Consider the following 54,761-nt stretch of genomic DNA (forward strand, 5'->3'; position numbering starts at 1 on the left):
TGAGTGCACAGGCGAGCCCCGCAGCGGCACGTCCGACGGATCGGAACAAGGACACCACGGTCAGCGGAACGCTGGGTCAGAACGACCGCTGCGGGGCTCACCTACATCCTCACTGCGGAACGCGGCCGGCGTCGCCGGCTCCGTCACGGATGCGCGCCGGCCCCCGCGGGGAAATCCTCGGTGCCCAGCACCCGCAGCAGCTCCAGCCGCTCGCGGGCGTCGGCGTCGGCCGGGGTGAGCACGAGCAGCTGCTGGCGCTGGTCCGGGGTCATCAGGGTCTCGCAGTTCATGCACAACCGGCCCACGCGCGGGTGCAGGAACGTCTTGCGGTCGGCGCGCCGCACGGCCACCTCGTGCTCGGCCCAGAGCGCGCGGAATTCGGCGCTCACGGCTTGCAGGCGCTCGACCAGCCCCGTGACATCCGGGTCGCGGGACCGGCGGCCCGCCACCGCCCGCAGGTCGGCCACGAGCTGGCGGGCGTTGTGCTCGTGCTCCTCCGGCGCGCGGCCGGCCCGGGTGGCGGGGTCGGCGAACCAGCGGTACACGGCGTAGCGCGCGTCGCCGGGGTGACGCGTGAGGTCGCCCCCGAGCAGGACCGACGCGCGGTTCTGCGCGAGCGCCTCCCCCAGGTCGGACAGCACGGCGGCCGGGGTGTCGCCGAGCAGGTCGAGCATGCGCAGCAGGCCCGCGCGCGCCAACCGGGCCGCCCCGTCGGCCGCGGGCGGCCGGTGGCCCGCCAGGTGGAACAGGTGGTCGCGCTCGTCCTCGGACAGGCGCAACGCCCGGGCCAGCGCGCCGAGCAGCTGGGTGGAGGGCTGGCTGCTGCGGCCCTGCTCGAGCCGCACGACGTAGTCGACCGACATGCCGGCGAGCATCGCCACCTCCTCCCGACGCAGGCCCGAGGTGCGCCGGCGGGGACCGTCGGCGATACCGACGTCGCCGGGCCGGATCGCCTGGCGGCGGCGTTTGAGGAAGTCGGCGAGCTCGTCACGCTGCACATTTCCGATGTTCCTCCGCCGCAGCCGGCACATCCAGGGACCGGCGCTCCCACGATGAACGCTCCGCTCCCGCCCACCCCGGATCGGGGTCACGGTGGAGCCATGCAGACACGAAACCTCGGACGCACCGGACCGGCCGTCGGCGCGCTGGGCCTCGGCGCGATGGGCATGTCGGGCGGGTACGGGCCGGCCGACCGCGCGGAGAGCATTGCCACCGTGCACGCGGCGCTGGACGCGGGCGTCACGCTGGTCGACACCGGCGACTTCTACGGGATGGGCCACAACGAGCTGCTGGTCGCCGAGGCCCTGCGCGGCCGCGACCGCGACTCCTACGTGCTGAGCGTCAAGTTCGGGCAGATGCGCGGGCCGGGCCCGATCTTCGGCCCGCAGGACAACCGGCCCGAGGCGGTGAAGAACTTCCTGGCGTACTCGCTCACCCGGCTGGGCACCGACCACGTCGACGTCTACCGCCCGGCCCGCCTGGACCCGGCGGTGCCGATCGAGGACACGGTCGGCGCGATCGCGGAGATGGTCGAGGCCGGGTACGTGCGGCACATCGGCCTCTCCGAGGTCGACGCGGCCACGATCCGCCGGGCGCACGCGGTGCACCCGATCGCCGACGTCCAGATCGAGTACTCGCTGCTGTCCCGCGCCCTGGAGGCGGAGGTGCTGCCGACGCTGCGGGAGCTGGGCATCGGCCTCACCGCGTACGGCGTGCTGGGCCGCGGCCTGCTGTCCGGTCACTGGACGCCCGGCCGCACGGCGGGGCCGGGCGACATGCGCGCCGCCAGCCCGCGGTTCTCCGGTGAGAACGTGGAGCACAACCTCGCGCTGGTGGAGGCGCTGCGCCGCGTCGCCGAGGCGAAGGGCTGCACGGTGGCGCAGCTGGCCATCGCCTGGGTGGCCGCGCAGGGCCCGGAGATCGTGCCGCTGGTCGGGGCCCGCACGCGGGAGCGGCTGGGCGAGGCGCTGCCCGGGGTGGCGCTGGACCTCACCGCCGACGACCTCGCCGCGATCGAGGCGGCGGTGCCGGCGGGTGCGGCGCGGGGCGACCGCTACCCCGCGGCGTTCATGGCGAGCCTCGGCGTGCGCTGACAACCCGTGAGTGGATACGAGTGCCGGAGCACCCGTATCCACTCACGGGTCAGGCCGGCGCGATCTCGACCCGGGCGATCCGGTCGCCGCGGAACTCGAAGGTGATCGGGCCGGTGCCGTTGTAGCCGCCCCCGGTGACCCGCAGCGTCGCGACGAGGCGGTGGGGGTCAGCGGTGCGCTCGAGCCCCACCACCTCGAACTGCGACCCGACGCCGATGTTGTCGGTGCGGTTCCAGTCGGCGATCCCGGCGTGGCCCCGGAACACGCGGCCCCAGTCGTCGAGGACCGCGTCCTCGGTGAAGGCGGCCACGAACGCGTCCGAGTCGCCGGCGTTCGTCGCGTCGATGAACGTCCGCAGCGCGGTGGGCAGGAGTGGCTCGCCATCCATGCCCCCGAGTATCGCCGCCGGACGCCGGGCGCGCGCACCCGTTATGTCCACTTCCTCACGGTTGGCTAAGGTCATCCGCGCACGCCGGTAGCTCCCCCGTGCTCCCCTCCGGCGTGCACGTCGAGGAGGCAGGATGTCCCGGGTTCCGCGGCGCGTCTGCTGTGCGCTGCTCGGTGCCGTCATGGTGCTGGTGGCCGGTTGCGGGGCCGACGAGACCGATCCGAATCTGTTCGAGGCACTCCCGGCGCCGTCGCCCCCGCCGACGGCCGTGCCGGAGACGGTGGTCGACGACGCGCGCTCGCCGCACACCGGCCGCGCCTCCCGCGAGCACTGGCGGCTGGTGTTCAGCGACGACTTCGACGGCACGCGGCTCGACCCGGCCGTGTGGAACCGCTACAACTCGGTGGGCGGGTTCGGCAACGGCTTCCGCCGCCCCGAGGCGATCACGGTGGAGGACGGGAAGCTGCGCATCACCGCCCGCGGCAACGTCTCGGGCGGCATGAACCACGAGCGCAGCCAGACCTACGGGCGGTGGGAGTTCCGCGCCCGCACCGACAAGGGCCGCGGCCGCGGCTCTGCGATCCTGTTGTGGCCCGACTCCCTGGACAAGGAGGCCGACGGGGAGCTGGACATGATGGAGGTGCCCCGCGAGGACCGCTCGCAGGCCCACTTCGTGATCCACTTCTCGGCGCAGAACAAGCTCGCGGGCAACAAGGTGTCGGGCGACTTCAGCCGGTGGCACACGTTCGCGATGGACTGGCTGCCCAACCGCATCACCTGGTACGTCGACGGCGTCAAGCAGTTCGAGACCACCGACCGCAACGTCATCCCGACCGGCTCGATGCACCTGGCGATGCAGCTGGACATGGGCCCGTACGAGGAGTGGATCCTCGCGCCGGACGAGACCACGCCCGCCGAGGTCAGCCTGGAGGTCGACTGGGTGCGGGTGTACGCGCCGCGGCGGTAGGAGCGTGCTGAAGAACCGCGGCCGTAGCGAGCGGCGGACAGGTGGCCGCATCGCAAGGCGGAGGAGGAGTCCTGTACCGGGTTGTACCGGCGACGACGACAACGCAGCGAGGTGGCCGCCTGGGCGTCGCGCAGTAGGGCGGGGTTCTTCAGCGCGCTCCTGTCGCGCGGACCGGGTCATTCGTCGTACGCGCGGACGCACTCGCGACCGACGACGGCGTCCGGATCCGCTGCCTACGGTCGCCGTACCCGACCTGGAGGTGACGGTGACCGACTGGGCGCGCGTGATCCTGGACCCGACGGGCGAGGTGGAGGGCAGCGAGGACCGCGCCCTCGCCCCGCGGCTCGCCACCCTGGACGGGGCCACGCTCGGGCTGCTGGACAACGGCAAGCCCAACGCGGCGCTGCTGCTGGAGGAGGTCGGCCGCCAGCTTTCCGAGCGGTTCCGGCTGAAGGACGTGAAGGTCTTCACGAAGGGCTACTTCGGCACGCCGGTGGAGCGCACCCAGGTGGAGCGCATCGTCGCCACATGCAACTTCGCCGTCACGGCGGTCGGTGATTGAGGCTCGTGCAGCGCGGCCAGTCTGGCCGACGGGATTCTGCTGGAACGTGCCGGCGTGCCGGCCGTCAGCATCTGCACCGAGCCGTTCCGCCTCGCGGCTGACGCGATGGCGCGCTCGTACGGCTTCCCCGGGTTCGACTACGTGGTGACGGAGCACCCGGTGGCCAGCCTGTCGCGCGACGAGGTGCGCGAGCGCGTGGCCACCATGCTCCCCCGCATCCTGGAGCTGCTGGGGGTGGAGGGATGACGGTCGAGGACGACCGCGCGGTGGTGGACGCGCTCGTGGACGCGGTCGAGTTCTGCTACGACCAGGAATGGACCGACGGCCTGCCGGTGGTGCCCTGCACGCCGGAGCGGCTCGACGCGTTCCTGGCCCACACCGACCGCGCACCCGACGAGGTGCTGCTCGCGATGCCGCAGATCGGCCGCGAGTGCACGGTGCGGATGGCGGCGCTGAACGCCGCCATGGCCGGGTGCCGCCCCGAGTACCTGCCGGTGGTGCTCGCGGTGTGGGACTCGCTGAACGCGGAGGGGTACACCGGCAAGGGCATCTGGCAGAGCACCACGGGCACCGCGCCGCTGATCCTGGTGAACGGGCCGGTGCGCGCGGAGCTCGGGGTGAACAGCCGGGGCAACGTGTTCGGCTCCGGGTTCCGGGCCAACGCCACGATCGGGCGGGCGATCCGGCTGGCGGCGATCAACGTGTTCGGGCTGCGCCCGCACGCGCTGGACCAGGCGACGCAGGGCACCCCGGCGAAGTACACGTGCTGCATCGGGGAGAACCAGGAGGAGAGCCCGTGGCCGGCGTTCCACGAGGAGTTCGGGTTCGGGCCGGACGACAGCACCGTCACGGCGATGACGATGCGGTCGGTGTCCCAGATCGAGGCCCGGCACACCTCGGACGCGCGGCAACTGCTGCGTGACTTCGCCGGCACGGTGGCCCGCACCGGCGCGCTGCTGCAGCGCACGATCTCCACCTGCCTCGTGCTGAGCCCCGAGCACGCCCACCTGCTGGCCGGGCAGGGCTTCGACAAGCCCGCGATCCGGGAGTTCGTGTTCGAGGCGGCGCAGCTGTCCCGCGAGGAGCTCGACGCCGTCGGCAAGACGGCCATCTCGAGCACCACGTCGTGGCGGCTGCCCTCCGACCACCCCGAGGCCGTGCCCGACGAGCGCGTCGACCCGGCCACCGACTTCTTCCACGTGCTCACCTCGCCCGACGCGGTGCAGGTCGTGGTGGCGGGCGCCTCGAACTCCGGGGTGTCGGCGGTGGTGGACACGTTCGGGCCGCGCGGCGACCGGCCCCCGCTGGTGGCGGTGCCGCGGCCCGGCGCGGCCGGCCGGGCCGACCCGCAGGACCTGCGCGGCCCGCTCGGCGGCATCGTCGCCACGCTCGAACGCGACGGATTCGCGCCCACCTGGGACGTCACCGCGTCCGGCGACCTGACGTTCCGGATCGGCGCGGGGAGCGCGGACTGCTCGGAGTGCCTGGTGCCGAAGTCGATGATCGAGGCGATGCTCACCGACGCGCTCGCCGGCACGTCCTACCGGGTGGCCGAGGTCGTGATGCCGACGGAGGGGTGAGCCCGCTCAAGCGTCCGGCACGATGACGACCTTGCCTGCGACGGTGCCCGACTCGGCCAGCGCGAGGGCGGCCGGGGCCTCCGACAGCGGGAACCGCGCGGCGACCTGCGCGGTGAGCACGCCGTCGGCGAGCAGCCCGAACACGGCCGTGAGGTCCTCGCGCAGCCGCGCCCGGAAGGCGTCGATACGCCGCTTGCCCGCCCAGAAGTTGTAGAACGTGGCCGAGCGGCCGTTGGGCAGCGCGTTCCACAGCACCAGCCGGCCGAGCAGCTTCAGCACCGGGAGGCGCGAGTCGCCCTCCTCGTCCTTCGTGGCGGCGGTGCCGTAGGACACGAGCGTGCCGCCGCGGCGCAGCAGCCGCCACGAGTCGACGATGCCGGGGCCGCCGACGTGGTCGAACACGGCGTCGACGCCGCCCGGGGCGAGTTCGCGGATCCGCTGGTACAGCTGGGGGTCGCGGTAGTCCACCGGGGTGGCGCCGAGCGCGCGCACGGCCTCGTGGTGCCGGGTGGACGCGGTGCCGATCACCGTGATGCCGGCGTGGCGGGCCAGCTGCACGAGCGTGGTGCCGACGCCGCCGTTCGCGCCCAGCACCACGACGGTGCCCCCGGGCCGGACCCGGGCCGCGCGGTGCAGCATCTGCCAGGCCGTGATCCCGTTGACCACCACGGTCTCGGCGTCGACGGCGTCGACGCCGTCCGGCACGGGCACCAGGTCGGCGGCGTCGATGACCTGGTGGGACGCCCAGCTCCCGACCTTGGTGGCGGCGGCGTACCGGCGTCCCTCCATCGCCGGGTCCACCCCGGGCCCGGTGGCGACGACCGTGCCGACCACGTCGTAGCCGGGCACGAACGGGAACGGGGGCTGGTCGAAGTACTTGCCCCGGCGCATCTGCTGCTCGGCGAACGACACGCCGGTGGCGTCCATGCGCAGGACGGCCTGCCCCGCGGCGGGTGCGGGGAGCTCCCGCTCCCGCAGCTGGAGGCCGTCGACCTCCACCCGGCCCGGCAGGACGACCTCGGTGATGACGGTGGCCTTCTCCACGACGACTCCTCAACAGCTGTTTGCTTACATGCGTAAACCTACGCTCGTCCGCTCCCGGCTCGCAAGGTAAACGCCTGTAAGCTTCGCCATGTAAGCTGAGGGAATGCCGGACGGACAGGCCGCCACCACCACCCGCACCCGCAACCGCCGCGGGGAGGGCGGGCGGCTGCGCGACGAGATCGTGGCCGGAGCGGTCGCGCTGCTGGACGAGACCGGCGACGAGACCGCGGTGACCCTGCGCGCCGTCGCCCGCCGGGTCGGGATCACCGCACCGTCGATCTACCGCCACTTCCCCGACCAGCCTGCCGTCATGCTCGCCGTGGTCCAGCAGGCGTTCGGGGAGCTGCACACGGAGCTGCGCGCCGCGCACGACGCCGCCGAGGCCGACCCGCGGGCGCGGCTCGTGGCCGTCTGCACCGCCTACCTCGAGTTCGCCCGCAAACGTCCCGGGCGCTACCGCACGATGTTCGGCGGGCTCTGGATGCCCGACCTGGGCACGAGCTCGATCACCGAGGAGGACATGCTGACACTGGGGCGCGACACCCTGGGTCTGATCATGGACTGCCTGCGCGCCTGCGTCGACGCCGGCGTCGCCACGAGCACCGACCCGCGCGCCGACGCGGTGGCCCTGTGGGTCGGGCTGCACGGGCTGGCCCACCAGCAGTCGGTCACCGTGGCGTTCCCGTGGCCCGCCGACATCGAGGAGCGCCTGATCGGCGCGCTCGCGCACCTGCGCGACTGAGTCGCGCCCCGGAGGTCAGCCGGGGGCTCCGCGGCCGTCGACCACGGACCGCACCTCGGACACCTCGACGAGCTGCGCGGCGACCGCCTCGGCAGCGGGTTCGTACCGCGCCCGCAGGCGCAGCGCCACCTGCTCGGCGCGCACCGCGGGCCAGTCGGCGGGCAGGTACTCCACCGGCAGCCCGGGGTCGCGACGGGCGAGCAGGCTCCACTCGCCGTGCAGCCACAGCTGGCGCGCGAGGTCGTCGGGGGCCCCGCTCAGCGGGTCGGGGTGGTCCCAGCGGGCGAGGAACTCCTCGTAGCCGCGGGCGATCGCGGGCACGTCCCACGCGTCCTCGACGAGCTCGGCCACGCGGGTGGGCGCATCGACGTGGGCCCGGAAGACCTTGACGTGGGCGAGCACGTCGAGCTCCGCGAGCAGGCGCTCGACGTCGACGGCCCGCGGGGCCACCCACAGCCCGCTCTGCAGCATCCCGAAGCCCGCCCACTGCAGCCGCGATCGCAGCAGGTGGCGGTCGGCCCGCCTGGTCTCGGGGAGCGAGAACCCCAGCAGCGTCCACTGCCCGTCCCAGGTGCGGTTGACCGGCGACTGCCAGGCGCGCACCCCGCCCTCCTCCAGCGCGACCCGCCATGACGGGGTGGGCGAGAGGAACACGCGACGCCCGCGGCGGTGGCGCTCCAGCACGCCGCGGGTGGTCATCCGGGCCACCGTGGCCCGCGAGGCGTGCTCCCCGACCCCGACCCGCGCCAGCACGTCGATCATCCCGGCGGTGGCGATCGCGGTGCCCGGCTGCAGGAGGTGGATCCCGCAGAACATCAGCACGTGGGTCTGCGGCCGGACCTGCGGGAGGCCGGACGGATCGTCCGCGCCCCCGGCCGGCCCGAGGGGCCGGGCACTGCTCGTCATTCCGACATCCTCGCAGCTCGGGGCGTCGTTCGACATCTCGTTGACGGTCGTGTCGATCACGCATAAAGTCCGTGCCACTCCGATCCCCCCGAGAGGGCATCGCAATGGCGCACCCCGCTCACAACCCCGTCCAGCTCCGGCGTGCCGTGGTGTCGAGCTTCATCGGCACCGTGATCGAGTACTACGACTTCCTGCTGTACGCCACCGCGTCCGCGGTCGTGTTCAACAAGGTCTTCTTCTCCGACCTCGACCCGCTGGTCGGCACGGTGGCGAGCTTCGGCACGCTCGCCACCGGCTACCTCGCCCGCCCCCTCGGCGGCATCCTGTTCGGCCACTTCGGCGACCGCGTCGGGCGCAAGAAGATGCTCATGGTCACGATGTCGCTGATGGGCGTGGCCAGCGTGCTCATCGGCCTGCTGCCCACCTACGCGCAGATCGGCGCGCTCGCCCCGATCCTGCTGGTGGTGCTGCGCATCGCGCAGGGCGTCGCCGTCGGTGGCGAGTGGGGCGGCGGCGTGCTGATGTCCGCCGAGCACGCCACCTCGCGGCGCGGGCTGTGGGCGAGCTTCACGAACGCGGGCGGGCCGGCCGGCATGGTCGTGTCCACCCTCGTGCTCGCCGCGGCCACCGCCATCTCCGGCGAGGAACAGTTCCTGGTGTGGGGATGGCGGATCCCGTTCCTGCTCAGCGCCGTGCTGCTGGTCGTCGGCCTGTTCATCCGGGCCCGGGTGGACGAGACCCCGGTCTTCCGGGAGGCGGCGGCGTCCGCGAAGGGCAGTAGGCCACCGCTGGTGGAGGTGCTGCGCAACCACCCGCGCAGCCTCGCGCTGTCGGTCGGCGTCGGCTTCGGCTCGTTCGTCGCGCAGAGCACGCTCACCACGCTCGTGATCTCGTACGCGGTCGGCGTGGGCTTCACCCGGCAGACGGTGCTCAACGCGCTCACCTTCTCCTCGGTGGTGGCCGTGATCGGCGTGATCGGGTACTCCGCGCTGTCGGACCGGGTCGGGCGCAAGCCCGTGGTGCTTGCGGGCGCGATCGGCACCGGCATCTGGGCCTTCGTGCTGTTCCCGCTGGTCGACAGCGGGTCCACGCTGCTGCTCTGGGTGGCGGTGGTGGTCGGGCAGGGCGTGCTCCACGCGGCGCTGCACGGGCCGCTCGCCGCGCTCTACGCCGAGCTGTTCGCCACCCGCGCGCGCTACACGGGCGCCTCCCTCGGCTATCAGATCGCGGGCACCGGCGCGGGCCTCGCCCCGGTGACGTTCGCCGCGGTGCTCTCCGGCTCGGCGAGCACCACCCCCGTCTCGCTGATCATCGCGGCGTGCTGCCTGCTCAGCGTGGTCTGCATCATGGTGCTCGGCGAGACCTCCGGCGGCGACCTGCGCGATGCGGGTGAGACCACCCCGAGCCGCGCGACCGCGGGCTGAGCGCCCTCACGTACCCGCCCGGCGCCGGTTCGCGTCCACCACCTCCGGTGGCACGGCCGCGGCCGGGCGGGTGAGGATCTCGCGCACGACGTCCACCGGCAGCTTCGGCTCGCGGTGCTCGGTGAGCAGGCCGTTGCGCTCCTGCTCGGTGTCGGTGAGCTGCGTGTAGCAGAAGCCGGCCAGCTCGGGGTTGTCGAGCACGGCGCCGACGAGCCCGCGCAGCCGCTCGGTGAACTCCTCGGCCGAGGCCACCGTGCCGTAGCCGAACCACTTCTCGCCCGCGGCCGGGGCGTAGCTCAGCCCGCCGAACTCGGTGAGCACCACGGGCAGGCCGCGGACGACGGGATCGCCGAGCACCACCTTCTTGCGGCCGGGCCTGCGGTCGGCCAGCACCCGGGCCACGGCCTCCGGGCCGTCGTAGCGCTCGCGCAGGGACTCGCCGTGGGCGGCGTAGTCGTGCACGCCCCAGATGTCGGTCTCGGTGATCTCCCAGCCGTCGTTGGAGATGACGGGCCGGGAACCGTCGAGGCTCTTCGTGAGGTGGTACAGCGCCGTGGGCAGGTGGCGCTGCTCGGGCACCTCGGCCAGGTGCCAGACACCCCAGCTCTCGTTCATCGGCACCCAGGTGACCACGCAGGGGTGGCTGCGGTCGCGGCGCACCACCTCCATCCACTCGCGCGTGATCCGCTCGACGGTGCGCGGTGCGAACTCGAACGCGCTGGGCATCTCGCCCCACACCAGCAGGCCGATGCGGTCGCACCAGGCCAGGAACCGCGGGTCCTCCACCTTCTGGTGGATCCGGATCCCGGTGAAGCCCAGCTCCTTGATCAGCTCGGCCTCGCGGCGCAGCGCGGCCCCGTCCGGCGCGGCGAGGTGCGACTGCGGCCAGTAGCCCTGCTCGAGCGCGAGGCGCAGGAACCGGGGTTGCCCGTTGAGCAGGAACCGCCCGTCCTCCACCCCGACGCTGCGCAGGCCGAAGTAGGAGCCGACGCGGTCGACCGCCGCGCCGTCCTCGTCCAGCACCTCGACGTCGGCGTCGATCAGCGTGGGCCGCTCGGGCGACCAGAGCAGCCTGCCGTGGTGCATGTCGTGGCGCGCCGCCGGGACGGCGATCTCGAACCGGGAGTGCGTGTGGCCGACCCGCACCGTGTGCTCGGCGAGCTCCTCGTCGCCGAGCGTGAGCCGCACCCGCACCCGCACCGGGTGCTCGGGCCGGCGCGACAGCGCCACCTCGCACGTGACCGCCGCCCCCGGCACGTCCGGCGTCCAGTGCAGCTGCGTGACGTGCGGGTCGGGCACGTTTTCCAGCCACACCGGCTGCCAGATCCCGGTGGTGCGCTTGTAGAAGATGCCGTGCGGCTCGTCGAGCCAGTCCTGCTTGCCGCGGGGCTGGGTGACGTCGTCGGCGTGGTCCTCGGCGCGCACCACCACCAGCTGGGCGGGCCCGTCCACGAGCGCGTCGGTGACGTCGAACGAGAACGGGGTGTGCCCACCCTCGTGCCCGCCCAGGTGCACGCCGTTCACCCAGACCTGGGCCCGGTGGTCCACGGCGCCGAAGTGCAGCAGCACCCGCCGGCCCGGGCCGGGCGGTGCGAGCTCGACCTCGCGGCGGTACCAGACGATCGGGCGCGGGCTCGGGTCGGCGATCCCGGACAGCTGCGACTCGTACGGGTAGGGCACCGTGATCGTCCGGTCGAACGGCTCCGCGGCCGTGGCCCAGCCTGCGCCGCGCCCGGCGTCGGTGTCGTCGAAGGCGAACCGCCACTGCCCGCACAGGTCCTGCCACCCGGGGCGGACCAGCTGGGGACGCGGGTAGTCCTCGTGCACGTGCTCTCCGTTCACCAGTGCGCCAGCCGGGGCCGGCTGCGGTCCTCGATGCCGACGAGGACGTCGATCAGCTTCTCCTGCATCGTGAGCCGGGTCTCGCAGTGCGCGGGATCCGCCCACCGGTTCACCAGCTCGTCGGGGTCGGTCTCCAGGTCGTAGAGCTCGCCGGTGCGCTCCCGTGTGCTCGCCGGTGCGCCGTGGTGCACCACGAGCTTCCAGCGGCCGTGGCGCAGCATCGTCGCGTGGACGGGCGGGTCGTAGCTGTGCCCGCTGTCGCGGTACTGGCACAGCGCCCAGTCCCGCCAGGTGGGGTCGCCGCCCGTGAGCAGGCCGCGCAGGCTCGCGCCCTGGTGCAGCGGCGAGGGTGCGGCCCCGGCGAGGTCGAGGAACGTGGGCGCCAGGTCGACCCACTGCACCAGCTCGGGACGGCGGGCGGGCGCGAAGCGGCCGGGCCACCGCACGATCAGCGGCACGCGCACCGCGCAGTCGTAGTGGAACGGGCCCTTGAGCATCAGCCGGTGGTCGCCGAGCATCTCGCCGTGGTCGCTGGTGAACACCACGACCGTGTCGTCGGCGAGGCCCTCGGCATCGAGGGCGTCGAGGATGCGCCCGACCTCGTCGTCGACGAGGGTGACCATCGCGTAGTAGGCGGCGCGGACCTCGTCGAGCTCGTCGTCGGTGTAGTCGGCGAAGCCGCGTGCGTAGCCGGCGTAGGAGTCCTTCGACGCCTCGGTGAAGATCGGGGGCTTGGAACTCAGCTCGCCGTCGGTGCCCACGCGGGGCGGCAACGCCGCCGCGTCGTAGCGCGCGCGGTACTCCGGGGGCGCACCGAACCCGTGGTGCGGGTCGAAGAAGTTGGCCACGAAGAAGAACGGCTTGCCGTCCTGGCGCCCGCTGCGCAGGAACTCGATCGTCTCGTCGCCGATCCAGCGGCTGTAGTGCGCCTCGGTGGGCAGCTCGTCCCACCCGACCTCCCCCGCGCGGGCCCGCGCGTGCAGGTCGGGTTGCGCGGCCCGCAGCCACCGGTGGTAGGCGTTCTCCGACGAGCCCGGGTACGGGTCGTGCGCCCACCGGAACACCCGGAAGCCGTCGTCGAGGCGCGGCTCGGAGCGCCCGGCGAAGCAGGCGCCGAGGTGGAACTTGCCGACGAGACCGCAGTCGTAGCCGTCGTCGGCGAGCAGCTTCGTGACCATCTCCGCGCCGGGGTCGATGTCCACGCCGTTGGCGTGCAGGCCGTGGGTGGACACGTAGCGCCCGGTCATCAGCGACGCGCGCGACGGCGCGCACACCGGGTTCTGCACGTAGCAGTTCTCGAACAGCACGCCCTCGCCTGCGAGGCGGTCGAGGTTCGGCGTGGCGATGTGCGGGTTGCCGTAGGCGCCCAACGCGTCGAAGCGCTGCTGGTCGGTGCAGAGGAGCAGGACGTTGGGCCTCACGACTTCACGGCTCCGGCGATCCCTTCGAAGAAGTAGCGCTGCAGGAACAGGAACAGGGCGACGATCGGGATGAGGGACAGGGTTGCCGCTGCGGCCATCCCGGGCCAGTCCACCGAGTTCTCCCCCACGAACGCCTGCATCCCGACGGCGAGGGTGCGCAGGTCGGGACGGCTGAAGGTGAACACGAGCGGGAGCAGGAACGCGTTCCAGGTGGCGAGGAACGTCAGCACGACCACGGTGGCGGTGACCGGCCCGGCCAGCGGCAGCATCACGCGGAAGAACACCGTGCCGAACCCGGCGCCGTCGATCACGGCGGCCTCCTCCAGCTCGCGCGGGATGCCGCGGAAGTAGCCCGTGTAGAGCAGCACGGCCGCGACGTGCCCGCCGCCGGCCAGCGCGATCACCATGCCGGTGAGGGAGTTGAGCAGGCCGAGCCGCTGGGTGAGCTCGACCACCGGGATGATCGTGTAGCCGGCGGGCACGAACAGCGTGCCCACCAGCACGGCCAGCACGAACTTGCGCCCGAGGAACGAGTAGCGCGCCAGCACGTAGCCCGCCATCGCGCAGCGCACCACGACGATCACCACCGTGAACGCCGTGACCAGAACCGTGTTGAGCATGTACGTGCCGAAGTCGGCGTCGCCCCATGCGCGGGCGTAGTTCTCCCAGCGGAACGTCTCGGGCAGCAGCGACAGGCCCGCGGAGAACACCTCCAGCTGGCCCTTCACCGACGCCGAGAGCACCCACACGAAGGGGTAGACCCACACGGCCGCGAAGCTCAGCAGCAGGAGCGTGACCAGCCACAGCAGCGGGCTGCGCCGGGTGCGGCCGCGCACGGGCCGGATGTCGGTGGCGGTGGTGGTGGCGGTCATGCGTCCCCTCCGGCCGCGCGCCGCGCCGCCCGCACCCCGACCAGCTGCCCGACGCCGACGACGAGCAGCACCAGGCCGAGCACCACCGCGGCGGCGGAGGCGAACCCGAGCTCGGGCACGGTGGCGGCGAACGCCCAGCGGTAGATGTAGAGCTCGATGACCTCGGTGGCGTAGTACGGGCCGCCGCCCGTCATCGTCATCACCAGGTCGAACACCTGCAGGTTCTGCTCGATCGTCAGCAACGTGATGATCACGAAGAACGGGATGAGCATCGGCACCGTGACGTGCCGGAAGGACTGCCAGCCCGTGGCGCCGTCCACCGTCGCGGCCTCGAGCACGTCGCGCGGCACGGTCTGCAGCGCGGCGAGCCAGTAGATCATCGTGACGCCCACCCACTTCCAGGTGTGCACGACCACCACGGTCCAGAGCGCGGCGTCCGGCGAGCCGAGGAAGTCGATCCCGGGTGCGCCCGCGCCGTGCAGCACCTCGGCCACCGGCCCGTCCGATGGGTCGAAGACGAACTGCATCACCACGCCGACGATGGCCGTGGTCGTCACCACCGGCAGGAAGAACGCGGTGCGGAACAGCCGCTGGAACGGCAGCCGCGGGTGGTTGAGCAGCAGCGCGACCGCCAGGCCGAGCGCCACCCGCAGCGGCACGGTGACCACCATGAACAGCATGGTGACCCCGAACGAGTTCCAGAACAGCGGGTCGGCGAGCACCTCGCGGTAGTTCTGCAGGCCGACGAACTGCTTGTCGCCCTCGAACCCGCTCCAGGACACGAACGAGTACCACCAGCTCGCGGCGATCGGCCACAGCGTGTACAGCCCGTAGAGCACCGCCGTGGGGAGCAGGAAGAGGTAGGGCCAGCGGGCCTGCCACAGCCGCCCGCCACTGTGCGCCACGGTGGTCATGCCGCGTAGTCCTCTCCGCGCCGCCACTCCGGGAACGCCCAGTCGGCCGCGCTGACTCCCCCGCCGACCTCGGCGATGGCGGCGTCGCGGGAGGCGGTCCACTCGTCCGACAGCCTGCGCAGCCGCCCGCGCACGTCGGTGACCTGCCCGCTGGCGATGCCCTGCACGATCGTCCCCAGCCCCGGCTCCACGGGTTTCATCACCGCGCGGACCCGCGCCGTCAGCGGGTTGCGCGCGGTGGCGGACGGCCCGACGTAGACCTGTTCGGCGAACATCCCGATGCAGCGCTGGTAGGTCGGGTGCGCGTCGGAGCTCGCGACGGCGCCCAGGTCCAGCGGCGGCTGGTCCATGGCGGCGGCCAGCCCGCGCTGGTAGTCCCCGCCCACCAACAGCTCGAGCAGCGCCGAGGCCACCTCGGGCCGCTCCGACTGCGCGGACACGTAGAACGTGCCGCTGGTGGGCGGGCGAGTGAGCACGGGTGGACGGCCGTCGGGGGTCGGGATCGGGCCCACGCCGACCCCGTCGAGGACCTGCGGGAACTTCCCGGCGAGGACGCCTGCGTTGTACGGGCCGTCGAGGAAGAACGCCGCGCCGCCCGCGGCCCAGCGCACCCGTGCCGCCCGCGCGTCCAGGGCCGTGCTCGCGAGGAACATCGTGTCGTCGCGGGGGAAGGACAGCAGGAAGTCGATCGCCGCGAGGAACGCGTCGTCGTGGAAGCGGTACTCCCCGGTGGTGAGATCGATGCCGTCGAGGTCGCCCGTGCGCGTGCCGGGGAACCCCGCGGTCTGGGCGAGCTCGAGCACGAAGGCGGCGAGCCGGTCGGGGAACTGCAGCGGCAGCACGATCCCCGACGCCGCACCGCGGCGGTGCACCGCCCGGGCGGCCGCGCGCAGGTCGTCCCACGAGGCGGGTGGCGCCCCCGGATCGAGCCCGGCGTCCGCGAGCAGGTCGCGGTGGAACCAGACGAGCGTCTCGTACTGGCGCGGGCTGAAGATCGGGAACGAGTACAGGCTGCCCTCGAAGCTGTGCACCCCCTCGGTGACGAGACCCGCGGGCGAGCCGGCCCGGATCGCGTCCGCCGTGGCGAGCGGGGCGAACCAGCCCTGCTCGTGCAGCAGCGACGGCGGCACGGACAGCCCGCCCAGGGAGAACACGTCGGGCAGCTGCCTGCTGCCGAACGCGAGCTGCAGCGCCTGCCGCTGCTCGTTGGGGTTGTAGACCGTGTACTCGACCGGCGCTCCGCCGCTCCCGGCGAACCGGTCGAAGGTGGCCTCCTGGAGCTTCTCGAGCGGCGCGAAGTGGTCCCACCACCGCAGCGCCCCCGGTGTCGCGGGCGTTCCGCCCTCGGCCCCGCCCGACGGCGCGGTGCTGCACGCGGTGAGCGCCGCCGCCCCGGCGACGAGCCCGGCCGAGCGCAGCAGGGCGCGCCGGGTCAGCGATCTTCCTGGGCTCTCCACCTGCACCTGCCAAGTCGGGGTTCTGGCCGGGAGCTGTCTACTACGAAGTAGACAGCGCTGTAAAGAGCGGGCTGCGCTCACCTACTACGCAGTAGAAGCCCCGGTAGGCTGACCGCCCCGAAGGAGGCACGATGCCCGCAGGTCGCCCCCCGTCCCGCCGACCCCGCATGGTCGACGTCGCCCGCGTGGCCGGGGTCTCCCAGAAGTCGGTGTCCAACGTGCTCGGCGGCTACGAGCCCGTGTCACCCGAGCTGCGCGCCAAGGTCGAGCGCGCCGTGGCCCTCCTCGGCTACGTGCCCAACTCCGCGGCGCGCACGCTGCGCACCGGCCGCACCGGCGTGATCGCGCTCGCGGTGCCCAACCTGTCGTCGCCCTACTTCGCCGAGCTGGCCAGCCACCTCACCGACGCCGCCGAGGAGCGCGGGTTCACCATCCTGATCGACGAGACCGACGGCGACGAGGAGCGCGAAGCCCTCATCGCGCGAGGGCTGCGCCACGACGTCATCGACGGGCTCGTGCTGAGCCCGCTCGCCATGGACCCCGCAGGCATCGCGGCGGCGGCCCGCGATCTCCCGATGGTGCTGCTCGGCGAACGGGAGCTGCCCCCCTCCGTCGACCACGTGGCCATCGACAACGTCGCCGCGGCGCGCGAGGCCACGCACCACCTGCTGGGCCTGGGGCGGCGGCGCATCGCCACCGTCGGCGGGCCGCTCGACGACGTCACGAGCACCGGGTCGCTGCGGCTGCGCGGGTACCGGGCGGCGCTCGCCGACGCGGGCATCCGCGAGGAGGGCCCGGTCGTGCCCACCCGGCGGCTGCAGCGCCACCACGGCGCGGAGGCCGTGGCGCAACTCCTCGACGCCGCGCGGCCGCCGGACGCGGTGTTCTGCTTCAGCGACACGCTCGCGTTCGGGGTGCTGCACGGCCTGCGGATGCGCGGCGTGCGCGTGCCGGACGACATCGCCGTGGCCGGGTTCGACGACGTCACCGAGGCCGCCTACTCCAACCCCACGCTCACCACCGTGCACCTCGACCGGCGCCGGATCGCCCGAGCCGCGCTCGACGTGCTGGTCGAACGGCTCGAGGGGACCCGCACGCAGCCCGCGGGCCGCCTCGTGGTGGACCACTGGCTCGTGGTCCGCGAATCCACCGGCGGCCACCCGGAGGGCGAGCGGGTGCCGCCTCAGGACTCCAGGTAGTCCTTGACGTCGGACCGGTCGGCCTTCTCCTCGCCGGTGATCACGTAGAAGACCATGCCCGCGTCGGAGACGTCACCGTTGCCGACGACGTCCATCCGGGAGTACAGCCACTCCCAGTTCTCGTCGCCGCTGTCCTCGAGGAAGTCCCAGAAGTCCATGTCGACCGGGCCGAGCCCCGAGTTCTGGTCCGGGATCTCCACGCGCTCGCACCCGAGGTCGATCAGGTCCTCGTAGTCGTGGCCGTCGTGGTCGGTCTTGGCGTGGGTCTGGTTGAAGCTGTCCTCGCCGTGGGTGACGCACTCGACGTGCTTGCGGGCCTCCGGATCGGCGGCGTCGAGCGCCATCCACACCGTCTCGATGGGGCCGGCGAGCACGATCGCGAGCTGGTCGTCGTCGGTGGAGGCGTTGATCTCCTTCACCAGGTTCGCCGTGCCGGCGTCCAGCTGGGCGGAGTCGGTGTCGTCGAAGAACCGCGACGTGTCGAACCCGAACCGCTCGGCGCCCTCCTGGACGCTCTCGGTCATGTTCTCCACGTGCTCGTCCGAGGAGTCCCAGATGTGGTTGTTGTAGTCGAAGTGCACCAGGTTGGCCTGCAGGTTCCGGTGCGCGAGGATCGCCAGCGCCATGGGCGCGGACGCCCAGTCGTCGTTGTCGTGCTGGTTGCCGTCGGCCGAGATCGCGATGCGCCCCACCTCGGAGTCGAACGTGCTCCCGCCCCCGCCTTCCGCCGGCGTGCCCGCGCTCCCGGGGATCAACGCGGTGCCGCACGCCGCGAGCAGCGCGGTGGCCGCGCACACGCTCAGTACGGCGGCAAGGGGGTGGTGGGGTCGGCGGCGACCGACGACCATCGTGCCTCCAGGCCTTGCTCTACCTCGGTGGTCTTCCGCGAGCCACCGTGGCACAGCGTTCCTGTGGCGGAGCTGAGGTTGTGACCTGGTCAGGGCGCAGGCACGACCGCCGGTACGGCCACGGCCCGGGTGGGCGCGGGCGTGGGCGACTCGGCCGCGGGCTCCGCGGCCGCGCGGGCCGGCGTGGTGGTGACGGCGCCGTCGCCGCGCACCGCGCCCGTGAGGTCGACGCGGACGGCGTGCGCGGCGGGCCGCGTGAGCGACGTGACGTACGCGGTGATGCCGAGCACCGCGCACGCCGCGATCAACACGCAGGTGACGGCCAGGTAGCGAGCGGGACGCGACACGCGCCAACTCCTCGGGGGGCAACGGCGGCCGCCTCAGGGGGGAGCTGTCGCGGCGCCGGACGAACGGGGGGCAACTCGTTGCTCGTCCGCAGCAATCGTCCCGTTACGTGTCCAGCTCACCACGCTACGGTTCCGGCATGCGCTTCGCGATCAAGACCCGGCCCGAGCACACCACGTGGGAACGGATGCGCGACGTCTGGGTTGCCGCCGACGAGTTCCCCGTCTTCGAGTCCGCGTGGAACTGGGACCACTTCTACCCGCTCAGCGGCGACCTCACCGGCCCCAACATCGAGGGCTGGACCTCGCTGGCCGCGCTGGCCCAGGCCACCCGCCGGATCCGGATCGGCTGCCAGGTCACCGGCATGATCTACCGCCACCCCGCGGTGCTGGCGAACATGGCCGCCACCGTCGACATCATCTCCGGCGGGCGGCTCGAACTCGGCGTCGGCGCCGGGTGGAACCAGCTGGAGTGCGACGCCTACGGCATCCCGCTGCCGCCGCTGCGGGAGCGGTTCGACCGGTTCGACGAGGGCGTCCAGGCCATGATCGGCCTGCTGCGCGACCCCGTCACCACCTTCGAGGGCCGCTACGTGCAGCTCACCGACGCGCGCTGCGAGCCCAAGCCCGTGCAGCGGCCGCACCCGCCGATCACGATCGGCGGGAAGGGCCCGCGGCGCACGCTCGGCGCGGTGGCCCGCTGGGCCCAGGAGTGGAACGTGATCCTGCCGGAGCCTGCGCAGTGGCGTCCGCTCAAGGACACCCTCCTCACGCGGTGCGCGGAGGTGGGGCGCGACCCCTCCGAGATCACCTGCTCGGTGAACGTCCGGATCGACGGCGACGTGCCCCTGGAGAAGGCCATCGGGGCCGCCCTCGACGAGATCTCCGCCTACACCGCGGCGGGCGTGGACCTGATCGTGCTCAACCTCCCGCTGCACGCGAAGCCGGAGATCCTGCGACCGCTCGCGGAGGCGGTGGCACCGCTGTCCTGAGGACGTCGCCTGTCTTCAGGACGTCTCGGAGCGCGGCGTCCAGGATGTCGACGCCGGCGTGCAGCTCGTCCTCGCTCGCCGTGAGCGGCGGCGCGATCCGGAAGATGCCGCCCATGCCGGGCAGCTGGACGATGTTGAGGTGCAGGCCCCGCTCCAGGCACGCGGCCGTCACCGCCTGGCCGAGCGCGTCGGCCGGTGTCTTGCTCGCCTTGTCCGTCACGAGCTCGATGCCCTGCAGGAGGCCGCGGCCCCGCACGTCGCCCACCACCTCGTGCTCGGCCCGCATCCGCTCGAGCCGGGTCGTGAGCTGCGCCCCCAGCGCCGCGGCCCGGGCGACGAGGCCGTCGCGCTCGATGACGTCCAGCACGGTGAGCCCCACCGTGGCGGCGAGCGGGTCGGAGACGTGCGTGGTGAAGAAGAGGAAGCCGCGCTCGCGGCAGACCTCCTCGATCTCGGCGCTCGTCACCACCGCCGCCACCGGCAGGCCGGCGCCGAGGGTCTTGGAGAGGGTGAGGATGTCGGGCACCACCCCGTCGCGTTCGAAGGCGTACATGTGCCCGGTGCGCCCGAGGCCCGTCTGCGCCTCGTCCACCACCAGGAGCATGCCGCGCTCCACGCACATCTCCTCGAGCCGGGCGAGGTAGCCCGGCGGCAGCTCGATGATCCCGCCGGAGGACAGGATCGGCTCCACGAGGCAGGCCGCGAGCTCACCGGCCGACTGCTGGTCGACCAGGGCGAACCCGTACTCCAGCTCGGCCTCCCAGTCGTACGAGCCGTCGGGTCGGCGGAACGGCGAGCGGTAGGCGTTGGGGGTGGGCAGCGTGAGGTTGCCGGGCACCGGCGGGCCGTACCCGCGGCGCCCGGCGGAGAACGTCGCCGACGCGGCGCCGGACGTCATGCCGTGCCACGACCGGTCGAACGACACCACCTCGTAGCGACCGGTGTAGAGCTTCGCCATCTTGAGGGCGGCCTCGTTCGACTCCGCACCCGTGGACAGCAGCAGCGTCTTGGTCAGCGGCTCGGGCAGGGTGCCGGCGAGCCTCCTCGCCAGGTCGACCACCGGGCGGCTCAGCATCCCGCTGAACAGGTGGTCCAGCGTGGCGACCGACTCGGAGACCGCACGGACCACGTCCGGGTGCCCGTGGCCCAGCACCGCGCTCATCTGCCCCGACGTGAAGTCCAGGATCGCCGCCCCGTCGCTGTCGTGGACGTAGGAGCCGGACGCGCGCTCGATGATCCGCGGCGTGAAGCTCGCGCCGTACCGCACCACGTGGCGCTCGACGTCGTTCCAGAAGGCATCCGCGCCCATCGGTCTCCCCGGTCGTCGTGACGTGACGACGGGGATCGTCGCACCCGCTCAGCCGGTGCGGCGAGAACCGGCCTGCCGGACGTCCATCACGGCCGAGCACAGCGCGCACGGCGGCCCGTCCGGCGCCACCATGGGCGCCGCCGCGATCACGTGCCCGCAGATCGCGTGCACGAGACCGTCGGGGCGCGACGCGGCAGCCGCGAGCTCGACATCGAGCACCTCGTGCGCGTGCTTGTCGAGGCAACAGGTGACGGTGACGGTGGTGGGAGGTCCGTGGTACGGGCGCCCCGACTCGCATTGGCCCGGTTCTCCCGTGACAGTCACGAGTCCAGTGTGCGAGCTCCGCGTGCAGATGCAACTCGTGTCTGCAAGAACGCTCGGCCTGAGCAGCGCGGAGCAGCGCCGGTCACAACGCGCACATGAATTGGCCCCGTACGGCCTATTTCCCCGTCCGATCGTTGGTGATCAGCCGGCCGGTGCGCACGTGTGCGGATCGGTCGCCAGGACCGGGTCCGACGCCGGGACGCCCTGGATGGGTGTGTGGTGCACCGGTGTGACGATGCCGCCGGACACGGCGTAGGTGCTGCGGTGGCCCTCGTAGCGCGACCCGTCGCCCTCCTCCAGCGTGGCCCCGACCACCACCAGCATCCGCCCGTCGTGGTCGGTGGCGCACTCGTAGCCGTTCACCGCGGCCACGGCCCCGCCCTCGTACAGGAAGAACGGATGGCCGTCCCGCCGGCTCACCGGCACCAGCCCCAGCTCGGGGCGGTGCAGGAACACCTGGAAGGCCACCGTGTTCGCACCGACCGACACCGGCGTCACCACCTCGTGCGCGCCGTCGGCGTCGACGTCGGACACGCGGAGCCCGACCTCCGGGATCCGCTCGTCCTCCGGCAACCACGCGGACTCCACGACCGACGGCAGCTCGGCCCGCAGTTCCCAGCCTCCGTCCGGGCCGGGCAGCAGGCTCACCCGGTCGTCGGCCCCGTCCCCGTCCAGATCCGCCTGCACGACGTTCGCGGGCGGCTCGGCCGCGGCGGGCGCCGTGGTGGCGACGCCCGCGGCGATCACGAGCGCGGTCGTCGTCAGGACTCGGATGAGCGTGGTGTGGACCATGTCGCGCTCCCTCCCCCGTCGGGTCGTGTCAGGAGGACGTCGCGACGGCCCGGACGGTTGCCCGGTCCGCCTGCGCCACCATTTCGTCGGCCCGCGCGCGGATGAGCTGCCGGACGACGAGCGCGGCACGGGCGGGCCTACCGTCCCGGCGCTGGGTGAGGCACATCGCCACCGGCTCCGCGCCGCGCAGCGGCACCCAGACGAGGCCCGGCACGGCAGGCACCGTGTCGAGCCGGACGAGGACGCCCAACCCGGCGCCCCGCCCCACCATCACCTGCACCGTGCGCGCCGACATCGCCTCCACCACGACGTCGGGCGCGGCCACGTGCCGGTGCAGCAGGTCCCACAGCACCGTGCCGGGTCGCATGGTGACGATCGGCCGGGTCTCGATGTCGCTCCAGCGCACGCAGTCGCGATCGGCGAACGGATCACCTTCCTGCACGTAGATCCCGACCGGCGCGGACACCAGCGGCACCCGGTGCAGCCCGGCCGCGGGCGGGTCGGCGGGCGTGGTGACGACCGCGAAGTCCAGCTCACCGCTCAGCACGGCGGCCTCGACGCTCGCCGAGGCCCCCTCGCGCACGGTGAACCGCAGCCCGGGGTGGCGTTCCCGCAGCCGGCCCACGACCGGGGCGATGAGCGTCTCGGCGAGCGCCGACACGCTGCCGATCCGGACCCGCCCCCGGTAGGCGCCGCTCGACCCCAGCGCGGCGTCGCGCACGGCGTCCTCCGCCCGTACCAGCTGGCCGAAGGGTTCGATCAAGGCCTCCCCGGCCGGCGTCGGGCGCACGCCCCGCCTGCTGCGGGTGAGCAGCACGACGTCGAGCTCCTCCTCGAGCAACGCGATCTGCTGCCCGAGCGTGGGCTGGCTGACGCCGCACCGGGTGGCCGCCGCACGCAGCGAACCGGTCTCCACCGCGGCCAGGAAGTAGCGCGCCCGCTCCACCCGCATCGGCTCACCATAAAGGAATCTCCTTTCACCGGTGAGCGTGAACGACGGCTTCCCGCGAGATCGACGAGGCGGCACAGTCGTCCCCGACGTCCTGTCGTGAAAGGAAAACCTGGTGCCCGACGGCCCCCTGAGCCACGTGCGCGTCCTCGACGTGTCGACGATCCTCGCCGGCCCGCTTGCGTCCTCGCTCCTCGGCGAGTTCGGGGCGGAGGTGATCAAGATCGAGCACCCGGCCGACGGCGACCCGGCCCGGCGCTACCCGCCGCTGGAGGACGACGGCGTCTCCGTCGCGTGGTCGGTGCTCGCGCGCGGCAAGCGGAGCGTCACGGTCGACCTGCACCACCCCGACGCCGCCGACCTGGTCGGGCGCCTCACCGCCCAGGCGGACGTCGTGGTCACCAACTTCCGGCCCTCGACGCTGCGCCGCTTCCGGATCGACTTCGACGACCTGCGCGCCTACCGGCGTGACCTGGTGATGGTGCACGTCAGCGCGTTCGGCCGCACCGGCCCCTACGCCGACCGGCCCGGCTTCGCCCGCGTCGCGGAGGCCTTCGCCGGGCTCACGTACCGCACCGGCCACCCGGACGGCCCGCCGGTGTTCGCCGGCTACCCGATCGCCGACGGCGTCACGGGCATCTACGCCGCGTTCGCCGCGCTGCTCGCGCTCCGCCAGCGCGACCGCACCGGCGAGGCCCAGCTGGCCGACATCCCCCTCTACGAGCCGCTGCTGCGGATGATGGAGGACTTCGTCGTCGAGTACGGCGCCACCGGGAACACCCGGGAGCGGCAGGGCAACCAGAACCCCCACATCAGCCCGAACAACCTCTACCGCACCCGCGACGGGCGCTGGCTCGCGCTGCCCGCGTCGACCGACCGGATGTGGCAGCGGCTGGTGGCCGTCATGGACGCCCCCGACCTCGCCGTGCACGACTCGATGACCGCCCGGCTGGAGCACCGCGACGAGATCGAGTCCCGCGTGGCCGACTTCGTCGCGGCCCACGACCTCGACCCGCTCATGACGAAGCTCCTCGACGCCGGGGTGGCCGCGGGGCCGGTGAACTCGGCCGCCGACCTCTGCGCCGACCCGCACATCCGGGAGCGCGGTTCGGTGGTGGAGGTCCCGGGCGGGCCCGGCGGCCGCACCCGGCTCGTGCAGGCCTCCGCGGGCCGCTTCTCCGGGTTCGCGGGCCGTACCGCCCACGACGCCCCCGCACTCGGCGAGCACACCGGCGACGTGCTGCGCGACCTCCTGGGCCTCGCGGCACCAGAGATCGACGACCTGCACCGGCGCGGCGTGATCTGACCAGGGAGATTGATCGTGACCATCGCAGTGGTGTCCATCGTCGTGCTGGTCGCCTTGTTCGCGGCCACGCCGATCCGCGGGTTCGACCTCGGGCTCGCCGCGCTCGCCGCGGCGTTCCTGCTCGGCCTCGCCGCAGGCGTCCCGGCCGCCGACGTCACCGGCTTCTTCCCGGCCGACTTCTTCGTGCTGATCGTCGGCGTCACCGCGCTGTTCGGCGCCGCACGAATGAACGGCACCCTCGACTGGCTGCTCGACCTCATGCTGCGGCTCGTGCGCGGCCGGGTGGTGCTGGTCGCGATGGTCCCGTTCGTCGTCGGCGCCGTGCTCACCGCGATCGGCACCCTCCCCGCCGCGGCCACCGCGATCGTCGCCCCGATCGCGCTGGGCCTCGCCGCCCGCTACGGGATCTCGCCGCTGGTGGCGGCCGTTCTCGGCATCACCGGGATCATCAGCGGCCTGCTGTCCCCGCTCGCCGTCTACGGCGTCACCGCCCGCGAGCTCAGCGGCAAGTTCGGGATCGACCTGCCCGCCTCGGCCCCGGCCACCTTCCTGTTCGGCGGCCTGCTCACCGGCGTGGTGATCAGCACCGTCGGCCTGCTCGTCGGCCGCCGCACCGGCGCCGTGCCGGGCGGCCGGGTGACGCTCCCGGACGACGCCGACCCCGACCTGCCGAAGGACGGCGTCTGTGGGGCCGGTGGGGGCGCGGCCGTCGCCGTCGCGCCCGCCCCCACCACCGCGAGCCGCGGCACCCGGGCGCTCACCGTGGGCTGCCTGCTCGCCGTCGTCGTCCTCTCGGTCGGCTTCGACCTCAACGTCGGCTACCTCGGCATGATCGCGGCGCTGGTCCTCCAGCTGGCCCTGCGGTCCGCGCCCGGCGAGATCGTCTCGATGATCCCGTGGAGCGTCGTGCTGCTCATCGGAGGCCTGCTGACCTTCGTCGGCCTCATGCAGCACCTGGGTGCCTTCCAGCAGCTCAGCGACCTGCTGCGGGTCGACGCCTCCCCCGCCCTCAGCCTGCTGGTGCTCTGCTACATCGCCGGCATCACGTCGTTCGCCGCCAGCTCCATCGCGGTGTTCGTCACCACGATGCCGCTCCTGCCCCCGCTCGTGGCCGACGGCCTGTCCCCCGTCGGCGCCGTGCTCGCCCTCGCCCTCGTCTCGGTGCTGGTCGACATCAACCCCCTCGGCATCACCGGCGGGCTGATCCTCAGCGCCGCGGAACCAGCGGTCCGGCCCCGCCTCTTCCGCCAGCTCCTCGCCTACGGCCTGGTCTCGGTGGTCGTCGCCCCGTGCGTCGCGTGGCTGGCGTTCAGCTGGTGGTGATGATCGCGGGTCTGGCGCGTTTACCGACACCTGGTGTCGGGTTTTGCGCCAAAGCAACGATCATGCCCTGAATGCGGCGCCTCCTGGAGGGGCGAAGCCGGAGGTCTCGCGGCGATCAAGGGCAATTGGTCGCTCCCAGAGATCATCTAGCGACCATTTCCCCCTTGATCGACGACCCCGGGGCCGCAAATTCGGCCCATGATCGGAGGGTTGGCGCATTCCCGTGTCGAAAACGCCCGGGAATGCGCCAAACCCGTGATCATGCCCGCGGAACCGGCCTCCGGTGGCACATGGCCACCCGACCTCAGGAGGCCTCCACCGCGTCCGCGACGTCCTCGTGCCCGCCCGGCACCAGCGCACGCCAGACCTCGGTGCCCCCCAGCTCCACCGTGACGCGGAAGGCTGCGCGGCGCAGCAGGGCGGCGACCTCGGTGTCGTCGGGCTCGATGCCGACCACGGCGATGGTGGCGGCGACGTCGTGGTCGTCGAACACCGGCACGGCCAATATCGAGAGGCGTCCCATCGGGGCGGGCGCACGTGCCAGCCCGGTGGCGGCCACTCCTGCCAGCTCGGCCTCGACGCGCCGCCGCTTGACCGGGTCGAGCCCGTCCCAGTAGCGCGCGATCGTCTCGCGGTCCTTGGAGTACTGGAGGAAAAGCTGTCCCTGCGCCGAGTCCATGTCCAGGGTGGTGCCCACCCGCACCGTCACGAGGATCGGGCTCGTGCCCAGCTCGCTGACCAGCGACACGACCGGCCCGGCCGATCCCCACAGCGACAGCACGGACGTCAGGCCGGTCTCCCGCGACAGCCTGCGCATGTGGATCGGGGCCAGGTCGAGCACGCGCCGTTGGCCCTGCGCCACCGCGCCCAGCTGCAGCAGCAGCGGCCCGGGTTCGTAGGCCGCCTGTTCCTCCCGCGAGCGTTCCAGTACGCCCGCGAGCACGAGGGAGCCGAAGTAGCGGCTCACCGTGCTGCGGTTCATCCCGACCAGCGCCGCGGCCTCGGCCACCGTCAGCCGCGGCTGGTTCACGGTGAACAGGGCCAGCAGCTGTCCGACCCGCTGCACGGCCTGGATGTCGCCGGTGCCCCCAGAGCCGCTGGTCAAGCGTCCTCCTTCGCGTGCGGGTCCGGCGACTATACCGAGGACGTCGGGTGCGGCCCCGCTGTTCACGGGAGCGGCGGGGCCGCCGTGTCGTCCCCGGTCGGCCCGCGTCACGGTACGGCGGCGACGCGCGGCGCGGTCTCCGTCCGCGCCGGGTCCTCACCCGCCTTCCGCAGGTCGACGCCGCGGGTCTCGGGCCCGCAGATCGTGGCGATGAGGATGAGGAGCCCGCCCAGCGAGGCGAGGATGCCCGCGGTGTACACGAACGGCACGAACGCGCTGAGCCAGATCATGTAGTAGGAGAAGAAGGACGGGATGATCACCGCGGTGCCGTAGGCGACGCCCCACCCGGTGGAACGCACGATGGTGGCGAACCGTTCGTTGATGTACGCCGGGAGCACGCCGAACGGCGCCACGGTGAGGCAGTGCCCGGCCACCGCGAGCAGGGTGAGGTTGAACCACCCGCTGACGGCGCCCGACCCCACCGCCGTGATCACCACGGGGTAGAACACGATCTGCAGCGAACTGCCGATGTAGAGGGCGCGCTTGCGGCCGATGTGGTCGGACAGCCAGCCGAAGAAGATGTACGACGCCATCGCGACCGGGATGATCAGCTGCGTGTTCGCCAGGTCCGCCGCGGTGTAGCCCTCGTTGTAGTCGAGCAGGAACTGGTTGAGCACGCTGCTGTTGATGGTGACCACGAAGAACAGGCCGGTCATCGTCACCCACGCCTGGATGAACGCCCGGCCCGCTCGGCCGCGCAGGATCATCCGCACCGGTGACTTCGTCTGCGGGCCGGCCTTGGCCACCGCCTCCTGCTGGATCGCCGACTCCTCGACCCGGCGGCGCAGGAACCAGGCCACGAGGAACGACAGGATGAAGCCGAGGACGAACGGCAGGCGCCAGCCCCACTGGACGTACGGCGAGTCCGCCCCACCGCTGGGCGCGATCATCAGGGTGAGCGCCATCGAGACCGCCACGAGCAGCGGGCCGCCGCTCGCCGCGCACTGGATCACCGCGCCGACCAGGCCCCTGCGGTGCGCCGGGGTGTGCTCGAGCGCCATCGGGGTGGCCGCCGTGTACTCGCCACCGAGGAAGATGCCCTCGACGAAGCGGAGCACCAGCAGCAGGGTGGTCGCCGGGACCGCGCCGATCAGCTCCGCGCCCGGCAGGCAGGCGATGAGCAGCGATATCGCCCCGAACCCGTAGATCGTGATGGCGCCGATGCGCCTGCGCCCGATCCGGTCGGCGAAGTGCCCGAAGATCAGCCCGCCGAGCGGCCGCCCGAGCAGCGTCACGGCGAGCGTCATGCCCGCGAAGATCGCCTTCGCCTCCGCGGACATGTCGCCCTGGAAGTAGACGAGCGCGGGCAGCAGGACCGAAGACGCGATGTAGATCGAATAGGAGTCGACGGCGAAGCCGGCCCAGGCGCTGAGGACGGCCCGCCTCCGCCGCCCCCGGGCGGCGGAGTCCGTCTCCACGGTGAGGCCGGACGTGCTCTCGGTCATGACTGGTCTCCTTCGACCACGGATGGAAGCTCGACCGCACGGGGGCACTACCGATTGCGCCGGGGCGGACCGGCCCCGCCTCGACCGGGAACTGCGTTACGTCATTCCGCCGGGCTCGGGTACTCGTCGGCGTTGAGCACCCAGCCCGGACGCGCCGAGAAGTCGTGGCGCGGGCCGGCGAAGATGTCGATGAGGTGGTTGGTGCGCCACCCGATGGCCTGCGAGGTGTGCACCGTGGGCGGCGGGATGATCGTCACCGAGGGGCTGCCGACCTGGGCGTGGTCCTCCGGGCGCCACTTCGTGCCGTCCGTACCCCATGGGGTCTGGATGTGGTGGATGTACGTGCCCGCCACCACGAGGCTGGCCTGCTCGAAGTCGTCGTGGAAGTGCGGCGACATCGCCGTCAGGTCGCGCGGGCCGGACTTGGCCTCCATGAAGTTGACCATGAAGGCGCGGGTGCGGAAGATCCGCCCGAACCGCTTCGGGTCGGCAGGCACGTCCGACATCTGGTAGGTCCGCCACTTGTAGCCGCCCACCGGCTCGGGCCAGGGCTCGAGCGGGGCGACGTGCGGGTGCGGGGTGGCGTACGACGCGGCGTTGGACGCCTTCGCGGCCCACTCGGCCTCGTCGGACTGCACCAGCGAGACGATCGGCCCGCTGCCGGTGCTCGTGATCGCGCTCTCCCCCGGCGGCACCACGACGAGCGCGGGGCCGGTGACGTCGTGGGTCTCCCCGTCGGACGCGCCGCTGATCGCGCTGTTCTCGTCGATCAGCAGCAACACCTGCTCGGACTGCAGCGACGACTTCCAGATGAGGTCGCCCGCTGTGGGCTCGGTGTAGATCAGCACGAAGTTCTGGCCGCGCACGATCCACTGCTCGCTGCCGCCCGCGGACACGACGTCGGGCGGGAGCACGGTGAAGTCGAGGAACTCCGGTGCGGCGATCGCGCCGTCCGCCTTCGGGCCCGCGCCCCCGCGGGGCGCCTCCAGTGCCGACCGCGGGTCGTCCTTCGTGTAGGCCATGTCTGGTCAGTCCTCCTCGTCGTCGGTGCGCACGGCGAGGGCCGCACGGGCCGTCGCCACGGTTCCTCGAGCGGCCGCGCTGAACATGCCGGTGTCGTTGCCGACGAGGATGAACCGGCAGCCCTGCTCGACGCGCAGCCGGATCTGGTCCTCGCCCTGCACCACGGTGCCCACCGGGACACCTGCCTCCACCGCGGAGGCGATGCACTTCGTCACCGCGTCGTGGACGGGAGGTGACCCGCCCGGCACCCCCATCGAGAGCGACAGGTCACCGGGGCCGATGAAGACCGCGTCGACGCCCGGGGCCGCGAGGATCCCCGCGATGTCGTCGACCGACTCCTTCTCCTCGATCATGGCGATCCGGGCGACGTCCTCCCGCCCGACGCGCACGTACTCGGGGGCACCGCCGGGCAGGCTCCCCCACAGGCCCGCCCGGGACGCGAACCCCATGCCGCGCGTGCCGTCCGGCGGGAACAGGTACTGGCGCATCGTGTCGGCCGCCTGCCGCCCGTTCGAGACGTGCGGCACGAGGATGCCCGCGGCACCCGCGTCCAGGTAGCGCTGGGCGTCGCCGTAGCTGTGATCGGTGATCCGAACGAGCGGCGCGACGCCCATCCGGGAGTACACGACCACCATCGAGTAGACGTCCCGGACCGAGAGCAGCGCGTGCTCGGTGTCGATCACGACGAAGTCGAAGCCGGCCTCGCCCACCATCTCCGCGATCTCGAGCGCCGGGATCTTCACGAAGGTGCCGAGGACCGGCCGATCCGAGGACCGGAGCAGCTCGCGGAACATGGCCATGGGGCGGATCTCCATCGATGTCGCGCCGGCTCGTCACTCGCCTGGCTGATGTTCAACTTCCGAACAGCATGTTCGCGATGCAGACTGTCATCCGGCGATCCCGTTCCGCAAGGTCGTCCGCCGACTGGCCCGCCCGGATCGATTCAGCCGGCAGGCGTGTCCCGTATTGCGCGACACTCCTCCGCGCGTGCAGGCTGGGCTGGATCGTCGGACTGCCTGACAAACAACGACTGAGGAGCGTTGACGGCACCCGGACGCTCAACTAGCGTCACCGCCCGTCGCGTATGACGCGACGATAATCCCGGAATACGCGACGGCGCGGAGGCCCCATGGCGAAGGCAGAGGCGCAGGTGGACGGCGAGGGATCAGGCGGCGACATCCAGGTCATCGCACGGATCGCCGCGCTGCTCGACTGCCTCGATCCGGACTCGCCCTACCTCGACACCCAGACCACGGCCAAGGCGCTCGGCGTCGGGCGTTCCACGGCCCACCGGTACCTGGTGTCGCTGGAGAAGCGCGGACTCCTGCGCCGGCGCGACGCCACGACCTACGAGCTCGGACCGGTCCTGTCCCGGCTCGGCACCCTGGCGCTGTCGCGGCTCGGGGTGCTGGAGGCCGCCCGGCCGGTGATGCACGAACTGTGCCGGGAGATCCGCAACACCGTGGTGCTGAGCGTGTGGGGCGGCCGCGCCCCCGTGATCGCGCGGGTCGTGCCGGACAACAGCCGGATCACCACGATCTCGGTGGAGGTCGGCCGGTCGCTGCCCCCGGACGCCGCCCAGTCGCGGATCTTCGCCGCCTACCACAAGCTGGGCCGCGGCGGCCGCTCCGCCACCGGCGGCCACCTCCGCGCCGTCGACGACCAGGAGCTGGTCCCGGTCGGCGGGCTGCTCACCGCGAGCCAGGTCTACGCGGGCGGCGGCTTCAAGACCATCGCCGCGCCGATCCTCACCGCCGACGGCGGCATCGTCGCCACCCTCGCCGTCATCGGCCTCGCCGTGTTCATGCCCGAGGAAGACGACCGCACCGTCGCGGAGAAGCTCGTCTCCGCCGTCTCCCGGATCGGACTGAACTGATGCGCAACTCGGACGACGCCGCCATCGCCGACGGGCTGGTCGTGCGCCGCGCGATCTTCGGCGAGGAACTCGTCGAGAAGAACTACACCAACGCGTCCGACTTCAACCGCCCGGCGCAGGACTGGATCGCCGGGGCCGTGTGGGCGGACGTGTGGACGCGCGAGGGCCTCGACCGCCGCACCCGCAGCCTCGTGACCATGGGGATCCTCACCGCGCTGGGGCGACCCACCGAGTTCGAGTCGCACGTGCGCGCCGCGCTCGCCAACGGCTGCACCGTGGAGGACATCCAGGAACTGCTCCTGCACACCGCGCCGTACTGCGGCGCACCCGCGGCGCTGGACGCGTTCCGGCGGGCGGAGCGCGTGCTCCGAGAAGCGGGTGCGATCGAGGACCAGGAGGCGACGTCATGATCGGACTGCGGCGGAAGGTGCCGCGGCGGTCGTTGCGGGTGGCGATCATCGGTGCGGGGTTCGGGGGAATCGCGGCGGCGATCAAGTTGCGGCAGCTGACCTCGGCCTCGTTCGTGATCTTCGAGCAGTCCCCGCAGGTGGGGGGCACCTGGTACGACAACCGGTATCCGGGGTGTGAGGTGGACATCCCCTCGCACGCCTACAGCTTCTCGTTCCTGCGCTACGACTGGTCGCACACCCATGCCCGCCAGCCGGAATTGTTGCGGTACGCGCAGGAGATCGTGGACACCTTCGGGTTGCGCCCGCACCTGCGGTTGGGCACGAAGGTCACCGAGGTGATCTGGGACGAGCAGCAGCTGAACTACCTGGTGCGCACCGCCGAGGGCGACGAGGACACCTTCGACGTGGTGATCTCCGCACTGGGGTTGCTGAACGTGCCCAACCACCCGGACTGGCCCGGCCTGGAGGAGTTCCGCGGGGTGCGCTTCCACACCTCGCAGTGGCCGCAGGACCTGGATCTGGCCGGGAAGCGGGTGGCGGTGGTGGGCACCGGGTCCACCGCGGCGCAGGTGGTGCCGGGCATCGCGGATCAGGTGGGGTCGCTGCGGGTGTTCCAGCGCGAACCGGGCTGGGTGGAACCCAAGCGGGAGCGGGCGTTCACCGCGCGGGAGCGCTGGGTCTACCGGCACGTGCCCGGGGCGCAGTGGCTGCACCGGGGCTGGTTGTTCTTCCAGTCGATCAACCGGTTCAAGGCCTACGACGCCACCAGCGGCGCGCAGCAGCGCAAACGCGCCGCCTGCGAGGACTACATCCGCGCCAGCGTGAAAGACCCGCAGGTGCAGGCCGCGGTCACCCCGAACTATCCGTGGGGGTGCAAGCGCCCGGTGCTGGCCTCCACCTTCTACGACACGTTCAACCGCGAGCACGTGCAGTTGGTGCCCCACCCGGTGACCTCGGTGACCGAGACCGGGATCGTGGACGCCCGCGGGGTGCACCACGAGATCGACGTGCTGATCACCAGCACCGGGTTCCAGCCCACCCGGTTCCTGGCCAACCTGGACGTGCGCGGGATCGACAAGCGCAGCATCCACGAGGCCTGGCAGGACCGCGCCGCGGCGTTCCTGGGGATCACCGTGTCCGGGTTCCCGAACTTCTTCATCCTCTACGGCCCCAACACCAACGGCGGGTTCTCCATCATCGCCCAGCTCGAACGCCAGGCCGAGGTGGCCGCCAAGGCGGTGCGCCGCCTGGAGTTCACCCCCGGCTACGTCGACACCGACCCCGGGGTGCAGCGCCGCTACGTGGACTGGATCGACCGCCAGATCGCGAAGAAGGCCAACGCGATGGAATCGGGCTGCCACAACTACTACCACTCCGACGGTGGCGCCAACATCACCCAATGGCCCGGCGCCCACCTCAAATACCTCGTCGTCACCAAACTCCTGCACCGCATCGGGATCCGGCTCACGGCGGCGCCCCGATGACGGAGGCACCCCGGATCCGCCCCCGCGACGCCGCCACCCCGGAGCGCAAGTTCCGGATCGGCGCCGCCACGATCACCCCGATCCTGCAGTTCCACTACCGCGTCCCCCCACGGCGGTTCTTCCCGGACCTCGACCTCGCGACGATCGACCAGGACGCCTGGTACTGGCGCCCGCCGTACCGCGAAGACGGCTTCCTCGTCGTCGACATGGGCGGGTTCCTCATCCGCACGCCCGACCGGACCGTCCTCGTCGACGCGGGCGTGGGCAACGGGAAGAACCGGCCCAACCCGCTGTTCGTCGACCGCGCCGACGACTGGTTCGGGGCGCTGCACCGGGCCGGTGTCACCGAGGCCGACGTCGACACCGTCGTCTTCACCCACCTGCACGTCGACCACGTCGGCTTCGCCACGCGGTTCGACGGCACGGCCTGGGTGCCGGCGTTCCCGAACGCGCGATACCTCACCACCGCGCCCGAGCTGGAGCACTGGACCGGCGCCGCCGCCGCGGCCGACCGCGACCGCCTCGGCGAGTACATCGCCGACAGCGTGCTCCCGCTCCGTGAGGCGGGCGCGCTGCAGCTCGTCGAACCGGACCTGCGGATCAGCGAGGAGATCCGGCTCCTCCCCGCGGCCGGGCACACGCCGGGCAACATCTGCGTCGACGTCCGCTCCGAGGGGCAGCGCGCCGTGTTCTCGGGCGACATGGTGCACCACGCCCTGCAGCTCGCCTTCCCCGACCGCAGCACCGACTTCTGCGTCGACCAGCACGGCGCGAGCGTCGCCCGCCAGGAACTGCTCCGCGACATCGCCGACCGCGACGTCCTGCTGTTCCCCGCGCATTTCCCGAACTCCGCACCGGGCCGGGTCGTCACCGACCCGGCGGGCGGCTACCGCTACGAGATGGTCGACGGAGACCCGCTGTGACCGAACGCCTGGCCCGCATCACCCCGGACGTCATGACCGACGAGCAGGCCGAGATCTACGCGAAGTTCACCAGCGGCAAGCGCGCCGCCCCCGGGTCGGCCTTCTCGCTCGTCCACCCCGAGGGCGGGCTCATCGGGCCACCGAACGCCTGGCTGCTCAGCCCTCCGCTCGCCCGTGTGTTCGAGCGGATCGGCGGGACGATGCGCTACGACCTCCAGCTCTCCAACCGGGCCTGCGAGATCGCGATCCTGCTCCTCGCGTTCCACCGCGACAGCCCCTTCGAGCTCTACGCCCACCGCAAGGCCGGCCGCGCCGCAGGCCTCACCGACGAGGAGATCGAAGGCCTCGCCACCCGCACCCCACCCGCGTTCCACTCCGACGAGGAGCAGGTCGTCTTCACTACGACCCTGGCCATCCTCGACAAGCAGACCCTCTCCGACGAGGAGTACGCCGCCGCCGTCGCCGGGCTGGGCGAGCGCGGGCTCTTCGAGCTCGTCGCCCTGGTCGGCTACTACGACCAGGTCGCCACCCAGCTCGCCGTCTTCGGCGTGGTGCCGCCGGAGGAGGGCTGACCGCGGCCTCCACGCGTCATGATCGCCGGTCTTGCGCGTTCCCCGACGCGAGGTGTCGGCTTTCGCACCGGAGCAATGATCATGGCCTCCAGTGCACGGCCCTCACAGGTCAAGATCGCCAGTCTGGCGCAATTCCCGTCACCTCACGTCGGGTTTTGCGCCGGAGCAACGATCTTGCCTCCATCGCAGGCCTCCCGGTGGGACGGAGCCGGAGGTCTCGCGTCGATCAAGGGCAAATGGTCGCTCTTGAAGATCATCTAGCGACCTTCTCCCCTTGATCGACGACCCTGAGCCGCCAATTCGGCCCATGATCAGAGAGTTGGCGCATTCCCGTGTCGAAAACGCCCGGGAACGCGCCAAACCTATGATCATGGCCGCGACACCGGCCGGTGGTGGCGCCGCGCGCCAAGAGGGCAGGCCCCGGCCTGCCCACGTGGTTGCCCGGGAGGGGCCGCAGAGGCTCACGGGTCAAGGGGCGCGAAGCGCTCGCGCAGCGACGCCGTCAGGCGCCCTCGAGGCGTGAGGGGCGGCCCCGCACGATGCGCGGCGCCACCGGAGGCCCCAGACCAGCCGCGGGGTTCCGCGGAACGCAGATTCGGCCCTCACCACATGCGTCACCTACGCGCTGTACCCGCCGTCGACGGGGAGGACGACGCCGCTGACCTGGCTCGCGCGGTCGCTCAGCAGCCACGCGGCGGCTTCGGCCACCTCGGTGGTGGTGCCCGCCTTGCGCAGCGGGACCGCCGAGATGCGGCGCTCGACCGCGGCGGGGTCGGCGGCGCGCCACTGCGTGAGCATCGGGGTCTCGACGGGGCCGGGGGCGATGGCGTTGACGCGGATGCCGAGCGGGCCGTTGTCGTGGGCCGCGGTGCGGGTGAGGCCGATGACGGCGTGCTTGGTGGCCTGGTAGGCGCCGAGGCCGGTGTTGCCGCGAAACCCGCCCACGCTGCTGGTGTTGACGATCGACCCACCGGAGTCGCGCATGGCCCGGATCTCCTCGCGCAGGCACAGCCACATGCCCTTGACGTTGATCGCCATGACCCGGTCGAAGTCCTCCTCCGAGACCTCGTCGAGGCGGCCCTGCTGGTTGATGCCGGCGTTGTTGAACGCGCCGTCGAGGCGGCCGAACCGCTCGAGCGTGGCGTCGACGAACCGGGCGACGTCGGCGGCGACGCTCACGTCGCCCGGGGTGTGGGCGACGTGACCCACGGCGGTGAGCTCGTCGGTGAGGTCGGCGAGGGTGTCCTTGGACCGGGCGGCGACCATGACCGACGCCCCTTCCGCGGCGAAGAGCCGCGCGGAGTCGGCCCCGATGCCGGTGCTCCCCCCGACCACGAGCACGACCTTGCCGGCGAGGAGCCCCGCCGTCATCGCCGCACCGCCACCTTGTCGGCTCCTTTGAGCGCCAGCACCCGCCGGACGTCGGCGGGGGTGGCGATCTCCTTACCGAGGTCGGCGAGCACCTCGCGGACCTTGCGCACCTGCTGGGCGTTGCTGGTGGCGTGCTCGCCCTTGCCGATGTAGAGGTTGTCCTCCAGGCCGACGCGCACGTGCCCGCCCAGCCATGCGCTGTGCGTGCAGAACTGCATCTGGTTGCGGCCCGCGGCGAACGCGGAGAAGTGGTAGTCGCGGCCGAACAGCTTGTCGGCGATCGCGACCATGTGCGTGAGGTTGGCGTGGTCGGCGCCGATCCCGCCGAGGATGCCGAAGACGCCCTGCACGAGGAATGGCGGCCTGGCGAGCCCGCGGTCGGCGAAGTGGGCGAGCGTGTAGAGGTGCCCGATGTCGTAGCACTCGTACTCGAACCTGGTGCCACCCTTCTCGCCCAGCTCGCGCAGCGCGTACTCGATCTGCTCGAAGGTGTTGATGAACGGGTGCCCGTAGGTGTTCTCGACGTAGGGCTTCTCCCAGTCGTACTTCCACCGCTGCACGCGGTCGGCGATGCCGGAGAACACGAAGTTCATCGAGCCCATGTTGAGCGAGGCGAGCTCGGGGCTGAACCGCGTGGCCGCCGACAGCCGCTGCTCGATCGTCATCGAGGACGCCCCGCCGGTGGTGATGTTGATGACGGCGTCGCAGCCGTCCGCGATCGGCGGGATGATCTCCTCGAACACCTCCGGCTCGAACGCGGGCCGGCCGTCCTCGCCGTGCCGGGCGTGGAGGTGGATCACCGCGGCTCCGGCCTCCGCGGCGGCGAGCGCCTCCGACACGATCTGCTCGGGGGTGATCGGCAGGTGGTCGCTCTGCGACGGGATGTGGACCGATCCGGTCACCGCGCAGCTGATGATCACCTTCTCGGCGGCGATCACTTCGGTTCTCCGTGGACAGCAGGCATGGATCGACCTCCGCAACGGTGCGTATCGCGAACTCGTTGTTCACCATACGGATTCACCGGTGCCGTTGTCTACGTCGCCGCGGCCGGCCCCCACCCCGCCTGCTCCGAGCCGCCGACCCCTCGACGGCGGATCACGGGCGCGGGTCGGTGACCGGCCGCGGCGACGCCCCCACGCCTACGGAACGACCTCGATCCAGCCCCGCACGACGGCGGGCGTGACGTCCTCGACGAGGTCGGGGTGGGTCGCCGACACGTGCTGCAGCACCACCTCGACCACCCGGTCCTCGTCGTCGTCCCGTACGGCGAAACCGCACTCGCAGAGCACCTGGTTCATGGCTCCTCCTCTCCCTTGCCGCCACACGGTCCTCGCCGTCCTTGCGCCGACCTGTCGGGAACGTTGCCGAAACCTTGTCTCCGCCGGGTCAGATGAGCTGGTCGAGCAGGCTCTGGGTGGCGGGGCTCGGAGAGACGCCGAGGTCGTCGCGCAACACGCGGGTGAGCCGCTCGTAGGTCAGCACGGCCGCGGCACGGTCGCCCCGCTGCACGAGCGCGCGCATCAGCAGGGCGTAGCCGGTCTCGGACAGCGGTTGCAGCTCGACGAGCCGGCGGGCGCTGCGTTCGGCGCTCGGCAGCTCGGCCGGGCCCAGGTGCAGGCACGCCTCCGCATAGCAGGCGAGGGCGCGCTCGTGGTCGTAGGCGGCGGCCCGGCGCCGGTCGTCGACCCAGGGGTGGTCGAGGTCGGACAGGAACTCGCGCTGGGTCACGAACAACGCGCTCAGGCCCTGGGTCCAGGCGCGCGGCCAGTCCCGGCGGCCGATCGCGGACTCGGCGTCGTGCAGCGCGGCCGCGGCGACGTCGGCGTCGACCAGGGCGCCCGGCGGGAGCACGAGCTGCAGGCTCGACCGGCCGCGGATCTCGATCGGCGCGAGCGCGGCCCGGGCCTTCGACAGCAGCACGGTGAGGCCGGACACCGCGCTGGACCCCGGATCGCCCGGGTACCAGAGCACGTCCAGCAGCGCGTCCCGGTCCACGGCGGACAGCCGGTGGGCGGCGAGGTAGGCCACCAGCAGCCGGCCGCGCCTGCCCGGGAGTTCGCGTTCCGCCGCCCGGCCGGCGACCCGCACGGCGAACCGCCCGTGCAGCTGAATCCTCACCCGGATCCCCTTCTCCACGGCGCACACCTCGTGCAGCTCGGGTGAGGAGTCCTCGCGGGAGGCGCGAAGCGCGTTACGTCCGCTGGGCGAGCTTCTCCAGCGTCGCGCGGGCGCCCACCTCGTGGAGCGAATCGAGGTGCTCGACGTAGGCGGTGGTGAAGCGCTCATCGTCGATCAGGTCGCCGAAGACCTCGCGGTCGGCGAGGAAGGCGAGCTTGTCCTCGCGCTGGCGGCGGGCGGCCGCTGTGAGCCGGTCGGCGAGCCGGTCGACGACCTCGATCGGCTCCCCGGACTCGTCGACGCCCTCGGCGTAGCGGGCCCAGCTGGCGACGACCGCGGCCGACCGCGTGATCTCGCCGCCGTGCTCCAGGTTGTGCCGCACCACCGGCAGCAGCCACTTCGGGATGCGGTCGGAACTCTCCGCGCAGAGCCGCGCGACGGTGTCGCGGACGTGGCCGTTGGAGAACCGGGCGATCAGGTTGGGCTTGTACTCGTCCAGGTCGACGCCCGGCACCGGCTCGAGCGTCGGGGTGGCCTCGCGGTCCATGTAGGCGAGGAGGAAGTCGGCGAACAGGGGGTCCTGGCAGACCTCGTGCACCAGCCGGTAGCCGGCGAGGTGGCCGAAGTAGCAGAGCGCCTGGTGGCTGGCGTTGAGCAGCCGCAGCTTCATCAGCTCGTACGGCTCGACGTCGTCGACGAGCTGCACGCCCACGTCCTCCAGCGGGGGGCGGCCGAGCGGGAACCGGTCCTCCAGCACCCACTGCGTGAACGGCTCGCAGACCACCGGCCAGCGGTCCTCGATGCCGAACCGGCGGGCGATCTCGGCGCGGTCGTCGTCGGTGGTGACGGGCGTGATGCGGTCGACCATGCAGTTCGGGAACGCGACGTTCTCGCGCACCCACTCACCGAGCTCGGGGTCGCGCAGGCCGGCGAACGCGCTGAAGCTGCGGTGCGCGGCGTCGCCGTTGCCCTGGATGTTGTCGCAGGACTGCACGGTGAACGGCGGGATCCCGCGCTCCCGCCGCCGCACCAGGCCCTCGGTGATGAGCCCGAAGGTGGTGCGCGGTGCGACGCCGGGCTGCAGGTCGTGCACGACGTCGGGGTTCGTGGCGTCGAACTCACCGGTGACGGCGTTGAAGTTGTACCCGCCCTCGGTGACGGTGAGCGAGACGATGCGGGTGGACTCGTCGGCGAGCTTCTCGATCACCGCCTCCGGGTCGTCGGGCGCGAAGAGGTAGTCCACGATGGACCCGATCACCCGTGGCTCGAACGTGCCGTCCGGGTGCTTGATCACCAGCGTGTAGAGGTGGTCCTGTGCCTTCAGGGCCTCGCGCATGCGCCGGTCGCCCGGCAGCACCCCGACCCCGCAGATCCCCCAGTCGAGCGCCGTGCCCGCCTCCATCAGGCGATCGAGGTACATGGCCTGGTGGGCGCGGTGGAACGCGCCCACCCCGAAGTGCACGATCCCCGCGCGGACCGCTGTGCGGTCGTAGGTCGGGACGGCGACGTCCGGGCCGAGCGCAGGCAAGGCAGTGGCGTCGAGGGCGGTCATCGTGGACAGGGCTCCTCCCGGGGACAGGGCTCGATTTTTTTCCTCCGGCAGCGGGCCGGTCAAGGAAGACCGGCAAATTGTGCGCGGTGGCGCTCATATGAGCACTAACGGGTGAGCAGCTCGCTGATCCGGTCCGGCGCGAGCACCAGATCGGCCAGCAGCAGTGCGCTGCCCACCAGCCCCGCACCCGTGCCGAGCCGGCTGGGCACGATCTGCAGCCGGGCGGTGGCGAGCGGCAGCGACCGCCGGTAGACGTGCTCGCGGATGCCGGCGAGCAGCGGGTCGCCCGCACCGGCGGCAACCTGCCCGCCGACCACGACGACCCGCGGGTTGAGCAGGCTGACCGCCTCGGCCACCGCGCCACCGAGCAGCCGCCCCGCGCGCCGCAGGAACCGGGCCGCGTCGGGGTTGCCGGACGCACTGAGCGCCAGCGCCCCGGCGACGCTCCCGACGTCATGGCCCGCTTCCCGCAGGTCGCGGACCAGCGCCCACCCGCCCGCGTACGCCTCGAGGCAGCCGACGTTGCCGCAGCGGCACGTCGGCGGGGACTCCGCGCCGGGCACGGCGAGCTGCACGTGGCCGATGTCGCCCGCGGCGCCGTCGGCCCCGCGGAAGACCCGGCCGCCCGCGATGATCCCCGACCCGATGCCGGTGCCCACCTTGAGCATGAGCAGCGTCTCCGCGTCGGGGTGGACGGTGCGGTGCTCGCCGAACGCCATCGCGTTGACGTCCTTGTCGACCATCACGTGGCACCGGTAGCGCGGCGCGAACCAGCCGCGGATGTCGAAGCGGTCCCAGCCGGTCATGATCGGCGGGCTGACCACGAGCCCCGCCGCGAAGTCGACGGGGCCGGGGACGTCCAGCCCGATGCCGTGGACGGCGTCGGCGTCGCGCCCGGCCTCGGCGAGCATCTCCCGGAAGAACCCGTCGACGACCTCCAGAACCGCCTGCGGCCCCGCGGCGACGTCGATCTCCCGCGTGCGCTCGGCCGTGACAGCGCCCGCGAGGTCGCAGAGTGCGGCCCGTAGGCCGGTGGCACCGACGTCGGCGACGAGCAGCACGCCGCGATCGCGGTGGAACGCGAACGTGCCCGCGGGCCGGCCCCGGCCCGGCGCCTCGTCGCGCTGCTCCCCCGCGGGCACGACGAAGCCGTGCGCGAGCAGCGCGTCGAGCCGCTGGTTGACCGTGGACCGGGACAGGCCGGTGCGGTGCATGACCTCCGCCCTGGTCTGTGGCCCGACGCTGCGGAACAGCGCGAGCACGTCACCCACCGACTGCACGAGCTCAGGTTAATAAGACTTCGAACAGACGGAAAGAGCCAGATTTCTGCTTGACAGAAGTTAGAAGTCGGGATGTCATGCGTACGTCGGTCACGGCGGTCCGACCCCTGGGAGGAACAGCGATGCACAACCGGAGGCGCGCCCTGGTGGCCGCGGCGCTGGCGGCGGGTGTCGCCATGGCGCTCACGGCCTGCGGGGGCGGCGGCAGCGGGGACACCACCTCGGTGGCCGCGGTGATCAAGGGCCTGGACAACCCGTTCTTCCAGTCCATGGAGAAGGGCATCACCGACCGGAGCGCGGCGGCGGGCGTGCAGGCCACCGTGCAGGCGGCCACGTCGATCACCGACACCACCGGCCAGGCCGACAAGCTCACGGGGCTCGCCGGCCAGGACTTCGACTGCTACGTCGTCAACCCGATCTCCGGCACGAACCTCGTGCAGGGGCTCGCCCAGCTCGCCGCGGCGGGCAAGCCGGTGGTCAACATCGACAGCCCGGTCGACCCGGCCGCAGCGCAGGCCGCGGGCGTGCAGCTCGCCACCTACATCGGCACCGACAACGTGGCGGCGGGCCGCATCGCCGCCGAGCGGATGTCCGAGATCCTCCCCGACGGCGGACCGGTCGCGATCGTCGGCGGCATCCCCGGCGACGTCACCAGCGGTGCCCGCATCGAGGGCTTCACGGCAGGCCTGACGAACGGCGTCACCGTGCTGCAGGAGGTGGCCGCCAACTGGGAGCGGCAGGAGGCCCTGACCCAGGCCACCACGATCATCGGGGCCCACCCGGACGTGAAGGGCTTCTTCGCCGCCAACGACGACATGGGTCTGGGCATCGCGAGGGCCGTCGCCAACGCCGGGAAGACCGGCGAGATCGCGGTGATCAGCGTCGACGGCAACCCGGACGCGCTCACCGCCGTCGCCAACGGCGAGCTGTCCGCCACCGTGGCCCAGTACCCGTACGTGATCGGGCAGCTCGGCGTCGACGCCTGCACGGCCGCCGCGAGCGGCGCCTCGCTGCCGGCCGAGGTCGACGCGCCCGTGCAGCTCGTCACGAAGGACAACGCGCAGCAGGCGATCGACTCGGCACCCGAGCCGCCCACGCCGTACGACAACCCCTTCGCGACCCAGTGACCACCACCATCACGACCACCTCCCGGCCGGCCGCTGCGGCCTGGCGTGACCCCGGCTTGTGGGCCGACCGCGCCGCGGCCGTGGGCCTCGTGGTGCTGCTGATCGTGTTCCAGCTGCTCGACCCGGACTTCCTGACCCTCGGCAACATCCGCTCGATGCTGCTGGCCTCGGCGATCCTGGTGGTGCTCTCGATCGGGCAGGCCTTCGTGGTGGCCACCGGCGGCATCGACCTCTCGGTCGCCTCCACGATGACGTTGGCGGCGGCGCTGTTCGGGTTCGGCTTCGCCCACGGGTGGGGTCTGCTGCCGTGCTGCGTCGTCGCGCTCGTCGGCGGCACGGTGGTCGGGCTCGTGAGCGGGATCCTCATCGGCCACGGCCGCATCACCGACTTCGTCGTCACCCTCGGCGCGCTCTCCGCCGCATCCGGTGCGGCGCTGGTCATCGCCGACGGGAAGCCGGTCACCGTGATCGACGCCGGGCTGCTGCGCCTGTCCGCGGGCGGCATCGGGCCGATCGGCTGGTCGGTCGTCGTGGCGGCGGTGCTTGCCGTGATCGCCCACGTCGTGCTCTTCCGGACGCGGATCGGCACGCACGTGCTGGCCGCGGGCGGCAATCCGGACGCCGCCACCGCCACCGGCATCAGCGTGGCCCGGATCAAGGTGCTCGTGTACGGGGCGAGCGGGCTGCTCGCCGGGATCGCGGCCATCCTGCTGGTGTCGCGCGTCGGCGCGGCCGAGCCGGCGTCGAACACGTCGTTCCTGCTCAACTCGGTGGCCGCGGTCGTGCTCGGCGGGGTCAGCCTCGCAGGCGGGCGCGGTGGCATCGTGGGGCCCGTGCTCGGCGCGCTGCTGCTCACCGTGCTGTCCAACGGGCTCACGATGCTCGGCGTCTCCCCCTTCTACCAACCGCTCGCCGTCGGCGTGGTCGTGGTCGCCGCGGCGTTCCTCACGAGGTGGCGTCGATGACCGCGATCCTGGCCGTCGAGGACCTGTCGCTGTCGTTCGGCAGCGTGCAGGCGCTGCGGGACGTCACGCTGGCGCTGGCTCCGGGCGAGATCACCGCGCTGGTGGGCGACAACGGGGCGGGCAAGTCCACGCTCGTGCGGTGCATGTCCGGCGTGCACCGGCCCGAGAGCGGGCGCATCCTGCTGGACGGGGAGCCGGTGGCGTTCCGCTCGGCGGAGGACGCCCGGCACGCCGGCATCGAGACAGTGCACCAGAACCTCGCGCTGGTGGAGGACCTCACGGTCTGGCAGAACCTGTTCCTCAACCGCGAGCTGACGCGCGGCCCGTTCCTCGACCGCGCCGCGATGCGCAGGCGTGCGCAGGAGATGGTCTCGGAGCTGGCGGTCAACGTGCCTGCGGTCGGGTCGCGGGTGCGCAGGCTGTCGGGCGGGCAGCGCCAGGCCGTCGCGATCTGCCGCGCCGCGGGCTTCGACTCCCGACTCGTGATCATGGACGAGCCCACCGCGTCGCTGGGCGTGCAGGAGACCGAGCGGGTGGAGCACCTCATCCGCGGCCTGCGCGACAAGGGCCGGGCCGTGCTGCTGATCAGCCACGACTTCCAGCAGGTGCTGCGCCTGTCCGACCAGGTGTGGGTGATGCGCTCCGGTCGCTGCGTCGGCGGCAGGCGCACGAAGGACACCACCGGCGAGGAGATCGTCTCGCTGGTCACCGGCGCGCTCGCCGCCTGATTTGAAAGGATCTTCCCCGTGACCAACCCGATCGGTGTGCACGCTCTGGTGTGGGTGGGCGACACCACCCCCGAGGCGATCAGCGAGGCGGTGCGCCGCACCAAGGAGGCGGGCTACGACCTGCTGGAGCTGTCGCTGCACGACGCGAAGCGGCTCGACACGGCCGCCGCGCGGGCGGAGCTCGAGGCCGCGGGCCTGGGGATCGCGTGTTCGCGCGGGCTCGCGTTCGACGCCGACGTGTCGAGCACCGACCCCGCCGTGGTCGCCCGAGGGGCGCAGTTGCTCGCCGATTCGCTGCGGGTCACCCGCGAGCTCGGCGGGACCGTCCTCACCGGGGCGCTCTACAGCGCGCTCGGGAAGTACTCGGCCCCGTTGACGGACGCCGGGCGGGCCAACGTGGTGCGGGTGCTGCGCGAGCTGGCCGCGGAGGCCGCCGGGCACGGCATGACGCTCGGGCTGGAGATCTGCAACCGCTACGAGACCCACGTGATCAACACGGCGCACGACGCGCTGCGGCTGGCCGACGACATCGGCGCCGACAACGTCATGATCCACCTGGACACCTACCACATGAACATCGAGGAGGACGACCTCGTCCGCCCGGTGCAGGAGGTGGGCTCCCGGCTCGGTTACGTGCACATCGGCGAGAACCACCGCGGCTACCTCGGCTCCGGGCACCTCGACTTCGGCGCGTTCTTCCACGCGCTCGCCGACGTCGACTACACCGGCCCGATCACGTTCGAGTCGTTCTCGTCGGCCGTGGTCTCGCCGGGCCTGTCGAGCGACCTCGCGGTGTGGCGGAACCTGTGGTCCGACGGCGCCGACCTCGCCGCGCACGCCCGGTCGTTCATCGCCGGGCAGCTGGCGGCGAGCCGGGCCCGGTGACCCTCTCCGACCTCGTCGCCCGGGCGAAGGCGCTGGCCGCCGGCCCGGGCCGGGCGGTACTCGGCATCACCGGCAGCCCGGGTGCGGGCAAGTCGACGCTCGTCGAGGCGCTGCTGCGCGAGCTGCCCCCCGAGCGGGTGGCGCACGTCCCGATGGACGGCTTCCACCTCGCCGACGTCGCGCTGCGCGCCATCGGGCGCCTCGACGCGAAGGGCGCACCCGACACGTTCGACGTCGGCGGCTACATCGCGCTGCTGCGGCGGATCCGGGCCGACGCCGAAGACGTGATCTACGCGCCGGCCTTCGAGCGCGACCTGGAGCAGCCCCTCGCCGGCGCGATCGCGGTGCCCCGTGCCGCCCGGCTCGTCCTCACCGAGGGCAACTACCTGCTGGTGCAGGGGGGCCGGTGGCCGGAGGTGGCGGCACAGCTGGACGAGGTCTGGTTCTGCGACCCCCGCCCCGACGTGCGGCTCGCGCAGCTCGTGGCCCGGCACGTCGCGTTCGGCAAGGCGCCCGACCACGCCCGGGCGTGGGTGGCCGCGGTGGACGAACCGAACGCGGAGCTGGTGGAGGCAACGCGCTCGCGCGCCGACCTGGTGGTGCCTGCGGACGTCCTGGAGTCGCTCGTGCCGTGACCTGGCTCAACTGGGGCTGTCGGATTTCGTGAGCCTCATCTAACGTGCTTGTTCGTGGCGTCTAACACCGTGCTCCGGGGAGGGTCGGCCCGCGGCCGGCTGCGTGGTCGTCTCCTCCTGCTCGGGCCCGCCTTCGTGGCGGCCATCGCCTACGTCGACCCCGGCAACTTCGCCACCAACTTCTCCGCCGGGGCGGGCTACGGCTACCTCCTGGTCTGGGTGATCGTCTCGGCCAACCTCATGGCGATGGTGATCCAGTCGCTGTCGGCCAAACTGGGGCTGGCCACCGGCGAGAACCTGTGCGAGGTGTCGCGGCGGGAGTTCCCGCGGCCCGCCGTGTGGGGGCTGTGGGTGCAGGCCGAGCTCGTGGCGATGGCCACCGACCTCGCCGAGGTGCTCGGCGGCGCCATCGCGCTGAACCTGCTCTTCGGGATCCCCCTCTTCCAGGGCGGTCTCATCACCGGCGTCGTGGCGTTTCTGCTGCTCAGCCTGCACACCCGCGGGTACCGCCGCTTCGAGCTGGCCATCGGCGGCCTGTTCGCGGTGATCGTCATCGGGTTCTTCGTCAACCTCGGCCGGGTGGACGTCGACGGCGGGGCCGCCGTCGCGGGCCTCGTCCCCGCGTTCACCGACACCGACAGCGTGCTGCTCGCCACCGGCATCCTCGGTGCCACGGTGATGCCGCACGTCATCTACCTGCACTCCGCGCTCACCCAGGACCGCACGCGCGGGGCGGGCGCTTCTGTCCGGACGCTGCTGCGCTACCAGCGCGTCGACGTGGCCATCGCGATGGGGCTCGCCGGGCTGGTGAACCTGTCCATGCTGCTGATCGCCGCGGCGCTGTTCCACGACACCGGCACCGAGGCCGACACCCTCGAGGGCGTGCACAGCGGCCTGTCCGCCGTGGACGGCACCGCCGCGGTGGCGTTCGCGCTGGCGCTGCTGGCGTCCGGCTTCGCCTCCTCCGGCGTGGGCACCCTCGCCGGGCAGGTGGTGCTCCAGGGCTACCTGCGCCGCCGCATCCCGATCCTGCTCCGCCGCACGCTCACGCTCGCCCCGGCCCTCGCGGTGCTCGCGATCGGCGTCGACCCGACGCGGGCGCTCGTGCTGTCGCAGGTGGTGCTGTCGTTCGGGATCCCGTTCGCGCTCGTGCCGCTGGTGATGCTCACCCGCCGCCGCGACGTGATGGGCGAGCTGGTCAACCACCGGGCCACCACGGCGCTCGCGAGCCTGCTCGCGGCCGTGATCATCGGGCTGAACGGGTTCCTGCTGGTGCAGGTGCTGAGCGGGAGCCCGGCCGGCTGAGCCGAGACGGATGGCGTAGCCGCGTGGCGACCTCCGGCAAATCCCATCGCCCGTCCCCGCTGCCTACCGTCGGGACGGGCGGCGGGAGGAGATGGACGTGGCGGATCCGTTCGAGGGCGACGTGGTGGTCCTGTCCCGGAACACCGAGTCCGACGGCGTGGTGTCGCTCGAGCTCGGCATGCCCTCGGGCGACCCGGTCCCGGAGTGGGAGCCGGGTGCCCACATCGACCTCGTGCTGCCGGTGGGCCTCACCCGCCAGTACTCGCTGTGCGGGCCGGAGAACGGCAAGACGTGGCGCGTGGCCGTGCTGCGCGAGCAGGACGGCCGCGGCGGGTCGGAGTGGATCCACGACCACGCGCACGAGGGCACCACGCTTCCGGCCCGCGGCCCGCGCAACCACTTCCCGCTGCTGCCCTCGCCCCGCTACCTGTTCATCGCGGGCGGGATCGGCATCACCCCGCTGCTGCCGATGATCACCCGGGCGCACGCCGCGGGCGCCGAGTGGGAGCTGCACTACGGCGGGCGCGAGCGCGGCTCGATGGCCTTCCTCGACGAGCTGGACGGCCACGGCGACCGGGTGACGGTCCGGCCGCAGGACCGCCACGGGCCGCTCGACCTCGCGACGATCCTCGCCGGCCCGCTCGACTCCACGCTCGTCTACTGCTGCGGGCCCACGGGCCTCATCGAGGCCGTCGAGGACCGGTGCCGGGCCTGGCCTGCGGGATCGCTGCACGTCGAGCGGTTCACCAACGTGGTGACGCCCGCGGAGGACGACGCGGAGTTCGAGGTCGAGCTGGCCGCGTCCGGGGTCACCGTGACCGTGCCCCCGCACCTGACGATCCTCGAGGCCGTGGAGAACGCCGGGGTGCCCGTGCTGTCCTCCTGCACCGAGGGCACCTGCGGCACGTGCGAGACCACCGTGCTGGAGGGCGAGGTCGACCACCGCGACGTCGTGCTCACCGACGAGGAGCGCGAGGCGAACGAGACGATGATGATCTGCGTGTCCCGGGCGCGCTGCGCCCGCCTCGTGCTCGACCTCTGAGCGGGACGGGCCCCCGATCGGCTGATTTCCCGGCCCCGGGCGTGCTCGAGGCCGCCCGGGTACCCCGTCGCGACGTACCGTCCGCGCGGGGAGGGACCGGAGATGACCACGTTCAGCAGGCGGCGGATGCTCCGGGCGGGTGCCGCGGCCGTCGGGGCCGCCACCCTGGGCCCGTCGGCCGCCGCGTGCGCGACGTTCCCGTCCGGGGCCCCGCCGGTGCCGGAGGAGACGCGGACGCTCGACCAGCTCCACGCCGAGGCGATGGCGGAGGGCGGTCGGCTCGTCGTGTACGCCGCCGGGGACAGCAGCACCGAACTGCAGCGCACCGAGGAGGCGTTCCGGGCGCGCTTCCCCGGCATGCGGCCCACCGTGGTGGCCGACTACAGCAAGAACCACGGCGTGCGGGTCGACAGCCAGGTGGCCACCGGCACGCTCGTGCCGGACGTGGTGCAGCTGCACACCCCGCACGACTTCCCCCGCTGGAAGGAGGAGGGCCTGCTGCTGCCGTACAAGCCGGCCGGCTTCTCCGCGCTGCCCGACGCGTTCCGCGACCCCGACGGGGCCTGGGTCGCCACCGCCGTGGTGGCGCTGAGCTACCTGCACGGCGGCGGGGGCGGCGGGCCCGCCCCCACCACGCCCGCCGACCTCGTGGATCCCCGCTGGCAGGGCCGCATCGCGTCGGCCTACCCGCAGGACGACGACGCCGTCCTGTTCCTGTACCGCGAGTACGTGATCACCTACGGCTGGGAGTGGGCGGCCCGGCTCGCCGCGCAGGACGTCCAGTTCGCGCGGGGCACCCGGGCCCCGGCCGCCGCCGTGGGCGCGGGGCAGAAGACGATCGGCATCGGCGTGCCCGGCACGCCGGGCGCGGCGCCCTCCTCGGCCGCCCGCTGGCTCGTGCCCGCCGAGGGCCCGTTCGTGGCGTGGGGCCAGCGGGCGGCGATCCTCGCGGGTGCCCCGCACCCGGCGGCCGCGAAGCTCTACCTGAACTGGCAGCTGTCCGTCGACGTGCAGCAGGACGCACCCAGCGGCTGGTCGGTGCGCACCGACGTCATCCCGACCAGCGGCCTCGAACCGATCTGGGAGTACCCGAACTCCCACCTCGACCACTACGTCGAGTTCATGGCCGACCGCGCCGAGGTGGAGCGCTGGCGGCAGACGTTCGTCCTGCACTTCGGCGAGGTCGAGGGTCCCCCGACCACCGGGCAGCTCGGGCTCTACCCGGGCCGGGCGGCGGCGTAGTCCTAATGGGGCTGGTGCTCGGCCCGCCCGTTCGAGCGCCCCTGCTCGGCGGCCCGCCTGCGGGCGTCGGCCGCCGCGAGGATCAGCTCGACGCAGTCGTCGTGGCCGATCAGCGTGCTGTCCAGCACCAGGTGGTAGTGCTCCGCGCTGGCGGGATCGGTGCGGTAGTAGTGGCGCACGTACGCCGTGCGCGCCTCGTCGTTGCGGCGCAGCGCCTCCCGGGCCTCCTGCTCGCTCACCCCCAGCATGTCCATCGCCTGGCGGATCCTGCGCTCGGGGGCGCCGTCGAGCCGCACGTGCAGCGCCGTGGGGTGGTCGTGCAGCACGATCGCGGCGGCCCGGCCCAGGATCACGCCGCCCCGGTCGCGGATGCCCTCGCGGATGGCGCGCTCGGTGCACGCGTGCAGGTGCGCGTCGGGCAGCAGCGCCCCGGGTGGTGGCACGGCGCCGACCATCCAGTCCGTGGTGGCGGGCGCCGCAGCGGTGAGCATCCGCGCGAGCCAGCCCTGGACCTGCTCGTCCCGGCTCAACGCGTCCTCGAGCGGGATGCCCAGCTCGTTGGCCACGGCGGTGGGGATCGCGCGGTCGAGGAAGGGCACGCCGAGCCGCTCGGCGACCGCCGGGCCGATGAACGCACCACCGGCGCCGTAGCTCGCGGAGATCGTGACGACTGGTCGCATGGCTGGCCTCCGTCCCGGAAACCTGGTGCGGCAACGTTAGAGCAACCGGCGCCGCACGGCAGCCGCGGAGATCCCCCGGTCGGAGGAGCTATGCGGGCGCGCCGGACCGCCTGCCCGCCTCGACGTCGGCGGTGAGGTCACGCAGGTGGGTCGGGTTGATCAGCAGCTCCTCCACCACCGCGCGCTGCGGCAGCGACGCGGCGAGCAGCACCGCGGCGGCCACGTCCTCGGCGCGGAGCATGGTGGCGCGCTCGGCCTCCCCCGGCGGCAGCGGCCGGTTGTCCAGGATGGGGGTGTCGACCTCCCCGGGCAGGATCGAGGTGGCCCGGATGCCCTCGTTGCGGTAGGTGGCGTTGAGGTAGCCCATGAAGTTCACGACGCCGGCCTTGGCGGCGCCGTACGCCGGGCCGGAGAGCAGGCCGGGGCGCACGGCGGCCACCGACGACACGGTGATCACGGTGCCGGCGCCGCGGTCGAGCATGTCCGGCAGCACCGCGCGGGTGAGGGCGAACACGCCGCTCAGGTTCACCCGCACCACGGCGTCCCAGTCCTCGTCGGGCATCCAGCGGGCGTTGCGGATCTTCGACGACGCCCCGGCGACGTTGACCAGCACGTCCACCGGTCCGACGCGCTCGCGCACCCCGTCCACCAGCGTGGCAACCTGCGCGGGGTCGTCGATCGCCGCGGGCTCGACGTGCGCGGTGCCCCCGGCCGCGGAGATCGTGGCCGCGACCTCCTCGAGCGGGGCCCGCCTGCGCCCCACGAGGACGGTCACCGCGCCCTCGGCGGCGAGCGCGACCGCGGTGGCCGCGCCGATGCCGCTGCCGGCGCCGGTGACCAGGCAGACCTTCTTCTCCAGGGTGCTCATGTCGATCAGTATCGCCGCGGGACTCAGCGGGTGTTCAGGTGCGGTTCCTACCATCGCCGCCATGGCCGTTTCAGCAGATCACCGCGGGACGCACCGCCGGATGCTGGCCGTCGCGGCCGTGGTCCTCGTCGTGGGAGGTGGGCTCGTGTGGCTGGTGCTGGGCACGGGCGGTTCCGGGCCGGGCGGGCCGTCCGCGCCGGGCCCGGTGGCCCTCCAGGGCTGGAAGCTCACGCTCCCGGTCGAGGGCGACGACGGCGACGCCGAGTCCGTCGACCCGGCCGCCCCCACCGATCCGTGGCTGACCACCGGCCCGGACGGCGGGCTCACCTTCTGGGCCCCGGCGTCCGGCGCCACCACGAAGAACTCCGACCACCCCCGCACCGAGCTCATCAGCACGCAGGACTTCACCGCGGGTGAGGACGGGCCGCACACCCTGGCGGCCTCCCTCGCGGTGACCCAGGTGCCCTCCGACACCAAGGACATCATCATCGGGCAGATCCACGGCTCCGACGACATCAAGTCGGTGCCGTACGTGATGCTCCACTACCGCGACGGGGAGATCCGGGCGATCGTCAAGCAGAAGCAGAAGGGCGACGAGAAGGAAGCCTTCACGCTGCTCACCGGGGTGCCGCTGGACGAGCGGTTCGACATCTCGATCACCGATGCCGGCGACGGCTCGATGACGATCAGCGCGACCCACGCGGGCAGCACCCAGCAGGCCACCGCCCAGGTGCCCGAGGCGTTCCGCGGCGAGCCGGTGCGCTTCCAGGTGGGGGCCTACCAGCAGGCCGACAACCCGCAGGGCGACGACGACGGCGGCCGGGTCACCTTCTACGACATCAGCCAGTAGCCCCGGTCAGCCGAGCAGGGCCACCACGCCGAACAGCACGGGGACACTCACAACCGTGGTGCTGAGCGCCGCGTCGCGCCCCAGCGACTCCCCCTGCTCGAACCGCGCGGCGTAGGCGAACACGTTCTGCGCGGTGGGCAGCGCCGCGCAGACGACCACCGCGAGCAATCCGGGGCCCTCCAGCCCGAGCAGGAGGCCGACGAGCAGCGCCAGCACCGGGTGCACCACGCACTTGAGCACGAGCACGGTGGCCAGCAGCGGCGCGGTGGCCCCGGTGCCCGGCCGCTTCGCCCCGCACAACGAGATCCCGAAGGCGAGCAGCATGCCGGGCACCGCGAGGTCGGAGATCAGCTCGATCGGGGCGAGCAGCGGGGTGGGCGGCACCAGCCCGGTCACCGACACGGTGATCCCGGCGACCGTGGCCAGGGCGATCGGGTTGCGCACCGGCGCCGTGAGCGTGCGCCACCGCGGCGGGCGCGCACCGTCGGACCGCTCGGACAGCACGCCGAGGAGCGTCGTGAAGAACGGGGTCAGCACCGCGAGCTGGAACACCAGCACCGGCACGGCCTCGGTCACGTTCCCCAGCGCGTAGGTGGCGATCGGCAGCCCGAGGTTGCCCGCGTTGACGTAGCCGCTCGCCATCGCGCCCACGGCCGTCTCGCCCGCGGGGCGGCGGCGCAGCAGCCCGACCGGCACGTAGAGCAGGCACGCCAGCACGCTCGTGACCGCCGTGACGACCAGCCCCTCGGAGAACACGGCGTGGACGTCGGTGCGCCCCAGCGTGCTGAACAGCAGCGCCGGGGACGCCACGAAGAACGCGGCGCGGGAGAGCACCTGGGTGGCCGCGGGCCCGAGCACCCCCGTGCGCCCGACCAGGTAACCGACCGCCACGACGGACCCGATCACGACGAAAGCGTCGATCACACCGTTCACGCAGCAGTCACGTCTGACCAGGGTAGAGCTGTGACGCCGGTCAACCGCGGCCCGGGCCGCCCGGCGCCTCCCTAGCCGCGCACCGCCACGATCATCTCGATCTCCACCGGCTGGTTCAGCGGCAGGTTGCTCGTGCCGATGGCGGAGCGGGCGTGCCGCCCGCGCTCACCGAAGATCTCGACCATCAGGTCGGAGAACCCGTGTACCACGGCGGGCTGGTCGTGGAAGTCGTCGGCGCTGTTGACGAACGCGAGCGCCTTGACGATCCGCTCGACGCGGTCGAGGTCGCCGAGGTGGTCGCGGATGCTGCGCAGCAGCTGCACGCCGGTGGCCCGGGCCGCGTCGTAGGCCTCCTCCAGGCTGACCTCCGACCCGACCCGCCCCTTGTAGAGCAGGTTGCCGTCGTGGTCGGCGGGGCCGTGACCGGAGACGTAGAGCAGGTCGCCGTGCTGCACGCACGGCACGAGGCCCGCGCCGCGCGCCACCTTGGTGGGCAGCTCGATGCCCGCCGCCTTCAGCCTGTCGTCGATGTCGCCCACTTACGCGTCCTCCTGGGTTCTCGAACGGAGCAGCCGCTGCAGCTCGGCGAGCACCAGCTCGTCCTCGCCCGGCTGCAGGGTCTGCGGGTTGAGCGCGATGGCGCGCGGACCGTCCGGCGCCACCGCGATCGCGGGGTCGCCCCGCCACAGGGCGCCGATGAGCTCGTCGCGGCTCCAGCCCGACTCCCGGCCGATCTCGACGATCGCCCGGCCGTGCGGTTGGCCCGCCTCGCTGGGGTAGCCGCGGTGGACCCAGATGCCGGCGAGCCCGGACAACCCCGTGATCCACTTCTCGACCGACGCCTCGTACGCCGCGAGCAGGGCAGGCTCGTCCTGCTGGAGGGTCCACTCGACCGCGGCGAGCAGGCCGAGCAGCTCCTCCTTGCCGACCTTCATGCCGCGCCCGAGGGAGTGGTTGGGCGCGCCGTTGACCCGGGCGGCCGCGATCAGCCACTCCTTTCCGACCATGAGCCCGGTGGACTGCGGGCCGCGCAGGCCCTTGCCGCCGCTGAAGATCGCGCCGTCGGCGCCCACCTCCGTGGTGAAGTGCCACAGCGACGACACCGGCGGCACCTGCGCGGCGGCGTCGACGAGCACCGGCACCCCGGACTTGTGGGCGATCCGCACCACCTGCTCGAGCGGCAGCGCGCCCCCGGCGAAGTGCGCGCCCGCGAAATAGACCACGCACGCCGTGCGGTCGTCGAACACGCCCTCGAGCTCGGCCGGGTCCGGCCCCACCTCGACGATCCGCACGCCGACCTGGCGGATGGCGTAGTCGTACGGGTTGCGCTGGCTGCGGAACAGGATGACCGTCTTCTCGCCGGTCTTGTCCAGGTAGGGCAGGTCCTCGATCACGTACGCCCCGCCCTTGGAGCGGGCGATGCACGCGATCACGCCGAGCGTGAGCAGCGCGGCCGCGCCGTTGGAGACGTACGCGGCCTCGTTGCGGGTGGCCTTCGCCAGCCTGCGCCCCACCGCCCGCCCCAGGTCGACGATGTCGACGAAGTTGCGGGCCGCCGCGGCCATGGCCGGCAGCACGGGTGGCGCCACCAGCGAACCGCCGAGCCTGGTCAGGGTGGCCGCCGCGTTCACCACGGGCCGCACGCCCAGTTCGGCGTAGACCTCGTTGCCGTACCGGTTCTCGGTGACGGTCATGACGCCACCCGGGTGAAGCGGGACATCGCGGGCACGCCGAGGCGCTCGGCGAGCCAGGCGTCGGCGGCGTCGTTGTCGGCCTGCCCGCGGTGGGTCAGGTCGTAGCGCTGCGCGCCGGGCCGGTCGGCGAGCACCGCCAGCGGGCCGGGCGCCTCGACGCGCACGGCCGCGGTGACCGCCGACGCGTGCCGCTGCGCGTCGAAGTACTCCAGCGTGCGCCGCACGGCGTCGGCGTCACCGGGGTGTGCCCGCAGGTGGTCGCCGAACTCGGCCGCCGGGTAGTCGGCGTCGGCGCGCTCCAGGCCCCGGTGCAGCTGCACGCCCGCGACCTGGACCGCGGCGAAAACGGGACGCCGCGCCGCGGTGAGCACGGCGAGGTCGTCGCCCGCCACCGCCACCCGGGACCGGTCGACCTCGGGCAGCCCCGCGACGTACTCGGCGGCACGCAGGCAGTCGGCGACGATCCCGCGGTAGACGTAGCGACCGGGGTCGGTGATCCCGTCCGTGAGCAGCCCCGGGTAGGCGGCGGCGTAGGGCGAGTCGGCCCGGCGCTGGCCGCGGTGCGCGATCGTCAGCGTGACGTAGCGCAGCCGGTCGTTGTGGTGCGGCGGGTTGTTGACGCTGCCGTACCGCGGGGTGGCGAGCAGCGCGGGGAACGGCCCCGGCCCGGTCGGCACGCTCAGGTAACCGAAGATCCGGTACGGGCCGATGCTGGTGAGCCGCACCTCGTAACCGGTGTAGTCGGCCGTGCACCGGCGCGGGATGCGCTCGAGCACCGGCTGCACAGGCAGTGCGGCCAGCTCGGCGTCGACGGCGGCCCAGTACGCCTCGAACTCCTGATCACCGACGCTCACCGCGCCACCCCCAGGTGCCCGGCGAGGAACGCCTCGACCTTGTCCATCGCCCAGTGCATGCCCGCGTCGTGGCCGCAGCGCTCGTAGGTGAGCAGCTCCTTGTCGCACTTCATCGCCTCGTGCACCGCGAACCCCG

General features: G+C 72.6%; 56 protein-coding genes (1 of these 56 running past the window's edge). 24 read left to right on the plus strand and 32 right to left on the minus strand.

The genetic code is table 11. From position 1 onward, the window contains the following. Window positions 1-143 precede the first annotated feature (143 nt). Window positions 144-998, minus strand: coding sequence for a helix-turn-helix transcriptional regulator (locus tag ACFPL3_RS38610; RefSeq protein ID WP_343946162.1), 855 nt, complete (start codon window positions 996-998; stop codon window positions 144-146). 102 nt (window positions 999-1,100) lie between these two features. Between ACFPL3_RS38610 and ACFPL3_RS38615 the strand changes: the two genes are divergently transcribed. Further along, window positions 1,101-2,093, plus strand: coding sequence for an aldo/keto reductase (locus tag ACFPL3_RS38615; RefSeq protein WP_343946161.1), 993 nt, complete (start codon window positions 1,101-1,103; stop codon window positions 2,091-2,093). 49 nt (window positions 2,094-2,142) lie between these two features. Here ACFPL3_RS38615 and ACFPL3_RS38620 read toward each other — a convergent pair whose 3' ends face one another. Continuing rightward, entirely contained in the window at window positions 2,143-2,481 is a 339-nt protein-coding gene (locus ACFPL3_RS38620) for a nuclear transport factor 2 family protein (protein WP_343946160.1), read from the minus strand. A 133-nt stretch (window positions 2,482-2,614) separates the two neighbouring features. On the opposite strand from ACFPL3_RS38620, the gene ACFPL3_RS38625 reads away from it, so the two are divergent. The 3 genes from ACFPL3_RS38625 to ACFPL3_RS38640 all read left to right on the plus strand — a co-directional run bounded on the left by ACFPL3_RS38625 (window position 2,615) and on the right by ACFPL3_RS38640 (window position 5,590). Then, window positions 2,615-3,448 (plus strand): glycoside hydrolase family 16 protein, encoded by an 834-nt coding sequence (locus tag ACFPL3_RS38625; RefSeq protein WP_343946159.1) that lies wholly within the window; start codon window positions 2,615-2,617, stop codon window positions 3,446-3,448. A 283-nt stretch (window positions 3,449-3,731) separates the two neighbouring features. After that, a complete protein-coding gene (locus ACFPL3_RS42120; protein ID WP_465269449.1) occupies window positions 3,732-4,256 on the plus strand; it encodes a UGSC family (seleno)protein in 525 nt (174 codons plus the stop codon). Continuing rightward, window positions 4,253-5,590, plus strand: a complete 1,338-nt coding sequence (locus ACFPL3_RS38640) for a hypothetical protein (protein ID WP_343946156.1) — start codon at window positions 4,253-4,255, stop codon at window positions 5,588-5,590. Before ACFPL3_RS42120 ends, ACFPL3_RS38640 begins: the two co-directional genes overlap by 4 nt. A 6-nt stretch (window positions 5,591-5,596) precedes the next feature. Here the strand turns inward: ACFPL3_RS38640 and ACFPL3_RS38645 are convergent, their stop codons facing one another. After that, window positions 5,597-6,634, minus strand: coding sequence for a medium chain dehydrogenase/reductase family protein (locus ACFPL3_RS38645; RefSeq protein ID WP_343946155.1), 1,038 nt, complete (start codon window positions 6,632-6,634; stop codon window positions 5,597-5,599). A gap of 103 nt (window positions 6,635-6,737) precedes the next feature. Between ACFPL3_RS38645 and ACFPL3_RS38650 the strand changes: the two genes are divergently transcribed. Then, a complete protein-coding gene (locus ACFPL3_RS38650) occupies window positions 6,738-7,376 on the plus strand; it encodes a TetR/AcrR family transcriptional regulator (protein ID WP_343946154.1) in 639 nt (212 codons plus the stop codon). 15 nt (window positions 7,377-7,391) lie between these two features. Here ACFPL3_RS38650 and ACFPL3_RS38655 read toward each other — a convergent pair whose 3' ends face one another. After that, window positions 7,392-8,282: a PaaX family transcriptional regulator gene (locus ACFPL3_RS38655; protein ID WP_343946153.1), complete on the minus strand. Its 891-nt coding sequence runs from the start codon at window positions 8,280-8,282 to the stop codon at window positions 7,392-7,394. A gap of 104 nt (window positions 8,283-8,386) precedes the next feature. Between ACFPL3_RS38655 and ACFPL3_RS38660 the strand changes: the two genes are divergently transcribed. Then, window positions 8,387-9,706: an MFS transporter gene (locus tag ACFPL3_RS38660; protein ID WP_343946152.1), complete on the plus strand. Its 1,320-nt coding sequence runs from the start codon at window positions 8,387-8,389 to the stop codon at window positions 9,704-9,706. 6 nt (window positions 9,707-9,712) lie between these two features. On the opposite strand, the gene ACFPL3_RS38665 is transcribed toward ACFPL3_RS38660, so the two are convergent. Genes ACFPL3_RS38665 through ACFPL3_RS38685 form a run of 5 tightly spaced genes read right to left on the minus strand, consistent with a single transcriptional unit; the run spans window position 9,713 to window position 16,212 of the window. Continuing rightward, window positions 9,713-11,533, minus strand: a complete 1,821-nt coding sequence (locus ACFPL3_RS38665) for a glycoside hydrolase family 2 protein (RefSeq protein WP_343946151.1) — start codon at window positions 11,531-11,533, stop codon at window positions 9,713-9,715. Between the two features lie 11 nt (window positions 11,534-11,544). After that, the gene (locus ACFPL3_RS38670; RefSeq protein ID WP_343946150.1) at window positions 11,545-12,969 is read right to left on the minus strand and encodes a sulfatase family protein; all 1,425 of its coding nucleotides are present in this window, start codon (window positions 12,967-12,969) and stop codon (window positions 11,545-11,547) included. Next, window positions 12,966-13,841 (minus strand): carbohydrate ABC transporter permease, encoded by an 876-nt coding sequence (locus ACFPL3_RS38675; RefSeq protein ID WP_343946149.1) that lies wholly within the window; start codon window positions 13,839-13,841, stop codon window positions 12,966-12,968. Before ACFPL3_RS38675 ends, ACFPL3_RS38670 begins: the two co-directional genes overlap by 4 nt. Further along, window positions 13,838-14,755: a carbohydrate ABC transporter permease gene (locus ACFPL3_RS38680; RefSeq protein ID WP_343946148.1), complete on the minus strand. Its 918-nt coding sequence runs from the start codon at window positions 14,753-14,755 to the stop codon at window positions 13,838-13,840. The genes ACFPL3_RS38675 and ACFPL3_RS38680 overlap by 4 nt, the downstream gene beginning before the upstream one ends. Then, entirely contained in the window at window positions 14,752-16,212 is a 1,461-nt protein-coding gene (locus ACFPL3_RS38685; RefSeq protein WP_343946147.1) for an extracellular solute-binding protein, read from the minus strand. The genes ACFPL3_RS38680 and ACFPL3_RS38685 overlap by 4 nt, the downstream gene beginning before the upstream one ends. A 131-nt stretch (window positions 16,213-16,343) precedes the next feature. Between ACFPL3_RS38685 and ACFPL3_RS38690 the strand changes: the two genes are divergently transcribed. Beyond that, window positions 16,344-17,411: a LacI family DNA-binding transcriptional regulator gene (locus tag ACFPL3_RS38690; RefSeq protein ID WP_343946146.1), complete on the plus strand. Its 1,068-nt coding sequence runs from the start codon at window positions 16,344-16,346 to the stop codon at window positions 17,409-17,411. Here the strand turns inward: ACFPL3_RS38690 and ACFPL3_RS38695 are convergent. Next, a complete protein-coding gene (locus ACFPL3_RS38695) occupies window positions 17,396-18,259 on the minus strand; it encodes a hypothetical protein (RefSeq protein WP_343946145.1) in 864 nt (287 codons plus the stop codon). The genes ACFPL3_RS38690 and ACFPL3_RS38695 overlap by 16 nt on opposite strands. An 89-nt stretch (window positions 18,260-18,348) precedes the next feature. Next, window positions 18,349-18,606, minus strand: coding sequence for a hypothetical protein (locus ACFPL3_RS38700; protein ID WP_379590697.1), 258 nt, complete (start codon window positions 18,604-18,606; stop codon window positions 18,349-18,351). A 137-nt stretch (window positions 18,607-18,743) separates the two neighbouring features. Between ACFPL3_RS38700 and ACFPL3_RS38705 the strand changes: the two genes are divergently transcribed. Continuing rightward, the gene (locus ACFPL3_RS38705) at window positions 18,744-19,595 is read left to right on the plus strand and encodes an LLM class F420-dependent oxidoreductase (RefSeq protein WP_343946144.1); all 852 of its coding nucleotides are present in this window, start codon (window positions 18,744-18,746) and stop codon (window positions 19,593-19,595) included. On the opposite strand, the gene ACFPL3_RS38710 is transcribed toward ACFPL3_RS38705, so the two are convergent. The 4 genes from ACFPL3_RS38710 to ACFPL3_RS38725 form a co-directional block, all read right to left on the minus strand. Beyond that, the gene (locus ACFPL3_RS38710; protein WP_343946143.1) at window positions 19,525-20,904 is read right to left on the minus strand and encodes an aspartate aminotransferase family protein; all 1,380 of its coding nucleotides are present in this window, start codon (window positions 20,902-20,904) and stop codon (window positions 19,525-19,527) included. The genes ACFPL3_RS38705 and ACFPL3_RS38710 overlap by 71 nt on opposite strands. Window positions 20,905-20,952: 48 nt before the next feature. Beyond that, complete coding sequence (locus tag ACFPL3_RS38715; protein WP_343946142.1) at window positions 20,953-21,228, minus strand: hypothetical protein; 276 nt, start codon at window positions 21,226-21,228, stop codon at window positions 20,953-20,955. 141 nt (window positions 21,229-21,369) lie between these two features. Further along, entirely contained in the window at window positions 21,370-22,020 is a 651-nt protein-coding gene (locus tag ACFPL3_RS38720) for a hypothetical protein (RefSeq protein ID WP_343946141.1), read from the minus strand. 28 nt (window positions 22,021-22,048) lie between these two features. Further along, on the minus strand, window positions 22,049-22,972 hold the full coding sequence (locus ACFPL3_RS38725) for a LysR family transcriptional regulator (RefSeq protein WP_343946140.1): 924 nt from the start codon (window positions 22,970-22,972) through the stop codon (window positions 22,049-22,051). A gap of 112 nt (window positions 22,973-23,084) precedes the next feature. Between ACFPL3_RS38725 and ACFPL3_RS38730 the strand changes: the two genes are divergently transcribed. Further along, a complete protein-coding gene (locus ACFPL3_RS38730; RefSeq protein ID WP_343946139.1) occupies window positions 23,085-24,275 on the plus strand; it encodes a CaiB/BaiF CoA transferase family protein in 1,191 nt (396 codons plus the stop codon). 15 nt (window positions 24,276-24,290) lie between these two features. Then, window positions 24,291-25,598 carry an SLC13 family permease gene (locus ACFPL3_RS38735; RefSeq protein ID WP_343946138.1) on the plus strand — a complete coding sequence of 436 codons (1,308 nt, stop codon included), beginning with the start codon at window positions 24,291-24,293 and terminating at the stop codon, window positions 25,596-25,598. 304 nt (window positions 25,599-25,902) lie between these two features. On the opposite strand, the gene ACFPL3_RS38740 is transcribed toward ACFPL3_RS38735, so the two are convergent. The 4 genes from ACFPL3_RS38740 to ACFPL3_RS38755 form a co-directional block, all read right to left on the minus strand. Beyond that, on the minus strand, window positions 25,903-26,703 hold the full coding sequence (locus tag ACFPL3_RS38740) for an IclR family transcriptional regulator (protein WP_343946137.1): 801 nt from the start codon (window positions 26,701-26,703) through the stop codon (window positions 25,903-25,905). A 107-nt stretch (window positions 26,704-26,810) separates the two neighbouring features. Beyond that, window positions 26,811-28,208: an MFS transporter gene (locus tag ACFPL3_RS38745; protein WP_343946136.1), complete on the minus strand. Its 1,398-nt coding sequence runs from the start codon at window positions 28,206-28,208 to the stop codon at window positions 26,811-26,813. Window positions 28,209-28,309: 101 nt separating this feature from the next. After that, window positions 28,310-29,230 carry a hypothetical protein gene (locus ACFPL3_RS38750; RefSeq protein ID WP_343946135.1) on the minus strand — a complete coding sequence of 307 codons (921 nt, stop codon included), beginning with the start codon at window positions 29,228-29,230 and terminating at the stop codon, window positions 28,310-28,312. Between the two features lie 6 nt (window positions 29,231-29,236). Beyond that, window positions 29,237-30,031, minus strand: coding sequence for an HpcH/HpaI aldolase family protein (locus ACFPL3_RS38755; protein ID WP_343946134.1), 795 nt, complete (start codon window positions 30,029-30,031; stop codon window positions 29,237-29,239). 329 nt (window positions 30,032-30,360) lie between these two features. On the opposite strand from ACFPL3_RS38755, the gene ACFPL3_RS38760 reads away from it, so the two are divergent. Genes ACFPL3_RS38760 through ACFPL3_RS38780 form a run of 5 tightly spaced genes read left to right on the plus strand, consistent with a single transcriptional unit; the run spans window position 30,361 to window position 34,496 of the window. Further along, window positions 30,361-31,107 carry an IclR family transcriptional regulator gene (locus ACFPL3_RS38760; RefSeq protein WP_343946133.1) on the plus strand — a complete coding sequence of 249 codons (747 nt, stop codon included), beginning with the start codon at window positions 30,361-30,363 and terminating at the stop codon, window positions 31,105-31,107. After that, window positions 31,107-31,517 (plus strand): carboxymuconolactone decarboxylase family protein, encoded by a 411-nt coding sequence (locus ACFPL3_RS38765; RefSeq protein ID WP_343946132.1) that lies wholly within the window; start codon window positions 31,107-31,109, stop codon window positions 31,515-31,517. The genes ACFPL3_RS38760 and ACFPL3_RS38765 overlap by 1 nt, the downstream gene beginning before the upstream one ends. Further along, complete coding sequence (locus ACFPL3_RS38770; RefSeq protein WP_343946131.1) at window positions 31,514-33,001, plus strand: flavin-containing monooxygenase; 1,488 nt, start codon at window positions 31,514-31,516, stop codon at window positions 32,999-33,001. Before ACFPL3_RS38765 ends, ACFPL3_RS38770 begins: the two co-directional genes overlap by 4 nt. Continuing rightward, window positions 32,998-33,924, plus strand: a complete 927-nt coding sequence (locus ACFPL3_RS38775) for an MBL fold metallo-hydrolase (protein ID WP_343946130.1) — start codon at window positions 32,998-33,000, stop codon at window positions 33,922-33,924. Before ACFPL3_RS38770 ends, ACFPL3_RS38775 begins: the two co-directional genes overlap by 4 nt. Beyond that, complete coding sequence (locus ACFPL3_RS38780; protein ID WP_343946129.1) at window positions 33,921-34,496, plus strand: carboxymuconolactone decarboxylase family protein; 576 nt, start codon at window positions 33,921-33,923, stop codon at window positions 34,494-34,496. The genes ACFPL3_RS38775 and ACFPL3_RS38780 overlap by 4 nt, the downstream gene beginning before the upstream one ends. A gap of 618 nt (window positions 34,497-35,114) precedes the next feature. On the opposite strand, the gene ACFPL3_RS38785 is transcribed toward ACFPL3_RS38780, so the two are convergent. The 6 genes from ACFPL3_RS38785 to ACFPL3_RS38810 all read right to left on the minus strand — a co-directional run bounded on the left by ACFPL3_RS38785 (window position 35,115) and on the right by ACFPL3_RS38810 (window position 40,817). Next, the gene (locus tag ACFPL3_RS38785) at window positions 35,115-35,867 is read right to left on the minus strand and encodes an SDR family NAD(P)-dependent oxidoreductase (RefSeq protein WP_343946128.1); all 753 of its coding nucleotides are present in this window, start codon (window positions 35,865-35,867) and stop codon (window positions 35,115-35,117) included. Continuing rightward, window positions 35,864-36,805, minus strand: coding sequence for a 3,5-dioxohexanoate:acetyl-CoA acetone transferase (gene kce, locus ACFPL3_RS38790; protein WP_343946127.1), 942 nt, complete (start codon window positions 36,803-36,805; stop codon window positions 35,864-35,866). The genes ACFPL3_RS38785 and kce overlap by 4 nt, the downstream gene beginning before the upstream one ends. A gap of 201 nt (window positions 36,806-37,006) precedes the next feature. After that, window positions 37,007-37,165 carry a DUF1059 domain-containing protein gene (locus tag ACFPL3_RS38795; protein WP_343946126.1) on the minus strand — a complete coding sequence of 53 codons (159 nt, stop codon included), beginning with the start codon at window positions 37,163-37,165 and terminating at the stop codon, window positions 37,007-37,009. 88 nt (window positions 37,166-37,253) lie between these two features. Then, entirely contained in the window at window positions 37,254-38,003 is a 750-nt protein-coding gene (locus ACFPL3_RS38800) for an AfsR/SARP family transcriptional regulator (protein WP_343946125.1), read from the minus strand. Between the two features lie 55 nt (window positions 38,004-38,058). Then, a complete protein-coding gene (locus ACFPL3_RS38805) occupies window positions 38,059-39,537 on the minus strand; it encodes a mannitol dehydrogenase family protein (RefSeq protein WP_343946124.1) in 1,479 nt (492 codons plus the stop codon). Between the two features lie 104 nt (window positions 39,538-39,641). Continuing rightward, window positions 39,642-40,817, minus strand: coding sequence for an ROK family transcriptional regulator (locus tag ACFPL3_RS38810; RefSeq protein ID WP_343946123.1), 1,176 nt, complete (start codon window positions 40,815-40,817; stop codon window positions 39,642-39,644). Between the two features lie 122 nt (window positions 40,818-40,939). Here ACFPL3_RS38810 and ACFPL3_RS38815 point away from each other — a divergent pair, with 122 nt between their 5' ends. The 8 genes from ACFPL3_RS38815 to ACFPL3_RS38850 all read left to right on the plus strand — a co-directional run bounded on the left by ACFPL3_RS38815 (window position 40,940) and on the right by ACFPL3_RS38850 (window position 48,746). Next, window positions 40,940-41,944 (plus strand): sugar ABC transporter substrate-binding protein, encoded by a 1,005-nt coding sequence (locus ACFPL3_RS38815; RefSeq protein WP_343946122.1) that lies wholly within the window; start codon window positions 40,940-40,942, stop codon window positions 41,942-41,944. Beyond that, the gene (locus ACFPL3_RS38820; RefSeq protein WP_343946121.1) at window positions 41,941-42,909 is read left to right on the plus strand and encodes an ABC transporter permease; all 969 of its coding nucleotides are present in this window, start codon (window positions 41,941-41,943) and stop codon (window positions 42,907-42,909) included. The genes ACFPL3_RS38815 and ACFPL3_RS38820 overlap by 4 nt, the downstream gene beginning before the upstream one ends. After that, complete coding sequence (locus tag ACFPL3_RS38825; RefSeq protein WP_343946120.1) at window positions 42,906-43,637, plus strand: ATP-binding cassette domain-containing protein; 732 nt, start codon at window positions 42,906-42,908, stop codon at window positions 43,635-43,637. Before ACFPL3_RS38820 ends, ACFPL3_RS38825 begins: the two co-directional genes overlap by 4 nt. Window positions 43,638-43,655: 18 nt before the next feature. Further along, window positions 43,656-44,522: a sugar phosphate isomerase/epimerase family protein gene (locus tag ACFPL3_RS38830; RefSeq protein WP_343946119.1), complete on the plus strand. Its 867-nt coding sequence runs from the start codon at window positions 43,656-43,658 to the stop codon at window positions 44,520-44,522. Continuing rightward, window positions 44,519-45,157, plus strand: coding sequence for a nucleoside/nucleotide kinase family protein (locus ACFPL3_RS38835; protein ID WP_343946118.1), 639 nt, complete (start codon window positions 44,519-44,521; stop codon window positions 45,155-45,157). The genes ACFPL3_RS38830 and ACFPL3_RS38835 overlap by 4 nt, the downstream gene beginning before the upstream one ends. A 54-nt stretch (window positions 45,158-45,211) precedes the next feature. After that, complete coding sequence (locus ACFPL3_RS38840) at window positions 45,212-46,462, plus strand: Nramp family divalent metal transporter (protein WP_343946117.1); 1,251 nt, start codon at window positions 45,212-45,214, stop codon at window positions 46,460-46,462. A 97-nt stretch (window positions 46,463-46,559) separates the two neighbouring features. Next, a complete protein-coding gene (locus ACFPL3_RS38845) occupies window positions 46,560-47,504 on the plus strand; it encodes a PDR/VanB family oxidoreductase (RefSeq protein ID WP_343946116.1) in 945 nt (314 codons plus the stop codon). A gap of 102 nt (window positions 47,505-47,606) precedes the next feature. Continuing rightward, entirely contained in the window at window positions 47,607-48,746 is a 1,140-nt protein-coding gene (locus ACFPL3_RS38850; RefSeq protein ID WP_343946115.1) for an ABC transporter substrate-binding protein, read from the plus strand. A gap of 2 nt (window positions 48,747-48,748) precedes the next feature. Here ACFPL3_RS38850 and ACFPL3_RS38855 read toward each other — a convergent pair whose 3' ends face one another. Beyond that, window positions 48,749-49,426, minus strand: coding sequence for a cytidylate kinase-like family protein (locus ACFPL3_RS38855; protein ID WP_343946114.1), 678 nt, complete (start codon window positions 49,424-49,426; stop codon window positions 48,749-48,751). Between the two features lie 88 nt (window positions 49,427-49,514). Beyond that, complete coding sequence (locus ACFPL3_RS38860) at window positions 49,515-50,294, minus strand: SDR family NAD(P)-dependent oxidoreductase (protein ID WP_343946113.1); 780 nt, start codon at window positions 50,292-50,294, stop codon at window positions 49,515-49,517. A 61-nt stretch (window positions 50,295-50,355) separates the two neighbouring features. Here ACFPL3_RS38860 and ACFPL3_RS38865 point away from each other — a divergent pair, with 61 nt between their 5' ends. Beyond that, window positions 50,356-51,144, plus strand: coding sequence for a polysaccharide lyase family 7 protein (locus tag ACFPL3_RS38865; protein ID WP_343946112.1), 789 nt, complete (start codon window positions 50,356-50,358; stop codon window positions 51,142-51,144). Window positions 51,145-51,150: 6 nt separating this feature from the next. Here ACFPL3_RS38865 and ACFPL3_RS38870 read toward each other — a convergent pair whose 3' ends face one another. The 5 genes from ACFPL3_RS38870 to ACFPL3_RS38890 all read right to left on the minus strand — a co-directional run. Further along, the gene (locus ACFPL3_RS38870; protein ID WP_379590710.1) at window positions 51,151-52,077 is read right to left on the minus strand and encodes an AEC family transporter; all 927 of its coding nucleotides are present in this window, start codon (window positions 52,075-52,077) and stop codon (window positions 51,151-51,153) included. Window positions 52,078-52,148: 71 nt separating this feature from the next. Beyond that, complete coding sequence (locus tag ACFPL3_RS38875) at window positions 52,149-52,616, minus strand: RidA family protein (protein ID WP_343946110.1); 468 nt, start codon at window positions 52,614-52,616, stop codon at window positions 52,149-52,151. Beyond that, window positions 52,617-53,771: an aminotransferase class V-fold PLP-dependent enzyme gene (locus ACFPL3_RS38880; protein ID WP_343946109.1), complete on the minus strand. Its 1,155-nt coding sequence runs from the start codon at window positions 53,769-53,771 to the stop codon at window positions 52,617-52,619. Beyond that, window positions 53,768-54,625 carry an acetylxylan esterase gene (locus ACFPL3_RS38885; RefSeq protein ID WP_343946108.1) on the minus strand — a complete coding sequence of 286 codons (858 nt, stop codon included), beginning with the start codon at window positions 54,623-54,625 and terminating at the stop codon, window positions 53,768-53,770. Before ACFPL3_RS38885 ends, ACFPL3_RS38880 begins: the two co-directional genes overlap by 4 nt. Then, a protein-coding gene (locus ACFPL3_RS38890) for an acetylxylan esterase (RefSeq protein ID WP_343946107.1) crosses the window boundary here: on the minus strand, window positions 54,622-54,761 show its 3' end. Its footprint extends 769 nt past the window's final position; the window shows 140 of its 909 coding nt (coding positions 770-909); the start codon falls outside the window, past its right edge; it ends in the stop codon at window positions 54,622-54,624. Before ACFPL3_RS38890 ends, ACFPL3_RS38885 begins: the two co-directional genes overlap by 4 nt.

The sequence above is a fragment of the Pseudonocardia zijingensis genome, from assembly GCF_042657305.1.
Lineage (GTDB): Bacteria > Actinomycetota > Actinomycetes > Mycobacteriales > Pseudonocardiaceae > Pseudonocardia > Pseudonocardia zijingensis.

What these genes read in the sequence shown, in the direction of transcription:
- ACFPL3_RS38680 (WP_343946148.1), bottom strand. Translation starts at nt 14,755, where the DNA reads ATGACCACCGTGGCGCACAGTGGCGGGCGGCTGTGGCAGGCCCGCTGG.
- ACFPL3_RS38785 (WP_343946128.1), bottom strand. Translation starts at nt 35,867, where the DNA reads ATGACGGCGGGGCTCCTCGCCGGCAAGGTCGTGCTCGTGGTCGGGGGG.
- ACFPL3_RS38655 (WP_343946153.1), bottom strand. Translation starts at nt 8,282, where the DNA reads ATGACGAGCAGTGCCCGGCCCCTCGGGCCGGCCGGGGGCGCGGACGAT.
- ACFPL3_RS38675 (WP_343946149.1), bottom strand. Translation starts at nt 13,841, where the DNA reads ATGACCGCCACCACCACCGCCACCGACATCCGGCCCGTGCGCGGCCGC.
- ACFPL3_RS38615 (WP_343946161.1), top strand. Translation starts at nt 1,101, where the DNA reads ATGCAGACACGAAACCTCGGACGCACCGGACCGGCCGTCGGCGCGCTG.
- ACFPL3_RS38855 (WP_343946114.1), bottom strand. Translation starts at nt 49,426, where the DNA reads ATGCGACCAGTCGTCACGATCTCCGCGAGCTACGGCGCCGGTGGTGCG.
- ACFPL3_RS38660 (WP_343946152.1), top strand. Translation starts at nt 8,387, where the DNA reads ATGGCGCACCCCGCTCACAACCCCGTCCAGCTCCGGCGTGCCGTGGTG.
- ACFPL3_RS38710 (WP_343946143.1), bottom strand. Translation starts at nt 20,904, where the DNA reads ATGGGCGCGGATGCCTTCTGGAACGACGTCGAGCGCCACGTGGTGCGG.
- ACFPL3_RS38705 (WP_343946144.1), top strand. Translation starts at nt 18,744, where the DNA reads ATGCGCTTCGCGATCAAGACCCGGCCCGAGCACACCACGTGGGAACGG.
- ACFPL3_RS38805 (WP_343946124.1), bottom strand. Translation starts at nt 39,537, where the DNA reads ATGACCGCCCTCGACGCCACTGCCTTGCCTGCGCTCGGCCCGGACGTC.
- ACFPL3_RS38860 (WP_343946113.1), bottom strand. Translation starts at nt 50,294, where the DNA reads ATGAGCACCCTGGAGAAGAAGGTCTGCCTGGTCACCGGCGCCGGCAGC.
- ACFPL3_RS38795 (WP_343946126.1), bottom strand. Translation starts at nt 37,165, where the DNA reads ATGAACCAGGTGCTCTGCGAGTGCGGTTTCGCCGTACGGGACGACGAC.
- ACFPL3_RS38650 (WP_343946154.1), top strand. Translation starts at nt 6,738, where the DNA reads ATGCCGGACGGACAGGCCGCCACCACCACCCGCACCCGCAACCGCCGC.
- ACFPL3_RS38640 (WP_343946156.1), top strand. Translation starts at nt 4,253, where the DNA reads ATGACGGTCGAGGACGACCGCGCGGTGGTGGACGCGCTCGTGGACGCG.
- ACFPL3_RS38865 (WP_343946112.1), top strand. Translation starts at nt 50,356, where the DNA reads ATGGCCGTTTCAGCAGATCACCGCGGGACGCACCGCCGGATGCTGGCC.
- ACFPL3_RS38690 (WP_343946146.1), top strand. Translation starts at nt 16,344, where the DNA reads ATGCCCGCAGGTCGCCCCCCGTCCCGCCGACCCCGCATGGTCGACGTC.
- ACFPL3_RS38880 (WP_343946109.1), bottom strand. Translation starts at nt 53,771, where the DNA reads ATGACCGTCACCGAGAACCGGTACGGCAACGAGGTCTACGCCGAACTG.
- ACFPL3_RS38620 (WP_343946160.1), bottom strand. Translation starts at nt 2,481, where the DNA reads ATGGATGGCGAGCCACTCCTGCCCACCGCGCTGCGGACGTTCATCGAC.
- ACFPL3_RS38775 (WP_343946130.1), top strand. Translation starts at nt 32,998, where the DNA reads ATGACGGAGGCACCCCGGATCCGCCCCCGCGACGCCGCCACCCCGGAG.
- ACFPL3_RS38760 (WP_343946133.1), top strand. Translation starts at nt 30,361, where the DNA reads ATGGCGAAGGCAGAGGCGCAGGTGGACGGCGAGGGATCAGGCGGCGAC.
- ACFPL3_RS38850 (WP_343946115.1), top strand. Translation starts at nt 47,607, where the DNA reads ATGACCACGTTCAGCAGGCGGCGGATGCTCCGGGCGGGTGCCGCGGCC.
- ACFPL3_RS38625 (WP_343946159.1), top strand. Translation starts at nt 2,615, where the DNA reads ATGTCCCGGGTTCCGCGGCGCGTCTGCTGTGCGCTGCTCGGTGCCGTC.
- ACFPL3_RS38720 (WP_343946141.1), bottom strand. Translation starts at nt 22,020, where the DNA reads ATGGTCCACACCACGCTCATCCGAGTCCTGACGACGACCGCGCTCGTG.
- ACFPL3_RS38755 (WP_343946134.1), bottom strand. Translation starts at nt 30,031, where the DNA reads ATGGCCATGTTCCGCGAGCTGCTCCGGTCCTCGGATCGGCCGGTCCTC.
- ACFPL3_RS38825 (WP_343946120.1), top strand. Translation starts at nt 42,906, where the DNA reads ATGACCGCGATCCTGGCCGTCGAGGACCTGTCGCTGTCGTTCGGCAGC.
- ACFPL3_RS38750 (WP_343946135.1), bottom strand. Translation starts at nt 29,230, where the DNA reads ATGGCCTACACGAAGGACGACCCGCGGTCGGCACTGGAGGCGCCCCGC.
- ACFPL3_RS38765 (WP_343946132.1), top strand. Translation starts at nt 31,107, where the DNA reads ATGCGCAACTCGGACGACGCCGCCATCGCCGACGGGCTGGTCGTGCGC.
- ACFPL3_RS38745 (WP_343946136.1), bottom strand. Translation starts at nt 28,208, where the DNA reads ATGACCGAGAGCACGTCCGGCCTCACCGTGGAGACGGACTCCGCCGCC.
- ACFPL3_RS38695 (WP_343946145.1), bottom strand. Translation starts at nt 18,259, where the DNA reads ATGGTCGTCGGTCGCCGCCGACCCCACCACCCCCTTGCCGCCGTACTG.
- ACFPL3_RS38725 (WP_343946140.1), bottom strand. Translation starts at nt 22,972, where the DNA reads ATGCGGGTGGAGCGGGCGCGCTACTTCCTGGCCGCGGTGGAGACCGGT.
- ACFPL3_RS38770 (WP_343946131.1), top strand. Translation starts at nt 31,514, where the DNA reads ATGATCGGACTGCGGCGGAAGGTGCCGCGGCGGTCGTTGCGGGTGGCG.
- ACFPL3_RS38815 (WP_343946122.1), top strand. Translation starts at nt 40,940, where the DNA reads ATGCACAACCGGAGGCGCGCCCTGGTGGCCGCGGCGCTGGCGGCGGGT.